General features: G+C 74.5%; 51 protein-coding genes, 1 pseudogene and 1 riboswitch (1 of these 53 cut by a window edge). Of the genes and pseudogenes, 27 read left to right on the forward strand and 25 right to left on the reverse strand.

The genetic code is table 11. From position 1 onward, the window contains the following. Positions 1–81: 81 nt before the first annotated feature. Positions 82–621 carry an Lrp/AsnC family transcriptional regulator gene (locus ACIGG8_RS06495; protein ID WP_396546120.1) on the reverse strand — a complete coding sequence of 180 codons (540 nt, stop codon included), beginning with the start codon at positions 619–621 and terminating at the stop codon, positions 82–84. A gap of 45 nt (positions 622–666) precedes the next feature. Here ACIGG8_RS06495 and ACIGG8_RS06500 point away from each other — a divergent pair, with 45 nt between their 5' ends. From ACIGG8_RS06500 to ACIGG8_RS06515, 4 genes are all read left to right on the forward strand, one after another. Then, positions 667–1,575 carry an NAD-dependent epimerase/dehydratase family protein gene (locus ACIGG8_RS06500; RefSeq protein ID WP_396546121.1) on the forward strand — a complete coding sequence of 303 codons (909 nt, stop codon included), beginning with the start codon at positions 667–669 and terminating at the stop codon, positions 1,573–1,575. Further along, a complete protein-coding gene (locus ACIGG8_RS06505; protein ID WP_396546122.1) occupies positions 1,572–2,462 on the forward strand; it encodes an aldo/keto reductase in 891 nt (296 codons plus the stop codon). Before ACIGG8_RS06500 ends, ACIGG8_RS06505 begins: the two co-directional genes overlap by 4 nt. Before the next feature lie 404 nt (positions 2,463–2,866). After that, positions 2,867–2,995 carry a hypothetical protein gene (locus ACIGG8_RS06510; RefSeq protein ID WP_396546123.1) on the forward strand — a complete coding sequence of 43 codons (129 nt, stop codon included), beginning with the start codon at positions 2,867–2,869 and terminating at the stop codon, positions 2,993–2,995. A 6-nt stretch (positions 2,996–3,001) separates the two neighbouring features. After that, entirely contained in the window at positions 3,002–3,577 is a 576-nt protein-coding gene (locus tag ACIGG8_RS06515; protein ID WP_396546124.1) for an alpha/beta hydrolase, read from the forward strand. Positions 3,578–3,744: 167 nt separating this feature from the next. On the opposite strand, the gene ACIGG8_RS06520 is transcribed toward ACIGG8_RS06515, so the two are convergent. Beyond that, positions 3,745–4,323, reverse strand: coding sequence for a universal stress protein (locus ACIGG8_RS06520; protein WP_396546125.1), 579 nt, complete (start codon positions 4,321–4,323; stop codon positions 3,745–3,747). 259 nt (positions 4,324–4,582) lie between these two features. Next, positions 4,583–5,254 (reverse strand): TetR/AcrR family transcriptional regulator, encoded by a 672-nt coding sequence (locus ACIGG8_RS06525; protein WP_396546126.1) that lies wholly within the window; start codon positions 5,252–5,254, stop codon positions 4,583–4,585. Between ACIGG8_RS06525 and ACIGG8_RS06530 the strand changes: the two genes are divergently transcribed. Further along, positions 5,253–5,405 (forward strand): hypothetical protein, encoded by a 153-nt coding sequence (locus ACIGG8_RS06530; RefSeq protein ID WP_396546127.1) that lies wholly within the window; start codon positions 5,253–5,255, stop codon positions 5,403–5,405. The genes ACIGG8_RS06525 and ACIGG8_RS06530 overlap by 2 nt on opposite strands. A 174-nt stretch (positions 5,406–5,579) precedes the next feature. Here ACIGG8_RS06530 and ACIGG8_RS06535 read toward each other — a convergent pair whose 3' ends face one another. Beyond that, the gene (locus tag ACIGG8_RS06535) at positions 5,580–5,969 is read right to left on the reverse strand and encodes a ribonuclease domain-containing protein (protein ID WP_396546128.1); all 390 of its coding nucleotides are present in this window, start codon (positions 5,967–5,969) and stop codon (positions 5,580–5,582) included. Between the two features lie 280 nt (positions 5,970–6,249). Between ACIGG8_RS06535 and ACIGG8_RS06540 the strand changes: the two genes are divergently transcribed. Both ACIGG8_RS06540 and ACIGG8_RS06545 read left to right on the forward strand, forming a co-directional pair. Next, positions 6,250–7,902 carry a carboxyl transferase domain-containing protein gene (locus ACIGG8_RS06540; RefSeq protein ID WP_396546129.1) on the forward strand — a complete coding sequence of 551 codons (1,653 nt, stop codon included), beginning with the start codon at positions 6,250–6,252 and terminating at the stop codon, positions 7,900–7,902. A 529-nt stretch (positions 7,903–8,431) separates the two neighbouring features. Next, positions 8,432–8,806 carry a transglycosylase SLT domain-containing protein gene (locus ACIGG8_RS06545; protein WP_396546130.1) on the forward strand — a complete coding sequence of 125 codons (375 nt, stop codon included), beginning with the start codon at positions 8,432–8,434 and terminating at the stop codon, positions 8,804–8,806. 227 nt (positions 8,807–9,033) lie between these two features. On the opposite strand, the gene ACIGG8_RS06550 is transcribed toward ACIGG8_RS06545, so the two are convergent. Continuing rightward, a complete protein-coding gene (locus ACIGG8_RS06550; RefSeq protein ID WP_396546131.1) occupies positions 9,034–9,492 on the reverse strand; it encodes an HD domain-containing protein in 459 nt (152 codons plus the stop codon). Positions 9,493–9,678: 186 nt separating this feature from the next. Between ACIGG8_RS06550 and ACIGG8_RS06555 the strand changes: the two genes are divergently transcribed. Beyond that, positions 9,679–10,605 carry an AEC family transporter gene (locus ACIGG8_RS06555; RefSeq protein ID WP_396546132.1) on the forward strand — a complete coding sequence of 309 codons (927 nt, stop codon included), beginning with the start codon at positions 9,679–9,681 and terminating at the stop codon, positions 10,603–10,605. A gap of 60 nt (positions 10,606–10,665) precedes the next feature. Here the strand turns inward: ACIGG8_RS06555 and ACIGG8_RS06560 are convergent, their stop codons facing one another. After that, positions 10,666–11,124, reverse strand: a complete 459-nt coding sequence (locus ACIGG8_RS06560) for a MarR family winged helix-turn-helix transcriptional regulator (protein ID WP_396546133.1) — start codon at positions 11,122–11,124, stop codon at positions 10,666–10,668. Between the two features lie 142 nt (positions 11,125–11,266). Here ACIGG8_RS06560 and ACIGG8_RS06565 point away from each other — a divergent pair, with 142 nt between their 5' ends. Further along, entirely contained in the window at positions 11,267–12,331 is a 1,065-nt protein-coding gene (locus ACIGG8_RS06565; protein WP_396546134.1) for an alpha/beta fold hydrolase, read from the forward strand. A 584-nt stretch (positions 12,332–12,915) separates the two neighbouring features. Here ACIGG8_RS06565 and ACIGG8_RS06570 read toward each other — a convergent pair. Continuing rightward, the gene (locus ACIGG8_RS06570) at positions 12,916–13,179 is read right to left on the reverse strand and encodes a dsRBD fold-containing protein (RefSeq protein WP_350524766.1); all 264 of its coding nucleotides are present in this window, start codon (positions 13,177–13,179) and stop codon (positions 12,916–12,918) included. A 351-nt stretch (positions 13,180–13,530) separates the two neighbouring features. On the opposite strand from ACIGG8_RS06570, the pseudogene ACIGG8_RS06575 reads away from it, so the two are divergent. Next, positions 13,531–14,370 (forward strand): annotated as a pseudogene (locus ACIGG8_RS06575) (DMT family transporter); the annotation flags it as partial. A gap of 245 nt (positions 14,371–14,615) precedes the next feature. Beyond that, entirely contained in the window at positions 14,616–15,290 is a 675-nt protein-coding gene (locus tag ACIGG8_RS06580) for a DUF6629 family protein (protein WP_396546135.1), read from the forward strand. A 68-nt stretch (positions 15,291–15,358) separates the two neighbouring features. On the opposite strand, the gene ACIGG8_RS06585 is transcribed toward ACIGG8_RS06580, so the two are convergent. Both ACIGG8_RS06585 and ACIGG8_RS06590 read right to left on the reverse strand, forming a co-directional pair. Next, the gene (locus ACIGG8_RS06585) at positions 15,359–16,756 is read right to left on the reverse strand and encodes an MFS transporter (RefSeq protein WP_396546136.1); all 1,398 of its coding nucleotides are present in this window, start codon (positions 16,754–16,756) and stop codon (positions 15,359–15,361) included. Beyond that, positions 16,753–17,370, reverse strand: coding sequence for a helix-turn-helix domain-containing protein (locus ACIGG8_RS06590; protein WP_350524769.1), 618 nt, complete (start codon positions 17,368–17,370; stop codon positions 16,753–16,755). Before ACIGG8_RS06590 ends, ACIGG8_RS06585 begins: the two co-directional genes overlap by 4 nt. A 310-nt stretch (positions 17,371–17,680) precedes the next feature. Here ACIGG8_RS06590 and ACIGG8_RS06595 point away from each other — a divergent pair, with 310 nt between their 5' ends. Further along, positions 17,681–18,499 carry a hypothetical protein gene (locus ACIGG8_RS06595; protein ID WP_396546137.1) on the forward strand — a complete coding sequence of 273 codons (819 nt, stop codon included), beginning with the start codon at positions 17,681–17,683 and terminating at the stop codon, positions 18,497–18,499. Between the two features lie 110 nt (positions 18,500–18,609). Further along, positions 18,610–20,337 carry a DNA polymerase/3'-5' exonuclease PolX gene (gene polX / locus ACIGG8_RS06600; RefSeq protein WP_396546138.1) on the forward strand — a complete coding sequence of 576 codons (1,728 nt, stop codon included), beginning with the start codon at positions 18,610–18,612 and terminating at the stop codon, positions 20,335–20,337. Between the two features lie 122 nt (positions 20,338–20,459). Here polX and ACIGG8_RS06605 read toward each other — a convergent pair whose 3' ends face one another. Then, a complete protein-coding gene (locus ACIGG8_RS06605) occupies positions 20,460–21,338 on the reverse strand; it encodes a carbohydrate kinase family protein (RefSeq protein ID WP_396546139.1) in 879 nt (292 codons plus the stop codon). 3 nt (positions 21,339–21,341) lie between these two features. After that, on the reverse strand, positions 21,342–22,352 hold the full coding sequence (locus ACIGG8_RS06610) for a pseudouridine-5'-phosphate glycosidase (protein WP_396546140.1): 1,011 nt from the start codon (positions 22,350–22,352) through the stop codon (positions 21,342–21,344). A 197-nt stretch (positions 22,353–22,549) separates the two neighbouring features. On the opposite strand from ACIGG8_RS06610, the gene ACIGG8_RS06615 reads away from it, so the two are divergent. After that, positions 22,550–24,214, forward strand: a complete 1,665-nt coding sequence (locus ACIGG8_RS06615) for a peptide-N4-asparagine amidase (protein WP_396546141.1) — start codon at positions 22,550–22,552, stop codon at positions 24,212–24,214. A gap of 403 nt (positions 24,215–24,617) precedes the next feature. Here the strand turns inward: ACIGG8_RS06615 and ACIGG8_RS06620 are convergent, their stop codons facing one another. Continuing rightward, positions 24,618–25,325, reverse strand: coding sequence for a response regulator transcription factor (locus ACIGG8_RS06620; RefSeq protein WP_350524775.1), 708 nt, complete (start codon positions 25,323–25,325; stop codon positions 24,618–24,620). 99 nt (positions 25,326–25,424) lie between these two features. Between ACIGG8_RS06620 and ACIGG8_RS06625 the strand changes: the two genes are divergently transcribed. Beyond that, the gene (locus ACIGG8_RS06625; RefSeq protein WP_396546142.1) at positions 25,425–27,032 is read left to right on the forward strand and encodes a purple acid phosphatase family protein; all 1,608 of its coding nucleotides are present in this window, start codon (positions 25,425–25,427) and stop codon (positions 27,030–27,032) included. 87 nt (positions 27,033–27,119) lie between these two features. Here ACIGG8_RS06625 and ACIGG8_RS06630 read toward each other — a convergent pair whose 3' ends face one another. Continuing rightward, positions 27,120–28,412 carry a sensor histidine kinase gene (locus tag ACIGG8_RS06630; RefSeq protein WP_396546143.1) on the reverse strand — a complete coding sequence of 431 codons (1,293 nt, stop codon included), beginning with the start codon at positions 28,410–28,412 and terminating at the stop codon, positions 27,120–27,122. Between the two features lie 161 nt (positions 28,413–28,573). Here ACIGG8_RS06630 and ACIGG8_RS06635 point away from each other — a divergent pair, with 161 nt between their 5' ends. Further along, positions 28,574–29,128 carry a hypothetical protein gene (locus ACIGG8_RS06635; RefSeq protein WP_396546144.1) on the forward strand — a complete coding sequence of 185 codons (555 nt, stop codon included), beginning with the start codon at positions 28,574–28,576 and terminating at the stop codon, positions 29,126–29,128. Positions 29,129–29,328: 200 nt separating this feature from the next. Further along, positions 29,329–30,117 (forward strand): (2Fe-2S)-binding protein, encoded by a 789-nt coding sequence (locus tag ACIGG8_RS06640; protein WP_396546145.1) that lies wholly within the window; start codon positions 29,329–29,331, stop codon positions 30,115–30,117. A 94-nt stretch (positions 30,118–30,211) separates the two neighbouring features. Here the strand turns inward: ACIGG8_RS06640 and ACIGG8_RS06645 are convergent, their stop codons facing one another. Continuing rightward, complete coding sequence (locus ACIGG8_RS06645; RefSeq protein ID WP_396546146.1) at positions 30,212–30,967, reverse strand: hypothetical protein; 756 nt, start codon at positions 30,965–30,967, stop codon at positions 30,212–30,214. A 51-nt stretch (positions 30,968–31,018) separates the two neighbouring features. After that, positions 31,019–31,771 (reverse strand): FadR/GntR family transcriptional regulator, encoded by a 753-nt coding sequence (locus ACIGG8_RS06650; protein ID WP_396546147.1) that lies wholly within the window; start codon positions 31,769–31,771, stop codon positions 31,019–31,021. Between the two features lie 290 nt (positions 31,772–32,061). Between ACIGG8_RS06650 and ACIGG8_RS06655 the strand changes: the two genes are divergently transcribed. After that, complete coding sequence (locus ACIGG8_RS06655; protein WP_396546148.1) at positions 32,062–33,687, forward strand: APC family permease; 1,626 nt, start codon at positions 32,062–32,064, stop codon at positions 33,685–33,687. Then, a complete protein-coding gene (locus tag ACIGG8_RS06660; protein ID WP_396546149.1) occupies positions 33,684–34,934 on the forward strand; it encodes a CaiB/BaiF CoA transferase family protein in 1,251 nt (416 codons plus the stop codon). Before ACIGG8_RS06655 ends, ACIGG8_RS06660 begins: the two co-directional genes overlap by 4 nt. 112 nt (positions 34,935–35,046) lie before the next feature. On the opposite strand, the gene ACIGG8_RS06665 is transcribed toward ACIGG8_RS06660, so the two are convergent. The 5 genes from ACIGG8_RS06665 to ACIGG8_RS06685 form a co-directional block, all read right to left on the reverse strand. Then, complete coding sequence (locus ACIGG8_RS06665) at positions 35,047–36,105, reverse strand: hypothetical protein (protein WP_396546150.1); 1,059 nt, start codon at positions 36,103–36,105, stop codon at positions 35,047–35,049. Positions 36,106–36,316: 211 nt separating this feature from the next. After that, positions 36,317–37,930, reverse strand: a complete 1,614-nt coding sequence (locus tag ACIGG8_RS06670; protein ID WP_396546151.1) for an alpha-amylase family glycosyl hydrolase — start codon at positions 37,928–37,930, stop codon at positions 36,317–36,319. A 262-nt stretch (positions 37,931–38,192) separates the two neighbouring features. Then, positions 38,193–38,813: a bifunctional 4-hydroxy-2-oxoglutarate aldolase/2-dehydro-3-deoxy-phosphogluconate aldolase gene (locus tag ACIGG8_RS06675; protein ID WP_396546152.1), complete on the reverse strand. Its 621-nt coding sequence runs from the start codon at positions 38,811–38,813 to the stop codon at positions 38,193–38,195. Further along, positions 38,810–40,453 carry an amidohydrolase family protein gene (locus ACIGG8_RS06680; protein WP_396546186.1) on the reverse strand — a complete coding sequence of 548 codons (1,644 nt, stop codon included), beginning with the start codon at positions 40,451–40,453 and terminating at the stop codon, positions 38,810–38,812. Before ACIGG8_RS06680 ends, ACIGG8_RS06675 begins: the two co-directional genes overlap by 4 nt. 71 nt (positions 40,454–40,524) lie before the next feature. Further along, a complete protein-coding gene (locus ACIGG8_RS06685) occupies positions 40,525–41,856 on the reverse strand; it encodes an amino acid deaminase (protein WP_396546153.1) in 1,332 nt (443 codons plus the stop codon). A gap of 202 nt (positions 41,857–42,058) precedes the next feature. Between ACIGG8_RS06685 and ACIGG8_RS06690 the strand changes: the two genes are divergently transcribed. From ACIGG8_RS06690 to ACIGG8_RS06705, 4 genes are all read left to right on the forward strand, one after another. Then, on the forward strand, positions 42,059–43,252 hold the full coding sequence (locus ACIGG8_RS06690; protein ID WP_396546154.1) for a sugar kinase: 1,194 nt from the start codon (positions 42,059–42,061) through the stop codon (positions 43,250–43,252). 31 nt (positions 43,253–43,283) lie between these two features. Beyond that, entirely contained in the window at positions 43,284–44,033 is a 750-nt protein-coding gene (locus tag ACIGG8_RS06695; RefSeq protein WP_396546155.1) for an IclR family transcriptional regulator, read from the forward strand. Between the two features lie 47 nt (positions 44,034–44,080). Further along, complete coding sequence (locus ACIGG8_RS06700) at positions 44,081–44,545, forward strand: RidA family protein (RefSeq protein WP_396546156.1); 465 nt, start codon at positions 44,081–44,083, stop codon at positions 44,543–44,545. 126 nt (positions 44,546–44,671) lie between these two features. Next, a complete protein-coding gene (locus ACIGG8_RS06705; RefSeq protein ID WP_396546157.1) occupies positions 44,672–45,391 on the forward strand; it encodes a DUF2470 domain-containing protein in 720 nt (239 codons plus the stop codon). Positions 45,392–45,681: 290 nt separating this feature from the next. On the opposite strand, the gene ACIGG8_RS06710 is transcribed toward ACIGG8_RS06705, so the two are convergent. Further along, positions 45,682–46,665 (reverse strand): peptidoglycan DD-metalloendopeptidase family protein, encoded by a 984-nt coding sequence (locus ACIGG8_RS06710; RefSeq protein ID WP_396546158.1) that lies wholly within the window; start codon positions 46,663–46,665, stop codon positions 45,682–45,684. A 2-nt stretch (positions 46,666–46,667) separates the two neighbouring features. Next, positions 46,668–46,848, reverse strand: a riboswitch (cyclic di-AMP (ydaO/yuaA leader). Positions 46,849–47,160: 312 nt separating this feature from the next. On the opposite strand from ACIGG8_RS06710, the gene ACIGG8_RS06715 reads away from it, so the two are divergent. Further along, complete coding sequence (locus ACIGG8_RS06715) at positions 47,161–48,699, forward strand: MFS transporter (RefSeq protein ID WP_396546159.1); 1,539 nt, start codon at positions 47,161–47,163, stop codon at positions 48,697–48,699. Positions 48,700–48,738: 39 nt separating this feature from the next. Here the strand turns inward: ACIGG8_RS06715 and purB are convergent, their stop codons facing one another. Further along, on the reverse strand, positions 48,739–50,169 hold the full coding sequence (gene purB / locus ACIGG8_RS06720) for an adenylosuccinate lyase (RefSeq protein ID WP_396546160.1): 1,431 nt from the start codon (positions 50,167–50,169) through the stop codon (positions 48,739–48,741). A 118-nt stretch (positions 50,170–50,287) separates the two neighbouring features. Between purB and ACIGG8_RS06725 the strand changes: the two genes are divergently transcribed. Both ACIGG8_RS06725 and ACIGG8_RS06730 read left to right on the forward strand, forming a co-directional pair. Further along, on the forward strand, positions 50,288–51,586 hold the full coding sequence (locus ACIGG8_RS06725; RefSeq protein ID WP_396546161.1) for a HelD family protein: 1,299 nt from the start codon (positions 50,288–50,290) through the stop codon (positions 51,584–51,586). After that, positions 51,541–51,978: an ATP-binding domain-containing protein gene (locus tag ACIGG8_RS06730; RefSeq protein WP_396546162.1), complete on the forward strand. Its 438-nt coding sequence runs from the start codon at positions 51,541–51,543 to the stop codon at positions 51,976–51,978. Before ACIGG8_RS06725 ends, ACIGG8_RS06730 begins: the two co-directional genes overlap by 46 nt. A 54-nt stretch (positions 51,979–52,032) precedes the next feature. Here the strand turns inward: ACIGG8_RS06730 and ACIGG8_RS06735 are convergent, their stop codons facing one another. The 3 genes from ACIGG8_RS06735 to ACIGG8_RS06745 form a co-directional block, all read right to left on the reverse strand. Beyond that, on the reverse strand, positions 52,033–52,488 hold the full coding sequence (locus ACIGG8_RS06735) for a MarR family winged helix-turn-helix transcriptional regulator (RefSeq protein WP_396546163.1): 456 nt from the start codon (positions 52,486–52,488) through the stop codon (positions 52,033–52,035). 151 nt (positions 52,489–52,639) lie between these two features. Beyond that, complete coding sequence (locus ACIGG8_RS06740) at positions 52,640–53,056, reverse strand: DUF3037 domain-containing protein (protein ID WP_396546164.1); 417 nt, start codon at positions 53,054–53,056, stop codon at positions 52,640–52,642. Continuing rightward, positions 53,053–53,808, reverse strand: coding sequence for a HipA family kinase (locus ACIGG8_RS06745; protein WP_396546165.1), 756 nt, complete (start codon positions 53,806–53,808; stop codon positions 53,053–53,055). The genes ACIGG8_RS06740 and ACIGG8_RS06745 overlap by 4 nt, the downstream gene beginning before the upstream one ends. Positions 53,809–53,975: 167 nt before the next feature. Between ACIGG8_RS06745 and ACIGG8_RS06750 the strand changes: the two genes are divergently transcribed. Further along, positions 53,976–55,198, forward strand: partial view of an NAD(P)/FAD-dependent oxidoreductase gene (locus ACIGG8_RS06750; protein WP_350524800.1) — the 5' portion only. The gene runs 136 nt beyond the window's last position; the window shows 1,223 of its 1,359 coding nt (coding positions 1–1,223); its start codon is at positions 53,976–53,978; its stop codon lies beyond the right edge, outside the window.

Consider the following 55,198-nt stretch of genomic DNA (forward strand, 5'->3'; position numbering starts at 1 on the left):
CGCGTGTTCCCGCGTGTTCCCGCGTGTTCCCGCATGTTCCCGCGCGTTCCCGCGCGTTCCCGCGTGCCCTCCGGCGCTCCGTCAGTCCGAAGGCAGCAGCGCCCGCTGGTCCACCGGCGACGACAGGATCACCGAGGTGGTCGTCCGGCCGAGCACCGAGATCGCCTCGATCAGCTCCTCCAGGTGGGCGGTGTCCCGGGCGGCGACCTTGAACACCCAGCAGTCCTCGCCGATCACGTGGTGCACCTCCAGCACCTCCGGCCGGTTCAGCAGGTCCTGACTGCGCAGGTACTTCACCGTCATCCGGGCGTGCGGCGAGACCCGCACGAAGGCGCGGATGCCGTAGCCCAGCCGCTCCGGCGCGACCAGGGCCGCGTAGCCGGTGATCGTGCCGCTCGCCTCCAGCCGGCGCACCCGCTCGCCGACCGCGGCCGGGCTGAGGTTGACCCGCCGGCCCAGCTCGCTGAGCGTGATCCGCCCGTCGGACTGGAGCAGCTCCAGCAGCCCCAGGTCGACCGCGTCCAGACCCCCGCCGACGCCGCTCCGGGAGCCCACCGACGAATCGTCGGCCGAACCCCGGGACTGCCGTCGGTCTTTCGGTCGCAGCGCCTGAACTCCCATGATCACCCCTTCATCGAACCGCGCCGCACCATAACACTTGTGGGCATGGAAAACGTGCTCGTCATCGGGGGAAACCGCTACTTCGGACGGCAGTTGGTCACCCGGCTGCGCGACTCCGGAGTCCGGGTCAGCGTGCTCAACCGGGGCTCGACACCGCCGCCTCCCGGTGTCACCCGGCTCGTCGCCGACCGCACGGACGAGGCGGCGCTGACCAGCGCACTCGCCGGGCAGGACTTCGACACGGTGATCGACCAGGTCTGCTACACCCCGCAACAGGCCGAACTCGCCGTCCGCGCCTTCGCCGGACGGACCGGCCGCTACCTGATGACCTCCACGATCGAGGTCTACGACACCGGCGAGCCCCGCCCGGCGGACCGCCCGCTCGCCGAGTCCGCCGTCGACCCGGCCGAGTGGCCGATCCGACTCGAACTCCCTTGGACGGAAGCCGAGTTCGTCGAGTCCTCGTACGGCGAGGGCAAGCGCCAGGCGGAGGCCGTGTTCACCTGCGGCGCGCCCTTCCCGTTCGTCACCGTCCGGCTCGGGCACGTCCTCGGCACCGCCGACTTCACCGGGAGGCTGGCCCACTACACCGAACGGATCGAGGCCGGCCTGCCCGTACTGGTGCACTCGGAGAACCTGCCCTCCTCCTACACCCACGAGGACGAGGCCGCCGCCTTCCTCGCCTGGGCGGCGGGCGAACGGTTCACCGGCCCCGTCAACCTCGCCTCGGACGGCGAACTGACCGCCACCGACCTCTGCGACCTGCTCGCCGCCGGCCGCCCGTACCGCACCGCCGCACCCGAACCCGGGCAGCAGGCCTCGCCGTTCTCCTTCGACCGCTACTACGGCATGGACAACTCCCGGGCCCGCCGGCTCGGCCACCCCCTCTCGCACACCCGCGACTGGCTGCCCGGCCTGATCGCCGCCACCCGTGGACAGGAGCTCCCCGCATGACCACCACCACGACGACCCGCCTCCTCGGCACCGTCCGGACCAGTGCCATCGGCCTCGGCGCGATGCCGCTCTCCGTCGAGAACCGCCCCGACGAGGCCCGCGCCATCGCCACCGTCCACGCCGCGCTGGACGCCGGCGTCACCCTCATCGACACCGCCGACTCGTACCACTGGCACGCCGACGAGTACGGCCACAACGAGGAACTGATCGCCCGGGCCCTCGCCGCCTACGGCCCGGACGCCGACCGGGTCCTGGTCGCCACCAAGGGCGGCCGCGGCCGCCCCGGCGACGGCACCTGGACCGTCAACGGCGACCCGGCCCACCTCAAGCGCGCCTGCGAGGGCTCACTGCGCCGCCTCGGCGTCGAGGCGATCGACCTCTACCAGCAGCACCACCCGGACCGGAACGTCCCGTACGCCGACTCGCTCGGCGCCGTCCGGGAGCTCTACGAGGAGGGCAAGATCCGCGCGGCCGGCATCTCCAACGTCGACGTGGCGCAGGTCCGGCTCGCCCGGGAGATCCTCGGCGACGCCCTGGTCTCCGTCCAGAACGAGTACTCCCCCGCCGTCCGCAAGCACCAGCCCGTGCTGGACCTGTGCACCGAACTGGGCCTGGCCTTCCTCCCCTGGAGCCCCCTCGGCGGCATCGGCCGCTCCGCCGAACTCGGCGGGGCCGGCCGGGAATTCGCCGCGGTCGCCGCCGACCGCGGAGTCAGCCCGCAACGCGTCGCCCTCGCCTGGCTGCTGGCCACCTCCCCGGTCACCATCCCGATACCCGGCGCCAGCCGCCCCGAGACGATCCGCGACTCGGCCACCGCAGGGGAGTTGGTACTCAGCAACGAGGAACTGGCCCGCCTGGAAAACGCGGATGGGGCCCGGCACCTCTGAAAGGCACCGAACCCCATCCGAATGCAGAGCGCCAGGCCCGGGTCGCACGGACTCTTCCTACTGAAAGTAGGACGTGCTCTGGTAGCACCACTGACGCCTGACGAGGAATCATCTCCCTCGCGACAGGAGGAACATTAGCACCCCAACGAGCGAATACGGAATCCCGGGAAACACCCACCCGTAAACCCCACCTCCGGGAAACACGAATGGGGCCCGGTACCCCTGAAAGGCACCGAACCCCATCCGAATGTAGAGCGCCAGGCCCGGGTCGCACGGACTCTTCCTACTGAAAGTAGGACGTGCTCTGGTAGCACCACTGACGCCTGACGAGGAATCATCTCCCTCGCGACAGGAAGTACAGTACCAGCTCAGTGATCAGTCACCGAATCGGAGGCGAACCCTTCATGGACAGCGCACCATTCGAGGTCGTTCCGTACGCGGACGGGCGGTTGTCGGACGTGCACCGGCCGACCACGGGTGCCGCCGGGCCGGCTCCCGTCGTCCTGCTCTGGCACGGCAGCGGCCCGAACTAGCGGGATGTGCTGCGCCCGTTGGCCCGGGAGGCCGCCGCCCGCGGGCTGCTGGTGCTCGTCCCGGACTGGAGTTGCCGGCAGGCGGACGGCGGCGCCGCCGAGCTCCGCGCCTCCCTCGCCCATGCCCGCCGGACCGCGGCCGCCTTCGGCGGGGATCCGGCGCGCCTCGTGCTGGCCGGCTGGTCGCTCGGCGGCCGGGAGGCGATCGCGGTCGCCACCCACCCGGACACCCCGGCCGAACTCCGCCCCAGCGCCGCCGTCGGCATCGCCTCGCAGTACACCGACCCGGCCGTCACCACCGGCGACGCTCCGCTCGACCACCTGGCCTCGGGCCCCTCGCCGGTCCCGATCTGGCTGGTGCACGGCACGGCGGACGAGATCGTGGACGTCGAGCACACCCGCAAGCTGGCCGCTGCCGTCCCGACCGCCGCGCTGCTCGAACTCCCCACCGACCACGCCGGCGTGGTGATGACCGTCTACAGCCCCGAGGCCCGACGCTGCCTCCCCGCCACTGACGCCGACACCCTGGAGGCCGGCCGCCGCACCGCCGCCGTCCTCGCCGAGGCTGCCGGTCTGTCGTGACACGGGGGGCTGTCGTGGCCGGACGGGACGATCGGCTGGTCCGCCGCCACCGCGAGGTGGGCGACGGCGGGTACGGCACGGACGGCTGCCCGCTCCGGCCGTTGCGGCGGATCGCGGGTCACCGGCTGTGATCCACCGGCCGTGATCCACCCGCCGTCACCCGCCGGTCAGTTCCGCGCCGCCGACGCCCACCGACGGTACCCGTGCTCCAGCGTCCGCAGGTCCCGGAGCAACGGAGGGTGCGGGACCGCCAGCACCGGGCAGGTCGCGTGCCGGACGCAGTAGGCGGTGACCGAGGGGTGCACCAGCCGGGCGAGGCGGCCGCGTTCGCGCCCGGCGCCGAGGACGAGCAGGTCGCCGGGGCGGTCGGCGCACCGCACCAGGGTGTGGCCGGTGTCACCCCGGACGGCCTGGCAGCGGAGTCGGACACCCGCGTACCCGCCGGCGAAGGCCTCGTCGAGGGCCTGCCGCAGCCGGGCCACGGCGTCGTCGCGACCGGCGGTGATGACCGGCGGGCAAGGGGTGCGGCGGTAGCCGAGTTCGTCGCCCGGCGGGGTCCAGCAGAGCACCGCGAGCACCTCGGAGTCCGTGCGCCGGGCCTCGGCGACGGCGTGGTGGAGGGCGGCGAGGCTGCCGAGCGAGCCGCTGAGGCCGACCACGATCCGGCCCTCGTCCGCACCGCCGGCCTCGCCGGCCACGCCCGCCGTGCCCGCCATGTTGTCGACGCCGTCCGCGCTGTCCGCCATGCCCCGCCCCTGCCTCTCCTGCCGCACCCTCACCGCGGCCGAACCGGTCGAAGCGGCCCGACCGGCGGACCATCCGCGTGCGAGCGCTCCGTCGCACCTCAGCAAAACGCCCCGCGACCGCGCGACCGCCGCCCGTTGACGAGGCCCTGACGCGGAGCTTGCCGTTCCGTACGCGTCCCTGATGCCGAGGAACCCCGCATCCCTGGAAGCCGCGCCGAAGAACCCCGTGCCGAGGGAACCGCGCCCGGAGGCCGCCCGCTCAGGCCTGCGGGGGCTCCGCCTCCCAGAGGTCCGCGAACATCCGGTCGAGGTGTTCCTCGCCGATCGGCGGGACCGGCAGCGGGTGGGTGGCCTGGGTGCGGAAGCCGTCGAGGAGGAGGGCGAGGTAGCGGCGCCAGAGGTCGGGGCGCAGCTCGGTGGTGGCGGGCAGGGCGCGGCAGAGCGGGCCCAGCAGGAACAGCAGGTCCATGGTGCCCACGTCGCGGCGCATGGTGCCCTGTTCCTGGGCGCGGGCGATGAGGCCGCCGACGGTGGTGGCGTGCTGCCGACTGATCTCGATCATGCCGGGGATGACCGGAATGGCCTGGGTGACCAGGTCGTTGATGCCCTGGTCGGCGGCGACGAGTGCGAAGATCCGCTCGAAGTACCGTTCGAGGCCGGTCCAGGCGTCCTCGGCGGAGAGCGCTTCCTCCCCGGCGGCGGCCAGGCCGGCGCCGACGTCCGCGAACACCTCGCCGATCAGTTCCTCGCGGGTCGGGAAGTGCCGGTAGAGGGTGGCGTTGCCGACGCCGGCCTCCTTGGCGATCTGGTCCAGCGGCACGTCCAGGCCGTGCCGGGAGAACATGTCGCGGGCGGCGGCGAGCAACAGGTCGCGGTTGCGCTGCGCGTCTCGCCGGAGCCGTCCCGGAGGGTTCGCGCTGCTCGGTGCCATGCACCCGACCCTAGCAAGCGCGTGGTCGGGGGACGGCGTGCCGTCCGGCGGCTCCGCCCCGTTCGGCAGCAAGTTCGCCGTGCTGCGGCCGGGCACGCTGCGGGTCGGGGACGAGCTGGTGGTGGAGGCCTGGGGGCCGTCGGAGCTCTGACCGGGGCTGCGCCCGCGACGGCCGGGCACCTCCGGGGTGCGCCAGGGCACGGCGGGCACGGCGGTGATCCGGCGGGTCATGAGGGGTACGGCGGTGATCCGGCAGCGGCGCCGCGGCGGCACCACGGTGACCCCGGCGGGGAAGTGCGCCGGGGCCACCGCCGTACCGGGAGGGTCAGCAGCTCTGGTCGACCAGGTAGAACGTGGCGTAGTGGTCGCCGGTGTAGTAGTCCTCCTGGTAGTTCTGGCCGGTCACGATCCGGCGGGCGCCGCGGGTCGGCGAGCCCGGGGTGACGACGGTGTACTCGTGGTAGTACCCGTAGTACTCGCCGGGCAGGACGTGCTCTCTGTTCTGGAAGACCACGCCGTCCTGGGAGTAGGGGAACGGCCCGTCGGAGGCGATCAGGTCGAGGGTGTCGGCGGCCTCGGACGGGAGTGCGGAGAGGCACACCGAACCACTGACGGCGTGCGCGTCGGTGGCGACGGCGACCGGCGCGAGGGTCATCAGGGCGACGGCGGTGACGGCGGCAGCGCGGGACTTCCACGCGCGTAGAGTGCGAGTCATGCCCCCAGTGTGGCGATACACCGTCAACTCCGGAAGCCCTCCTTCCAAATGTTAACCAGCGGGTAACTCCCCTTTACCTGAGGCGACTTGGACCGTATCCCGACCGCATCGACTCTCCTCCGGCGCCGTCCACGAACCATCCCGACGGTTCAAGGGTCGACCGCCATCGAACTGGCGTCGAGACCGTCCCGCCCCGTTCCGCGGGCTCTCGCCGCGCCCGGACCGCGCCGCATAGAGTGACGGATCACGACGGACCGGAACGATCTCTGACGGGGTGGGCATGGCGGCGAACGAGGACGACGACAAGGCGCGGACCACCCCTCCGGCGCCCGCCGCTGCGGCGCAGGCCGCATCGGCCGGACACACCACGCCGACCGCTCCCACCGCACACCAGCTGATCGGCCTGCTGGTCGACCCCGGCAGCTTCCGCTCCTGGGACGAACCTCCGCCCGGCCCGCCCGCCGACCCCGACTACCGCGCCTCGCTCGACCGGGCCCGCGGACGCACCGGCCTGGACGAGGCCGTCCTCACCGGCCGCGGCCTCATCGACGGACGGCCGCTCGCCCTGGTCGCCTCCGAGTTCGGCTTCCTCGGCGGCTCGATCGGCGTCGCGACCGCCGAGCGGATCACCCGGGCCGTCGAACGCGCCACCGCCGAGCGCCTGCCGCTGCTCGCCCTGCCGGTCTCCGGCGGCACCCGCATGCAGGAGGGCTCCGCGGCGTTCCTCTGCATGCTGCGGATCACCGCCGCCGTCCAGGCCCACCGCGCGGCGGGACTGCCCTACCTCACCTATCTGCGCAACCCCACCATGGGCGGGGTCTTCGCCTCCTGGGGCACCCTCGGCCAGCTGGTGTTCGCCGAACCGGGCGCCCGCCTGGGCTTCCTCGGCCCGCGGGTGTACGAGGAGCTGCGCGGCGTGGAGCTGCCGCCGGATGTCCAGCGGGCCGAGACGCTGGCCGCGCGGGGACTGGTGGACGCCGTCGTCCCGCCGCAGGAGCTGCGCGAGCTGGTGCGCCGCACGCTCGCCGTCCTCACCGCGACGCCGCCGCCTCCCCCGGGCGCCCCGTCCATCGACACCCCTTGTTCGGACACCCCTTATACGGACACGGACGCGGACACCGGCACGGGCACCCCTCCGGCGGAGGCCCCCGACGCCGCACCCGGGCGCCCGGACGCCTGGGACTCCGTCCGCCGCACCCGCCGCCCCGACCGCCCGGGCACCCGCGAGCTGCTGCGGCGCACCGCCGAGGAGCTGGTGCTGCTGGATTCCCCGGGTGGCCGCGGCGGCGCCCTGGTCCGCGCGCTCGCCGTCCTGGGCGGCCGGCCCGTCCTGGTGGTCGGCCAGCAACGGCAGTCCGCGGAGCACGAGCGCCCGTTCACCGCGGACGATCTTCGGGCCGTCCGCCGTACCGCGCGCTTGGCCGAGCAGCTCGGGCTCCCCCTGGTGACCGTGGTGGACACAGCGGGGGCCGAGCTGTCCGCCGAGGCCGAGCGAGACGGCATCGCGGTGGAGATCGCGCACTGCCTGACCACCCTGCTCGCACTGCGCACCCCCGTCCTCGCGGTGCTGCTCGGCCAGGGCTCGGGCGGCGGAGCGCTCGCACTGCTCCCGGCCGACCGGGTGCTCGCCGCCGGCCACGCCTGGCTGGCGCCGCTGCCACCGGAGGGCGCCTCGGCGATCGTCCACCGGGACGGCGAGCATGCCGCCGAGCTGGCCCGGGCGCAGGGGATCGGGGCGCACCACCTCGCGGAGGTCGGGCTCGTGGACGAGGTGATCCCGGAGCTGCCGGACGCGGCCGACGAGCCGGAGGCCTTCTGCGCCCGCCTCGGACACGCGGTCGGTACGGCGCTCGGCACCCTCGCGGCGCCCACCGAGACGGACCGGCTCGCGGCCCGGGCGGTACGGCACCGGCGGCTGGGCGACCTGCGCTGACCGGGCCCGCTCGGAAGTGGGCGTGACCTGCGGCGATCGCGCGCTCCGGGGTGTGGCGCCGGTCTCAGCACCGGGTTGATCGTCTGTACCCAAAGTGCTCCCGCAGGACCCGCGGGTGACGGCTCCCCGGGCTCAAACGGTGAGTGCGCTCACACGGAATCAACGTCCACGACGGACCGTAGTAGGCCTGCCCGCACCATCGGTCCGATCGGCCCATCCCCCGAGCCCCCGCGTCGGCACACGTCAGGGCCGGTCCGCGCGCTCCGCGCGACCGGCCCTTCGAATCCACGGCGGCCGCTCGCCTACGACTGTCGGTCGTAACGAGAGGGTCTTGGCGGTGGCCGATCCGGTCTGCCAACAATGGCTCTCGTCGCCAGCCACACCGGCTCCTGTCCCGCCGGTGAATGGCTTGTCGCTGAGTCACGCCCCGCAACCGTTTCGGCCCCTGTCCGGCCGTGGTCCTGGGCGGGGCGTGACTCGGCCCAACCTGATTGAGGTCTTCTTCTTCATGCCCGCTTTCAAGCTCCGTATGCGTACTTCGGCCGCGATTCTTGCCGGCGCCGCCGGTCTGACCGCCCTGGGCGCCGGTGTCCTGCCCGCCACCGCGAACGCCGCCACCGTGTCCCCGAAGACCATCGCCGCCCAGATCGTCCCGGCGAGCCAGCTGGCTTCGTTCAACCAGATCATCTCCCACGAGTCCGGTTGGAACGTGACCGCGACCAACCCGAGCTCGGGCGCCTACGGCCTGGGCCAGGCACTGCCGGGCTCCAAGATGGCCTCGGCCGGCGCCGACTGGAAGACCAACCCCAAGACCCAGATCAAGTGGGCCTACGACTACATGAACTCCCGCTACGGCAGCCCGAACGCCGCCTGGTCCTTCTGGCAGAACCACCACTGGTATTAAGCCGGACCCCATCGGCTCACTGATTCCCTCCTGCCCCTGACCACTCCCCTCACCCCGGGGGTCGGACAGGGACCACCGGGGTGCCCGAGAGGGCCCGGACCCGCGCGATCCGCGGGCCCGGGCCCTCTCGTGGTTCCCCGGGCACCCCCGGCCTGCCGCTACGACCCTTGCGCTACGGCCCGCCCCGCGTTGAGGCTGCAAGCCGGAAGCCGGAAGCCCGCCGGGTGTCACAGCTCCTCCGTCAGCCCCAGCAGCTCGCGCATCCGCGTGTACTTGGCGGCCAGCCGCTCGGCGGTCGTCCGGTCCAGTGAGGCCAGCCGGGCCGGGTCGGAGTTGTGGGCCAGATCGGCACGCTTGACCAACAGCGCGCCCGGCGTGGCCAGGATCCGCGCGGTGTACTCCTCCAGCGGCTCCTCCGGGCGCCGGGTGAGCGCGTCCACGATCGTCTTGGTCTCCTCGGACAACGCGGCCGCCGCCAGCCATTCCCGGCTCAACCGGTGGTCCTCGACAGTGTCGTGCAGCCAGCCCGCGGCGATCTGCGCCTCACTGCCCCCGCGGGCGGCCGTCCCGTGCGCGACCGCCGCGATGTGCTCGCCGTACGGGTGGCCGTTCTTGTCCACCTGCCCCCGGTGGGCGCGGCGTGCGATCGCCTCCACCTCGGACAGGCTCAGGTACTGGTCCTCCACGGTTCACCCCTCGCGTCGCCCCTCGGCTGCTCGCCCATCGTAGGCCCGTGATCGCCGGGCCGGCGGCCACTGGTTTACTGCCCCGGGGGTTCAGCGGCTCAGGGGGTCCACCGGCTCGCGGGTCGAAGCCTCCGGCGGGCGACCCCCGCCGCACCCGGCAGACACGTCCGAGCGATCCGAGGAACCATGCCATCCCTGCATCCGCTGCTGTCCGGCTTCGCCCCGATCTGGGCGCTCACCGCGGTCGGTTACCTCGTCGGCCGCACCGGCCTGCTCGGACCGCACGCCGAGGCGGTGCTCAACCGGTTCGTCTTCCACGTGGCGATGCCGGCCGCGCTCTTCCTGATGATCGCCCGCACCCCGCTGGGGCGCTTCGCGAACCCGTCGATGCTGGCCTTCGCCGCCGGCACCGCCGTCGCGACCGGCCTCGGACTGCTCGCCGGGCACTTTCTCTTCCGGCGCAAGCCCGGCGAACTGGCGATCGGCGCGATGGCCTCGGGGTACGTCAACTCCGCCAACCTGGGCATCCCGGTGGCCGTGCAGGTCGTCGGTGACGCCTCCTTCGTGGCGCCCGTGGTGCTGTTCCAGATCCTGCTGGTCACCCCCGCCGTCCTCGCCGTGCTGGACGGTGGCGCGGCCGGCCGCCGGGCCCTGTTGACCCTGCCGGTGCGCAACCCGATCCTGCTCGCCACCGCGCTCGGCGCCGTCGTCTCGGCGACCGGGGTGCACCTGCCCGCCGAGCTGAATCGTTCCTGCGAACTGCTGGGCGGCGCCGGCGTGCCGACCGCCCTGATAGCCCTCGGCATCTCGCTCCACAACCGACCGCCGACGGACGGCCGTTCCCGGCGGGCCGAGGTCGGACTGACCGTCGCGATCAAGACCCTGCTCCAACCGCTCGTCGCACTCGCCGTGGCCGGCCCGGTGCTCCACCTGCCCGCCCACCAACTCCTCACCGTCGTCCTGTTCTCCGCACTGCCGACCGCGCAGAACGTGTACACCTACGCCCGCGAGTACGGGCAGGGCACGGTGCTCGCCCGGGACGCGGTGCTCTGGTCGACGCTGGCGTCGATGGCGACGCTGTCGGTGATCAGCTGGACCCTCGGGCCGGCGTAGGCCCCGCCTCCCCCTGGCGGTCCTACGCTCACCTGGCTCAGATGGCCGCCAAGACGCTCTTCAGCGGTTCTGGCGGGCGGCGGAGACCACCCCGGTCATGGCCTCCAGGAAGCGCCGGGCCGTGGCCAGTTCCGACGGGTCGAACCGCCGCATCTCGGCGAGCAGATCGCCGATCAACCCGCCGAAGAAGCCCTGCCCCAGCTCCACCGCCCGCTCCTCCACCAGCAGCCGCACCCTGCGCCGGTCCTGCGGGTCGCGCTCGCGACGGATCAGCCCGAGCCGCTCCAGCCGGTCCACCAGAGCGGTCGTGCCGGCCGAGTTCAGGTGCAGCGCCTCACCGAGCCTGCCCGGGGTGACCACCTCCCCGGCCCGGGAGACGTCCAGCAGGTGGATCAGCGCGCGCAGGTCGGTCGGATGCAGACCGTTGCGGGACGCGAACTCGGCCCCGAACAGGTCGAGTTCGACCGTCAGACCGCGCAGCAGGTGGACCAGCCGCATCGGTTCCTCAGCTTCGGACACCCTGTCGTCCTCCCTCGGGCAGGCCCGTGTCATGATTCTCTCGATCAGCGAGATAGTTGTTGAGCGAGACACTCACTGAGCGAGATACTTGCCGAGCGAGTGGTTCCGCACGCCATCACACCACATCCGCGGAGGCCCGACATTGTCCGCCCGCACCGCCACCTTCCTCGCCGCATACGACTCCCTGCTGGCCCGCTGGCCCGCCCCGGTCGAGGCCCTCACCGTCCGCACCGACCACGGCACCACGCGGATCAACGCCTGCGGCCCCCGGGACGGTCGGCCGCTCGTCCTCCTCCACGGCGGCGGCGCCACCTCCACCATGTGGTTCGCCAACGCGGCCGCCCTGGCCCACGCCGGGCACCGCGTCCTCGCCGTCGACCTCATCGGCGACCCCGGGCGCAGCGTCCACGACGGCGCCGCACTCGACGGCGTCCCCGGACTCCTCGGCTGGCTGGACGCCGTGCTCGACCGACTCGACGTCCCCGAGGCCGACCTCTGCGGCCACTCGTACGGCGGCTGGATCGCCCTGGAGTACGCCCTGCACGCCCCCGCGCGGGTCGGCCGGCTCGCCCTGCTCGACCCCAACCTGTGCTTCGCCGGCTTCCGCCCCGGCTACCTGCTGCACGCCGTCCCCCTCTTCCTCCCCGGCCGCACCCCGGACCGCGCCCGTTCCTTCCTCGACTGGGAGACCGGCGGCGGTGCCCACCTCGACCCCGACTGGCGCGAGGTCTACGCCCTCGGCTACGCCGACTTCCCGGTCTCCCGTGTCGTCACCGGCCCCCGCCCCACCCCCGCCCGCCTCGGCGCCCTCACCGCCCCGGTCCTCACCCTCCTCGCCGCCCGGAGCCGCACCCACCCACTCGGCCCGCGTCGCCGAGACGGCCCGCCGCGCCCTCCCGTCGGCGGAGGTCGCCGTCCTCCCGGACGCCACCCACCACAACCTGCCGATGGCCGCCGCCACCGAGGTCAACCGACGCCTCGTCGACTTCCTCTCCAGGGGCTGACGACCGGCTGCTGCCGGCGGCACCCACCGCACCCTCCCGTCGGCCGCCGCAGCAGCAGCGGGAGCGCCGACCGTGCGCTGCCCGGCACCGGACGCCCGGATGCGCTGCCGGCTCCGGACCGGAGCCTCCGGTCGGCTGCCCCCGGTCGACGGCGCACCGTCGGCCTGCCCCTCACCGAGCGGGCACCGGCGCGGGCCGGTTGAAGGTGCTGAAAGTGCGTCACGACCGCCTCGGGCTCGCCTGGGGCGGTCGGGGCGTGGAGGCCGGGGCCGGCGCTTCGCCGGTTCCGCGCCACCCGGCTGGGACACCATCGAGCGCTGCGTGCTGCGCCACCAGCCGGACCGGCCGGTGGCCGGTGGCCGGTGGCCGGTGCGACGACGCTGGGGGATGTGACGGCGGGGGTCTGGCGTCGCTGCCACCCGGGCCGTACCGCGGCCGAACGCACGACGCCGTGGGCGCCGTGGACGCCGTGGACGCCGTGGACGCCGTGGACGCCGTGGACGCCGTGGACGCCGTCGGCAGCGCGTACCGCGTCAGCATGCACGGCTGCCGAGCGGCCCGAGGCCTACCGGGCCGGGGAGGAGACGCTGCGCTCGGCGGCGGACCGGCGCTGCCGCACCCCGTTCCCTACCTGGTGGGCAGCCCCCGGTGGCCGAGCCCGGGAGGAGAGCCCCCACCACGCACGCCGGAGCGGGCCGCTCCGGGCGGGGACGGCCGTGGACCGTACGACCGCGCCGCCCGGACCGTGCCCGCCGTCGCCGCCAGTAGCTGCCGGCAGTGGCCACCGTCAGTAGATCAGGTACCCCGGACGGTGTCCTTCGTCGTCGATCTCCCCGGTGGCCTGCGCCCGCAGCTTGCGGGACAGTTCCTCCAGGGCGCGGGAGGCCGCGACCTCCTCGCCGATCCTGGCGAGCGGACGGTCGTCGGCGCTCTTCACGGCCTCGCCGTGCGCGCTCAGACCCGGCGCCCTCGCGCCCGTCAGCCTGGCGTCGCACGCCGTGTGCACGCCGTCCTCGTCGAATGTCAGCTCCACGTCCCACTGGTTGTGCATGCCACACCTCCTGGCGCCGGCCCCCGTCGCGCCTGTCCTGACCGGCACGGACGGTGACCCGTGGCGGCCGCTCACACCAGCGTGCGCCTGCCCCGCCCGTAGCGGCAAGCGCGGCGGACGGCACCGGGCACGGCAGTACCGGCCGAGCCGTGGCACCGCCCGGGCCGGCAGCCCGGCCGCCCGCAGCGGCTCGGCTGCCGGCCCGGCGGGCGTTCGGCGCGGCGCCCGCGCGTCGTGTCCGATCGGCCCGGCCGACGCCCCGGCGGTACGCTGACGGAAGCGGGCCGCGACCGCGTATCCACCTCGAACCCGTCGGCGCGGCGCGGGCAGCGACAACCTGGTGGTCCCCCTGTGGCGGTCTTCCTTCTCGCCCTCAGCGCGGCCTGTTGTCTGGGTCTCGGTTTCGTCCTCCAGCAGCACGCGGCGCAGCGGGCCCCCCGTGCCGACCTCCTGCGGTGGCGGCTGCTGCTCGACCTGATGCGGATGCCCCAATGGCTGCTCGGCACCGGATTCATGGTCAGCGGGCTGATCCTCTCCGCGCTCGCACTCAACCAGGGCGAGGTCTCCCTGGTCGAACCGCTGCTGGCCACCAATCTGCTGTTCGCCATGGCGCTCGCCCGGGTGCTGACCCGTCAGACCCTGGGCCGCTCGGGCTGGGCCGGGGTGTTGCTGCTCGGGCTCGGGGTGACGGCCTTCATCGTGGCCGGGAAGCCGACGGGCGGTGGGGCTCCCGCCGGGGAGCTGCGGCACTGGCTGGTGGTCGGCACGGTGGTCGGACTGGTCGTGCTGTTGGTGTCGATGGCCCGGCGGCTGCCGCTGTTCGAGGAGGCGACGCTGCTGGCACTCGCGGCCGGACTGCTCTACGGCCTCCAGGACGCGCTCACCCGGACCACCACCCAACGCCTCGACCACGAGGGGCTGTCGGCCGTGCTGCGCAGCTGGCAGCCGTACGCGGTGGTCGTGGCGGGCGTGGTCGGTCTGCTGCTGGTGCAGAGCGCCTTCGAGGCCGCGCCGCTGCGGATGTCGCTGCCGGCGCTGACCGCCGCCCAGCCTCTGGCCGGGATCGCCTGCGCGGTCGGCTTCCTCGGCGACCGGCTGCGGGTCACTCCGAGCGCCCTGGCCTGGCAGTCGGCCGGGATGCTCGCGATCGTCGTCGGGGTGATCGTGATCGGCCGACACCCGGCGATGCCCGGTACCGTCCGCGACACCTTGGAGAGCATCGGGGCGGCCCCGGAGACCGGTGCGGAGGCCGCGGGGAACGGCGCGGAGGGCGGTTCGGCGAACGGTACGGGCGGGCCTTCCGAGGGCCGGTCGGCGGACGGACCCGACGGCCGGTCCGAGGGCGGCACCGGATCCCACGGCGACCCCGACGACGGACCCGACGACACATCCGGCGCCCCCGACGACGGACACGGGAAGTCCGGCTAGAGGCCTCGATGTGCTGGAGCGCGCAGGCGGACGCCGTGGCCGGTGGGGTGGTCGCGGCGGCCGGGGTGGCGTGTCTGGTCCGCGCCCGTCGGGCGGGCCACCCGGAGCGGTTACTGCTCGCCGCGCTTCCTCTGGTGCTGGGTCTGCACCAGCTGATCGAGGCGCTGGTCTGGCTGGGTACGGACGGTGAGCTGTCGCCGGCCCTCGCCGGAGCGGCCCGGACCGCCTGGGCGGTGATCGCCCTTCCGCTGTTGCCCGTGCTCGTCCCGGCCGGGGTGTGGTGCGCGACCACCGGACCGCGTCGGCGCGTGCTCGCGGCGCTCACCCTGCTGGGCGCGGCCGTCGCCGTACCGCTCGCCGTTGCTGTCGCCTCCCACCCGGTGGCGGCCACCGCGCACGGCCACACCCTCGTCTACGCCGTCGGCATCCCGCGCCCGGCCGTCCTCCTGACCGGCTATCTCCTGGCCACGGTCGGTTCCCTCCTCGCGAGCGGCGACCGGCTGCTGCGGCGCCTCGGCCTCGTCACCGCTGTGGGGGCCCTGGTCTGTGCCCTGTTCTGGCGGCTCGCCTTCATCTCCACCTGGTGCGCCCTCGCCGCCCTGGCGGGTGTCCTGCTGTTCCAGTGGGCGGGCCACTCGCCGGTCGCGGAGGGCGCCGAGCGGATCGCCCGGCCGGTCCGGTGAACACCGCCCGAACGGCTCCCCGAATCGGCCCCGCGCATCCGCCCCGCCGACGGCCCGGTGAACGGCGCCTACGAGTGCGTCGGGACCGGCTCCCGCGTGTCGTCCGCCATCTGCGTGCTCCCGGTGGCTTCGCCGCACGAGCCTGCCGAGTGGCCCCGGAGCTTGTCCATCTCTCGCCACTCGGGCCGCAGTCCGGCCAGGGTCGTGGTGGCGAGGTAGAGGGCGCCGGCTCCGAGCAGGCTGGGTATCAGGCCGACCAGGGCGACCGCCGCACCGGCGACGAGGCCGCCGAGGGGGATCCCGGCCCAGGCGAGGGAGTCACCGAGGGCGTGGACACGGCCCAGCAGGTGGCGGGGCACCCGCTCAAAGAGCACCGCGCCGAGTATCGGGTTGAGGAAGCCGGAGCCGAAACCACCGATCGCGAAGACGGTGAGCACCACCCACATGGGCGCGCCCAGGGCGAGCACCACGAACCGGGGCGCGCCGCACAGCAGGAAGCCGACGAAGAAGACCGTCCGACGGGGCAGGCGGGAGGCGACGGCCGCCGCGATCAGGCTGCCGACGACGGCCGTGGCGCCCATGGCTCCGGTGGTCAGACCGATGGCGGCCGGTCCGTTTCCGGACTCCTGCGCCCAGACCGGGACGAGGACGGTGATGAAGCCCGCGTCGAGGAGGTTGGTGATGCCGACCATCACGGTCACGGCGAGCAACAGCGGCTCGGACCGCAGGAAGGCGAAGCCCTCGCGGAACATCCGCCAGTAGCCGGTGCCCTGCTCGCCCTCCCCCGCCGACCCGGACGGCCCCGCGGCCGCGCCCGGGAGGGCCGGGCGCCCCATGCCGCGCGGCAGCGCGAGGGCGATGATCAGCGACCCGAGGGCGAAGGTGGCCGCGTTGACCGCCAGCCCGGCCAGCGGGCCCATCAGCGCGACCAGCCCGCCGCCCGCCGCCGGACCGATCGTGGAGGCCAACCGCTCGGTGACGCCGGACAGCCCGGTGGCGCGCTCCATGGGCACCCGGGCGCGGTCGGCCGCCTCCGGGACCATGACCGACTTGGCCAAGTCCCCCGGGCCGCGCATCGCGCCGATCACCGCGACCATCACCAGCAGCACCCAGAACGGCAGCAACCCCTGCGCGTGGAGCAGCGGGACCAGCCCGGCCGCGGTGGCGCTCAGCGCGTCCGTCGTCCAGGACACCACCCGCGGCCCGAGCCGGTCGATCACCGGCCCGGTCAGTGCCTTGACCAGCACGTACGGCGCCATCTCGGCGAAGGCGACCAGGCCCGTCATGGTGGCGCTGCCGGTGGTGGCCAGGACGAACCAGGGCAGGGCGATGGCCGAGACGCGCGTGCCCGTCACGGAGACGGCCGTGGCGGTCAGCACCCCGGCCAGCGGCCGGAAGCTGCGCGCGGGCGGGTCGGCGGTGCCGGCGGTGCTGGCGGTGCCGACGTCGACGGTGGTGGTGGTCATGCGGATTCCCCCTCGGTGGTGGTGCCGCTCGGATCCGGCAGGACGTGGACGATCACGGAGACCTGCTCGCTGCCCTCCGGGAAGGGCCCGTCGGCGTCGATCCGGCGGTAGCGCCCGATCACCTCGGACAGCTCGCCGGTCAGCTGTTCCGCCTCGACGGGAGTGAGCTGCAGGATCAGGTCACTGAGATCCGTCACCCGGCGCCACTCGCGCGGCATGGTCTCGAAGGCGTCCAGGGCGCGCTGGCCGGTCAGGCTGTGCACCGCCAAGACGGACCGCAGGAAGGCGACGGCCGTGTCGGGCTCCTCGTCCGCCATGTCGTCCCCCGTCCAGAGCGTGAGCCGGTGGGCCGAACGCCACCAGCGCTCACGGGCGTTGCCGCGCTCACGGTCCTCCTCGACGAAGCCCGCGGCGGCGAGCTGGCGCAGGTGGTAACTGGTGGCCCCGGAGTTGAGCCCCAGCTGTGCGGCGAGCCTCGTCGCCGTGGACGGGCCCTGCTTGCGCAGCAGCCCGACCAGCTGCATGCGCACCGGGTGCGCCATCGCCTTCATGCCCCTGGCGGTGATGGCGATGTGCGGGTCGTCGCTGTGCTTCCAGCCGCTGTCCTCGGTCATGGCAGGAGCCTAGAACCACAAAGGATCCTTTGCAAAGGATTTTCTGCGAAGAGTTCTTTGCGAAGAGTTCTTTGCTGGAGGCCCGGGCCTCCCGCGGATCCCGGAAGGGCCTGGTCACCGGGGGCCGCCCCGCCGCTCGGCGGGTGCCCCACCGGCCGCTCGGCGGGGGCGCGGACCGGGTTCGCGTCCCGGGGCGGGATTGTCACCCGGGCGGGCGGGGCGCAGGCTGGCAGGAGGGCCGGGGAAGCGGCCCGCCCCGGTCGGCCGCGGAACCCATGACGGCCGCCGGTGAGGCACGAGGGGCAGGGCGATGGCACACGGGAGGCTGTGGGGCTACGTCGCGTCGGGAGCCCGGGCGCTCGCCGCGTTCGGCGGCGCGTCCGGTGCGGGCGGCGCCGGACGCAGGAGCGCCGTCGGACGCGCGGGCGGCCCGGTCGCCGTCGAGGCCGAGGAGGGCCCCGGGCCGTTCCAGTCCGGCACCATGGCCGCGCCCAGGGCGCTCACCCGCGTGGAGCTGGAGCGGCTGCGGTGGACCGGCCGGCAGGCCGGCTGCGAGCCGACGGCCCGGCACGTCCAGGTGACCGACGTGGTCCGCCGGGTGGTGCGCGGCGGCGGCCGCTCCGCGACCGTCACGGTCCGCATCGCACCCGGGCTGCCGGTGGTGGCCGGGGACGCCCGGCGCCTGGAGGCGGCCCTCGCAGGGCTGGTCGACCACGCGATCCGGCGCAGCCCCATGGGCGGCCGGGTGCTGGTCCGCGCCGAGGTGGCGGGCGGCGGGCGGCGTCCCGGCCCGACGGCCTCGACCCGCGACCGGGACCGGGAGCACGACCCGGACCGCGAGCGCGGCCGGGGCCGGAACCGCGCTCGGGACGGCGCCCGCGACCGCGCCCGGGACGGCGGCCCGTACGGCGGCGGGGGACGCGGCCGGGTGGAGATCCGGATCTCGGACCGGGGCACCCACGAGCCGCCCGGCGCCCGCGAGGGGCTGCTCGGGGGCGTGCGGCCCGGCGGCCCGGTGGGCCCGGCCCTGCACAGCCTGGTGCTTGCGGCGGGCGGCCGGCTCGCGGTCGAGTCCACCCCGGGCGGCGGACTGACCGTGGTCCTGCTGCTGACCGTCGCGCACGACTGACGGCGCGCCCCGCGCACCCGGCGCACCCGCCCCGACGGCCCCCGCGACGCCCTCCCCCGGGCGACGCCCCACACCCGGCGAACCCGCCCCGCCGAACCTAGACTTGCCCCATGCCCCGGCTCAACGACCAGGTCAGGGAGCTGCTCCAGGAGTACGCCGACCTGATCAACATCACCGGCGGGGACGCCTTCCGGGCCCGCGCCTACGAGAAGGCCGCCCGAGCGGTCGGCGGCCACCCGGAGGACCTCGCGGGCCTGGACGTCAAGGGTCTGCAGCAGATCCCGGGCGTCGGCAAGTCCACCGCCGAGAAGATCGCCGAGTACCTCGACTCGGGCAGGATCGCCGCCCTGGAGAACCTGCGCGCCGAGATCCCGGCCGGCGTGCGGGAGATGATGGCCGTCCCCAGCGTCGGCCCGAAGCGCGCGCTGGCCCTCTACCGCGACCTCGGCATCTCCTCGGTGGACGAACTCGCCGAGGCGGTCCGCGCCGACAAGCTGTCCGACCTGGCCGGCTTCGGCGAACGCAGCGGCGAGAAGATCCTGCACGGCATCGAGCTGATGCGGCAGTCCGGCGGCCGGACCCTGCTCGACACCGCCACCGAGCTGGCCGAACAGCTGGTCGCCGCACTCTCCGCCGTCCCCGGCTGCACCCGCTGCGCGTACGCGGGCTCGCTGCGCCGGATGCGCGAGACGGTGGGCGACATCGACGTGCTCGCGACCGCCGAGGACTCCGCCCCGCTGATGGCCGCGCTCACCGAACTCCCGTACGTGGCCGAGGTGATCGGGAGCGGGACGACCAAGACCTCGGTGCGCACCACCCAGGGCGTCCAGGTGGACCTGCGGGTCGTGCCGGAGGAGGACTGGGGCGCGGCGCTGGTCTACTTCACCGGCTCGAAGGCGCACAACATCAAGCTGCGCACGATGGCCGTGCGGGCCGGCCTGAAGCTCTCCGAGTACGGGCTGTTCGAGGTGGACGGCGGCGCCAAGGTGGTCTCGGAGACCGAGGACGAGGTGTACGCGGCGCTCGGCCTGCCGTGGATCGCCCCGACGCTGCGCGAGGACCGGGGCGAGATCGAGGCCGCCCTGAACGGTGAACTCCCCGACCTGGTCCAGGAGTCCGACCTGCGCGGCGACCTGCACACGCACACCGACCTGACCGACGGGCTGGCCACCCTGGAGGAGATGGTCGACACCGCCGCCGCCCGCGGCTACTCCTACTTCGCCGTCACCGACCACGCGCCGAACCTGGTCATGCAGCGGATGACCGACGAGAAGATGCTCGCCCAGCGCGAGCAGGTGCGCCGACTGTCCGACCGGCACAAGAAGTTGAGGCTGCTGCACGGCACCGAGCTGAACATCGACCCGGACGGCGGGGTGGACTGGCCGCCGGAGTTCCTGGCCGGCTTCGACGTCTGCGTGGCCTCCGTGCACTCGCACTTCACCCTCGACCGCGCCGCCCAGACCCGTCGGCTGATCCGGGCCTGCGAGAACCCGTACGTGCACGTCATCGGCCACCTCACCACCCGGCGGATCGGCAGCCGCGGCCCGATCGACGTCGACCTGGACGCGGTGTTCGAGGCCGCCGCGCGCACCGGCACCGCGATAGAGATCAACAGCTCCCCGCAGCGGCTCGACCTCCGGGACGAGGACATCCTGCGGGCCAGGCGGCACGGCGTCCGGTTCAGCATCGACAGCGACGCCCACGCCACCCCGCACCTGGCCTACCCGCGGTTCGGCATCGGCACGGCGCAGCGCGGCTGGCTCACCGCCGAGGACGTGGTCAACACCTGGACGTGGCAACGGTTGAAGCACTTCCTCCGCAAGGACGCGCTGCGCTGACACCGTCGACGACGCCCACCCGGCCGGCACCCGCCCGGCCTCGAACGCCCCGCCGTCGAACGCCCCCGGGGGAACCCCGGGCGGCCCCGGAACGCCGGAGCCGCCCGGAGGCCCGCCCGCCGTCACCCCTCGCCGCAGGAGGCCCCCGGTGACGCCAGCACCCGGGCCGCGCTGCGGTGCCCGAGCCCGGCCGCGTGCCGCAGGTCCCCGGTCTCCAGGAACCCGGCCAGGAACCCGGCCGCGAAGGCGTCCCCGGCGCCGGTGAGGTCGCGCACCACCGCCACCGGCGGTACCGGCACCGTGAACAGCCCCTCGCCCGGCACGTCGACGGTGGTCGGTGCGGGGCCCGCCTTGGTGATGACCGTGGTCTCCGCCAACCGGGACCGGTCGGGCCCGGGCAGTCCCTCCACCAGCAGGCCGAGGAAGGCGGACTCCGAGCGGTCGGCGAACACGAAGGTGGGCGCCGACTCGGCCAGCAGGGTGAGGAACCGCTCCCGTCCGAACCGCTCCAGCATGCCGGTCGAGGAGGCGTCCACCGAGGTGGTGCCGCCCGCCTGCCGGACTCGTGCGAGAGCGTCCACCGCCGTGGCGCCGACCGGCTCGCCGTCGAAGGAGTAGGCCGGCACGTGCAGGTGGGTCAGACCGGCCAGCCACTCGTCCGGGACGCGTTCCAGCAGCGTGGCGGCGCCCCGGTCGGGCAGCATGGTCCGCTCGCCGTCCCGGTCGATCAGCACCACGACGGTGCCGGTCCGGCCGCGCCGGGACACCCGTACGTCGACGCCGTGGCCGCGCAGTTCGGCGACCACGGCGTCGCCGACCGCGTCCTCGCCGACGCAGCCGAGGAAGCGCGCCGGGCACTGCCCGACGGCGAAGCGGGCGACGTTGGCCGCGCTGCCTCCGCGCCGCCGGAAGACCCGGGCGCCGGAGTCGGTGCCGTGCCGCAGCGGGCCGTCGACCCACACCACGACGTCCTCGACGAGGTCGCCGAGCACCCCCAGCACGGCTCAGGCCCCGGTCTGCGCGGCCGGAGCGGTCGGGGCGCCCGGCGTCTCCGACTCCCCCGAAGCAGCCAGGGTGGCAGAGAGGGCGGAGGCGGCCAGGGCGGTGGCGATCTCGCCGCCCAGCCTGACGTTGCCCCGGTACACCTCGACGTTGACCTCCAGGCTGCGGCCGCCGGTGTCGCGCCGGATCTGGTCCAGCAGGAAGGGGGTGGAGGCGTTGCCGGTGATGCCCAGGCGGTCGGCCTCGGCCCGGGCGCGGGCCAGGATGCCGTCCAGCTCCTCCGGCGGCAACTGCTTGGCCGGGTCGACCGGGTTGGCGATCAGGACGGCCTGCGGCAGGCCGAGCCGGTCGCGGGCGTCGATGACCTTCGCGGCCTCCTCGGGCGATCCGACGCTGAAGTTGACCTCGTGGCCGGAGTCGGTGACGTAGAAGCCGGGGTACTTGCGGGTGCGGTAGCCGATGACCGGGATGTTGAGGGTCTCGAAGCGCTCCAGGGTGGCACGGATGTCGAGGATCGACTTCACTCCGGCGCTGACCACGGTGACCGGGGTGGCGGCCAGGGTGGTGAGGTCGGCCGACTCGTCGAAGCTCTCGGAGGCGCCGAAGTGGACGCCGCCGAGACCGCCGGTGGAGAAGACCCGGATGCCCGCGCGGTGGGCGAGGAAGGCGGTGGCGGCGACGGTGGTGCCGCCGTGCCGACCGAGCGCGGCGACCACCGGGAGGTCGCGCAGGCTGACCTTGTCCAGGCCGTCGGCGGCGGAGAGTTCGGTGATCTGATCGGTGCTCAGACCGACCGTCGGAACCCCGGCGTGCACCCCGACGGTCGCCGGGACGACTCCCGCCTCCCGCAGCTGCCGTTCCGCCTCCAGGGCGACGGCCAGGTTGCGGGGGCGCGGCAGGCCGTGCGTGAAGATGGTCGACTCCAGGGCGACCACGGGCCGGCCGTCGGCGAGGGCCCTCGCCACCTCCCCGGCGACGTGGACGGCGGGGGTGCTGGGCGGAAGTCCGGTCATGATGCGCACTCTCTGTGAGATGCCGCCGCGGTGGGGCGGCACGGTTTTCGGCGTACGGACGGGCACCACCCCGTCCACCACCCTTGGCCCTACCCCGTCCGCCGCCCTTGACGCTGGCATGCCACCGCCGGAAGGATGCCGGATCATCCCTCCGGCCCGCGGCAGCGCCACGGGCCGCCCGACCCCGGGGATCCGCCTTGGCCCTGCGCCCGCTGCTCCGCCGCGCCGCCGGCTTACTCGGTGCCGCCGTGCTCACCCTCGCCGGCACCCTCACCGCCGCCGGCCCCGCCCACGCCGACTTCGGCACCGACTACCACGACCCGGTCACCGCCACCAAGCCCCTCACCCGGCCCGGCACCCGCTCCTGCACCGTCGAGGCGATGCACCGGCGCGAGTTCCGCAACGGCTACGGCAACCCGCCCGACACCCCGTACACCGCCACCCTCACCCCGCCCGCCGACTGCGCGGGCCCGTGGTCGGCGGTGGTGCTGGACCTCCACGGGCAGGTCGCGGGGCGGCAGTTCGACCGGATCTTCAGCGTCCGCGTCGGCGGCGTCCAGGTGATGCTCTCCTCCACCCCGGAGCCGTCCAAGGACGGCATCGAGTGGGACGTCGAACACGACGTCACCCGCTACGCCCCGCTGCTCGCCGCCGGTCCGCAGGAGTTCGACTTCGACCTCGCCAACGTCACCGACGCCACCTACACCGGTGTCTTCACGATCAGCGCGAGCCTGACCTTCTACACCGCGGACAACCACTGGCCGGCCGCCCGCAGCGCCGACCGGCTGCTCACCACCGGCCCCTTCGCGCTCACCCAGGCCGCCCCCGCCGCCGGGCGCGAACTCGCCTTCCCGCAGAACCTGGAGCGCCTCACCGCCGAGGTCTACACCCGGGGCGGCGGTGCCTGCGAGGAGTTCGCGTACGCCGCCGCGCCCGACGCCTTCGTCGCCGCCAACCCGGGCCTCGGCCTCTGCGGCAAGGGCCCGTTCCGCGAACTGCGGCTCACCGTGGACGGCCGGGTGGCCGGCGCGGTCTGGCCGTACCCGGTGATCTACACCGGCGGCTGGGACCCGCTGCTCTGGCGGCCCGTCCCCGGCGTCTTCGCCTTCGACCTGCCCGCCTACCGGCTCGACCTGACGCCGTACGTGGGGCTGCTGCTCGACGGCCGCCCGCACACCGTCGGCGTCGCGGTGAACGCGGCCGAGGCGCAGAGCAACGACGTCTGGACCGGCCAGGTCAACCTCTTCGCCGAGGTCGACCACGGCGCCGCCCGCACCAGCGGGCAGCTCACCGACTACCGGGTCGCCCCGGAGGCCGGCGCCGGCACCGCGCTCGCCGACCACGGCGGCGGCAGCGGCGACTGGACGGTCACCGCCGCCCGGCACGACGTCGCCCGGGGCTGGGTGCAGACCTCGCACGGCCGGATCACCACCGAGGTCCGCGACGACCTGACCTTCTGCTCCGGCCAGCAACTGCGCGACAGCGGCAACGACGTGACCCTGCACAACGGCACCGACCTCACCCGCACCACCTCGACCTGGGGCGGCGGGCCGCACCGCACCACCACCGTCCACGAGGGCGAACCGCTGGACGTCACCTACAAGGTGAGCCACGACGCGGCGGGCAACACCGACCAGACCACCGCGATGGACCTCGGCTACCACCGCGAGGCCACCACGGCGACCGGCGGCCACGTCACCGAGCGCGCCACCGTCGACCACACCCTGCGCCCGACCGCCCGGCGTCACGACGGCGACCGCACCGTGCGCACCGGCAGCAGCACGGAGGACTACCGCAGCACCGGGCCCGAGGGGCCGTACCACCGGACGCTGAGCTTCGTGGACGGGTGGCCGCGGCCCTGAGCCCACCCCGGTGACGGGCCTGAGCCGCCCCGGTGATCGATTTGCGGAAATTGCCCGGATTCATGCCGTTCACCCCTGGTGCACGCGGCGTGCGAGGCGCATGATGAGAGGTGGACCTGCGAGGTAGCTGAAGGAAGTTCGACCGCAGGAGGCAGTGGCGACAGATCGAGACGGATCAGGGTCTGCCGTTGTTCTACCTCGGTCGACGATCGAACTACCGGCCGGAGGACGTGACGTCCGGAGGCCACCCCCACCTCGTGGGTTCCGCGCGTCCACGGGACAATCCCCTCGGTCCCGTGGACGCGCTGTCCATGTCGCCCCTCGGCACTGTCCGGGCGGGCCACCGGGGTCGGAACCGGGACCCGCACCCGCACCGGCGCCCGGGTCCGCTACGGCCGGTCCGTTACGGCCGGTCCGGTACGGCGTAGCCCATCTCCCAGGCGTGGACGGCGATCCCGACCCGGTTCGCCACCCCGAGCTTGCGCTGGATGCTCGCGACGTGGGTCTTCACCGTGCCCGGCGAGATGAACAGTTCCGCGGCGATGTCCGCGTTGGTGCGGCCCGCCGCGACCTGCCCGGCGATCTCCACCTCCCGCTCGGTCAACGGCACCACGGCCGCGGGCCCCCGGCCCTTCGCCCGACGCTCCGGCCGGCGCGGCGCCGTCACGTGCTGCAGCAGCCGGACCGTGACCGACGGGCTGATCAGGCTCTCCCCGTCGGCCGCCGCCCGCACCGCCTCGGCCAGCAGCGACGGGCCGGAACGCTTCAGCAGGAACCCCGAAGCACCGTGCTGCAGCGCCGGGTAGACGTACTCGTCCAGGTCGAAGGTGGTCAGCACCACCACCCGCACCGGCTCGGCCACCCCCGGACCGGCCAGCCGGCGGGTCAGCTCCAGCCCGTCCATCCGCGGCATCCGGATGTCCACCAGCGCGACGTCCGGCCGCAGTTCGGCCGCCAGCTCCAGCGCGGCCAGCCCGTCCGCGGCCTCCCCCACCACCTCGATGTCCGGCTGGGCGTCCAGGAGGCGCCGCACACCGCGCCGCACGGCCTCCTGGTCGTCCGCGATCAGGGTGCGGATCACCCGCGGGCTCTCACCGTTCGCACGCGTCACGCCCAGCAGTCTGCCACGAGCCGTACCCCGCACCGGCCGACGGGAAAGTTCACGTGTCGGCCCCGGCGCGGTTCACCTCCGTGCGGTGAGCTGACCGCCATGATGAACGCTTCCAGTGGACGTCTCCCCGTCAGCCGGCGCGGACTCCTGGCCGGCGCCTCCGGTCTCGGCCTCGGCGGCGCCGTGTCCCTCTCCGGCCTCACCGCCACCCCCGCCGCCGCTGCCCCGGCCGCCTCCGCCGACTCGCCGCTGCTGTGGCAGCGGCCCGGGCGCTCCGGTGCCCCGCGGGTGGCCGGTCTGCACCTCCAGTTCGGCTCGGACGCCTCGCGCGAGGTGGTGGTGTCCTGGCACACCACCAGGTCCGTCGCCAATCCCCGGGTGATGTACGGGACTTCGAACGGAGGCTTCGGCCGCACCGTGCAGGCCGCGACCCGCACCTACCGGGACGCCGCCTCCGGCACCGAGGTCCAGGCGCACCACGCCCGGCTGACCGGCCTGCACCCCGACACCGACTACGTCTACGCCGCCGTCCACGACGGCACCACCCCCGAGCTCGGCACCGTCCGAACCGCCCCGCGCGGCCGCTCCGCCTTCACCTTCACCAGCTTCGGCGACCAGGGCACCCCCTCCCTCGGCCGGAAGACCGCCAACGGCTACGTCAACGACAACCTCGGCAGCCCCGCCGCCGGCGACACCACCGCCGGGGTCGAGCGGATCGCCCCGCTGTTCCACCTGCTCAACGGCGACCTCTGCTACGCGAACATCGCCACCGACCGGATCCGCACCTGGTCCGACTGGTTCGAGAACAACACCCGCTCCGCCCGGCACCGACCCTGGATGCCCGCGGCCGGCAACCACGAGAACGAGAAGGGCAACGGCCCGATCGGCTACGGCGCCTACCAGGCCTACTTCGACCTTCCCGGCTCCGGCTCGGACGAGGAACTGCGCGGCCTGTGGTACTCGTTCACCGCCGGCTCGGTGCGCGTCATCAGTCTCAACAACGACGACGTGGCCTACCAGGACGGCGGCAACTCCTACGTCCACGGCTACTCCGGCGGCGCCCAGCAGCGCTGGCTGGAGCGGGAGTTGGCGGCGGCGAACGCGGACCCGGGGATCGACTGGATCGTGGTCTGCATGCACCAGGTGGTGATCTCCACCGCCGACAAGTTCAACGGCGCCGACCTCGGCATCCGCGAGGCCTGGGTACCGCTGTTCGACAGGTACGGTGTGGACCTGGTGGTCTGCGGCCACGAGCACCACTACGAGCGCTCGCACCCGATCCGCGGCCAGCAGCCGACCGACACCCGCACCCCGGTCCCGGTCGCCACCGGCACCCGGACCATCGACACCACCAAGGGCACCGTCCACATGGTGATCGGCGGCGGCGGCACCTCGGCCCCGTCCAACCAGCTCTTCTTCGACCCGCCGAAGGCCCGGGTCATCACCGGCGTCGGCGCCGTCGACCCGGCCACCGGCAAGCGCCCGCCGGTGTACGTGATCGAGGACGCCCCGTGGTCCGCCTTCCGCGACGCCGACAACCCGTACGGCTTCGCGGCCTTCGACGTCGACCCGGGTGAGCGCGGCGGGCAGACCACCATCGACGTCACCTACTACTCCGTCAGCGGCCCGTACGGCGACCTCGTCCCCGTCGACCGCTTCACCCTGACCCGCCCGCGCGGGGCCCGCGGCGGCGGCCGGGATCGCTGACCCGCCGGTCTGCCGACACGCCGACACGCCGACCCTCCAGTACGGCACCCGGAGGGTCGGCACGCACCGCGGCGGCGCCGGCCCGCGTCACCGCCCCGGCAGGGTGCAGGTGACCCGCCAGCCCGCGGGCTCGACCGGGCCCGCGCTGAGCGAGCCGCCGTGCGCGGCAGCGCGGGCCGTGAGGCCGGCCAGTCCGGTCCCGCCGGAGCCGGGGCGGCGGCGCAGCAGCGGCCTACGGGCGGGGCCCCCGTTGTCGGTGACGGTCACCCGGACGGCGCCGTCCGGCGCGGGGGCCGCCCGGACGGCGACCTCGGTGGCCTGCGGCGCGTGGCGGCGGATGTTGGTGAGGGCCTCCAGGACGACGGCGTAGGCGGTGGCCTGGGTCTCGGCGGGGAGCAGGTCGGCGGCGCCGGGGGCGAGGTCGGTGTCGGCGTGCAGGCCGCCGGTCGCGCCGAAGCGGGTGACCAGTTCGGGGAGGTCGGCCAGGCCCAGGCGGCGCGTGGTCGCCCCGGCGGCCTGCTCGCTCCGCCCGTCCCGCCGGGCCGCCCCGTCCGCTTCGCTCCGGCCGCCCTGCCCGCCCGGCGCGTCCGGGCCGCCGCCCTGCGGATCGCGCAGGGCCCCCACCATCTCGTCCATCGAGTCCAACGCCCGCAGTCCGGCCTCCTCCAGCCGGCGCAGCAGCGCGGCGGTCTCCGCCGGCTCCTGGCCCGGGAGTTGGCCGGCCTGGGCCTCCAGCACGATGCCGGTGATCTCGTGGGCGACGAAGTCGTGCAGTCCGCGGGCCACTTCGAGCCGCTGCTCGCGCCGGGCCCCTACGACGGCCCGCTCCCGGCGGGCGTCCAGGACGCGCAGGTAGAGCGCCGCGCCCGCGACCGCGAGCGTCGGCAGCAGGGAGAACAGCACGCCGATCACCGGGCCGGCCGCACCGCCCTGGGGAGTCCGGAGGGCGAACCGCAGTGGCAGCAGGACGGCCGCGAGCCCGACCAGGCCGCCGACCGGCCCCGCCCACCGGTCGGGCAGCCGGCGAACGGCCCGGAACAGCAGCCCGAGCAGCGCCGTCCACTCGAAGGGCAGCCAGAACGCGGGCAGCCGGTACGGCCCCGAGTAGAGCAGGTCGAGCAGCAGCGAGGCACCGGCCACCGCCGCGGCAGCCGGTGCGGGCGCGATCGGCCCGGCGGGCCACGGCAGCAGCGCCACCACCGTGGCGAGCGCGGCCGTCAGGGCGAGCAGCGCGGCCGCGCCGTGCTCGCCCCCGTGGGCGAGCACGACGGGCACCGTCAGGGCCAGGACGGCGACGACGGCGAGCCGGCGCCGCAGCCGGGCCGAGCGCGGCCGGGCGGGGCGGGGCCGGGCGGGGCGGGGCGGGGATTCGGTGCGCACCCGGCCGAGCCTACGGGCAGCTCTCCCGGGGGAGACGGGCCTCCTCCGCGGGAGGGAGGGGCGCATCGTCGAACTCCCCTCCGCAGCGTGAGGTGTGGCCGGGCCTGCTGCAGCAGACTCGTTGTCGCCGGAGTACCCGTCCCGAAGGAGAACGAACCGTCATGAACCGTCGACTCGCGACCGCTGCGACCTCGGTCCTCCTGCTGGTCGCGGCGGTGACCGCCACCGTGCCGGCCTCCGCCGCGGAACCGGCCTCGGCCGCGGACGACGCCCGGGCCGGGGCGGTGAGCGTGCGCGGCACCGGGGACACCGTCCTCACCTCCGCGTTCGGCGGCTTCGCGGGCGACCCGGTCCGGATCTCGGTCGACGCCCGCGCCACCGGCAACACGGACCCCGGTGCCACCCGCGGCCACTTCCACGTCCGTCACGTGCACAACGACGGCCGGCTGGTCGCCGACTTCGAGGGGGACATCGCCTGCCTGGGCGTCGGCGGACGGGAGGCGATCGCCACCGGCGTGATCACCAAGGGCGAGGCTCCGTGGTTCCCGGGCCTGGAGGTGGTCGGCCGGAAGGTCTCGATCTCGGTGGAGGACAACGGCCGTCACGGGGACCGGCTCGGCTGGGTCTGGGGCGCGCTGGGCCAGCCGGTGGCGGACTGCCAGGGCACGGTACCGTTCATCCGCACGACCGCCGGCGACCTCACCGTGCGCGGCTGACACCCGCCCGGCCAGGGCCTTCCGGGCCTCCCGGGACCTCCGGGCCCACCGTCCGTCCGTACGGGCCGCACGCCGCCGACCGGTCGCTGCCGCCCCGCGCACCCGGACACCCTGGAGGCCCCGATGTCGCCCGACCGCCCGACCATTCCCGGGCCGCCCGAAGCCGGCGCGGGGTTCAACGACCCCACAGGGGAGGGCCGTTGAACCCCGCGCCCGGGCCGACCGGCCTGCTCGGTCCGGTGCCCGGATCGCCGGTCCCCGCGCCCGGCCCAGCGGTCCCCGACTACGGCCGACTCGCCGCCGTCGGCCCGTACTTCGCACTGGACACCTCCTCCGGACCGCCGCCCGGGGGCTTCCGCCCGCTGCCCGAGCTGTACGGCACCGGCCCGGACGCACCGCTGGCCGACCGCCTGCGGGTGGTGGCCCGGCGGCTCGGCACCGACGAACCCCGGGTCGCCGCCTCGATCCTGCACCTGGGGCTGGCCGCCCGGTTCTGGTCGGTCGGCCTCGGTTCGGCCGTCCTGCTCGGGACGGTCCCGACGCTGGAGCACGCCTGGGTGCGGATCCCGGACCAGGGCCCGCTCGACCTCTGGACGCCGCCGGAGCCCGCCCGGCCGGAGGCCGGAACGCTCGCCGACCGGCTCCACGCCGCCGTGCTGACGGGCCAGTTGGATCCGTTGGCGGCGGCCGTCCGGGCCGCGGCGCCGCTCTCGCCGCGCCTGCTGCTCGGCAACGCCGCCTCCGCCCTGGCCGGCACGTTGCGGGTGCTGGACCCCCATGCGCCGGGAGCCGCACGGGCGTTGGTCGCGGAGCTGCTGGACCGTCCGCCGCTGGCGGGAACGGGCACGCTGCGCTCGGGCCCGCGCGGCACGGCGTTCCGACGGAACAGCTGCTGCCTCTACTACCGGGTCGGGCCGGGTGCCGGGCTCTGCGGGGACTGCTGCTTCACCGCGCCGCCCACGCGACGGAAAGACGGCCGGAACGGGTAGTGGATGCGGGAGCGGGAGCAGGAGCGCAGCACCAGATACCTTTACAAATGAATGTCATACTCGACGCCGCACCGGTACCGCCCCGCGCCGGCCGTCACAACTGCACCACCACCCAGTCCACCGCCTCCGACGGCACCCGCACCCGCTCGACCGTCGGACCACCTACCGGCTCACCCGCCGGACCGCCGAGGAGCGCCCGCGCCAGCGAACCGACCGGCAGCACCGGGGTGGTGGCGGCCAGCACCCGCCCCTCGCCGTCGAGCAGTGCGGCCCCGCCGGGCAGCGCCCGCAGCGGCTGCACCAGCAGCCGCTCCAGCGCGGCCAGCGGGACGTCCCCGGCGACCACCCCGACGAAGCCCACGCCCGGAACCGCCACCGGCCGGGCGCAGCACAGGACGTAGCGGTCCGCGCAGAGCAGGTCGACCTGCGGCCCGGCGACCGCCGCGCGCCCCTCGTCCCGGGGCCGGGCGAACCAGGGCAGCGTCCGGTAGTCGTAGAACTCGGCGTCCCCCGGGTCCAGCGGGAGCCGCAACCGCCGCTCCCCGGCGCCCCGCCCGCCGCGGTACCACCACTCCGCGTGCAGCTCGGCATCGGCGAGCGCGCCGGGCGCCACGACGGCGCCGCAGCCGAACCAGCGCGCGCCCGGCCGGGCCAGCAGCTCGCGCACCGGCCCCTGCAGCACGGCGAGTTCGGCCACGACGGGCCGTCGCCCCGCGGCGGCCGTCCGGTCCCAGCACTCGGCGGTGGCCGCGCGCAGGCCGTCCAGGTCGGCGAGCACCGCGTCGATGGCGGCGGCGACCTGCCGGGCACAGGCCTCGGCGGTGGCGGGCAGGGTGAACGTGCTGGTCATGACGGCTCCGGCGGGCGGGTGGGGTTCCGGGTGCGACGGCACGACGCCCGGTCAGCCGTCGTCCGCCAACTCCAGGTGCCCCCGGACCAGGTGGTGCACGCATCCGATGACGTGCGCCTCGGCTGCGGAACGGGCGCCGGCCGCGTCGCCGGCCAGGACGGCGACCAGGATCTCCCGGTGCTGCTCGGCCAGGCGCTCCTGGTCGGGGCCGTACGGGGCGGGCAGCCAGAGCAGCGGGCCGAGTTCGGCCTGCAGCCGGACGGCGAGCTGGGTGAGGCGCACCGACTGGGCGGCGACGGCGAGTTCGATGTGGAAGCGGGCGTCGGCACGGCGCTGCTCGGCGGGCCCGGCGGCGTCGCGCAGCTCGTGCACCAGGCGGGTGAGCCGGGGGCCGAGGTCGGCGGGGGCGCGTTCGGCGGCGAGCCGGGCGGCGGTGCCGAACACGGCCAGCTCCTCGTCCCCCAGGTCGCGCAGGTCCACCGTGGCGGTGTCCCGCAGCCGGGCGAGCTGGAGGGGCTCGGAGCCCTCGACGGGTGTGCGGACGAAGCTGCCGCCGTTGCGGCCGCGCCGGGTCTCGATCAGCCCGGCCTCGCGGAGCAGCGCGAGCGCTTCCCGGACGGTGCCGTTGGCGACGCCGAGCTGGTCGGACAGGTCGTTCTCGCTGGGCAGTTGGTCCCCGTCGGCGACCAGGCCGAGGGCGATCGCCTCGGTGATCCGGCGGGCCACGGCGTCGGCGCGCCCGAGGTCGGTGAGCGGCGCGAGCACGGCGCTGAGCAGCGGGGTCGCACTGCCGATGGTCGTCATGCCGTACCCCCTCCTCGATCGCCGCCGCCGGTACACCGCCCGGCCGGTGCTTCCGGCAGGGTACCGCCGGTCGGCGCGCACCCTTGCTGCTAGAAACCCAATCTCGTATGTTTTCCCGCAGCCTCGGCCCGAGCGCCGACCCCGCTCGGCCCTGCTGCAGAACACCGCACCGCCGCACGACACCGCACCGCACCGCACCGCACCGCACCGCACCGCCGAACAGCATTCCCCCGACGCACGCCCGCAACGCACTCCCCCGACGCATCACGACACGTTCCCAGGAGCAGGTCATGACCGATGCCAGTGCACGTGCCACCGCTGCCGGTCCACCCGGCGGCGCCCCCGACGCGGACGCCGAACGGCTGGCCGCCCTCGGGTACACCTCCGAGTTCAAACGCGACATGAGCCTCTGGGCGAACTTCTCCCTCGGCTTCACCTATCTCTCCCCCGTCGTCGGCGTGTACACGCTCTTCGCCTCCTCCCTCAGGACCGCCGGCCCGCCGATGGTCTGGAGCTTCCTGATCGCGGGTGTCGGCCAGCTGCTGGTCGCGCTGGTGTTCAGCGAGGTGGTCGCCCAGTTCCCGGTCGCCGGCGGGGTGTACCCGTGGGCGCGCCGGCTCTGGGGCCGGACCTGGGGCTGGCTGACCGGCTGGGTCTACCTGCTGGCGCTGATGTCCACCATCGCGGCCGTCGCCTACGGTGCCGGCCCGTACGTGGCCGCGCTGCTCGGTGTGGCGCCGAGCACGGCGACGACCGTCTGGTGCGCGCTCGGCCTGCTGGCGCTGGCCACCGTGATCAACCTCGGCGGCACCCGGGTGCTGTCGGCGGCGGCGGTGTTCGGCTTCGCCGCCGAGCTGCTCGGTGCGCTCGCCGTGGGTGCCTGGCTGCTGCTGACGCACCGCTACCACGGCCTCGGCGTGGTCTTCGACAGCTTCGGCGCGGGCGCCGGCGGCTCGTACACCGACGCGTTCCTGGCCGCCGGTCTGATCGCGGTCTTCCTCTTCTTCGGCTTCGAGGCCTGCGGCGACGTCGCCGAGGAGGTGCCCGACCCGGGTCGACAGATCCCCAAGTCGATGCGGCGCACCATCTACGTGGGCGGCGCGGCCGCGATCGGGGTCAGCCTGGCCCTGGTGATGTCGATCAAGGACATCGGCGCGGTGGTCTCCGGCAGTGACGAGGATCCGGTGGCCGCGGTGCTGCACGACGCGTTCGGCGCGACCGGCGCGCGGGTGGTGATCGGCGTGGTGCTGATCTCCTTCCTGTCCTGCGTGCTGAGCCTGCAGGCGGCGGCGAGCCGGCTGACGTACTCCTTCGCCCGGGACCGGATGATCGCGGGCAGCCGCCTGCTGGCCACCGTCTCGGTGCGGCTGCGGGTGCCGCCGTACGCGCTGCTGCTCGCGGCGGCGCTGCCGGGCGTGATCATCGTGGGGGCCTCGGCGCTCTCCGGGGGAGCCCTGACGAAGATCATCTCCTTCTCCAGCATCGGCATCTACCTGGCCTTCCAGATGGTGGTGCTCGCCTCCCTGCGAGCCCGACTGCGCGGCTGGCGCCCGAGCGGGGACTTCCGGCTCGGGCGCTGGGGGCTCGCGGTGAACGTCGGCGCGCTGGTCTACGGCGTCGCCGCGATCGTCAACATCTGCTGGGGCCGCACACCGGACGCCGCCTGGTACGACGACTACCTCGTGCTGCTCTCGGCGGTGATCGTGCTCGCGGCCGGCGGGCTCTACCTCCTCCTGGCCCGCCCCCACCTGCGCGGCGACGCCCCCTCCGGCGACGCGACGGGCCTCGCAATGGGCCCCGCGACGGACTCCGCGACAGGCTCCGCGGCGGCCGCCAACAGCCCCGTCGCCAATAGCCCCGCCGCCAACAGCCCCGCCGCCAACAGCCCCGCCGCCGACCGGGGACCGGTCACATGACCGGGCTCCCCCTCGACGGCGTCCTGGTCGCCGACTTCGGCCGCGTCCTCGCCGCGCCCTACCTCACCATGCTGCTGGCCGACCTCGGCGCCGACGTGATCAAGGTCGAGAAACCCGGCACCGGCGACGACACCCGCGCCTGGGGCCCGCCCCACGCCCAGGGCGAGGCCACCTACTTCCTCTCCGTCAACCGCAACAAGCGCTCCCTCACCCTCGATCTGCACGACCCGGCCGATCTCGCCCGCGCCGTCGAACTCGTGCGCCGCGCCGACGTGTTGGTGGAGAACTTCCGCCCCGGCACGATGGCGCGGCACGGCCTCGGCCCCGCCCGGGCGCAGGCCCTCAACCCCCGGCTCGTCTACTGCTCGATCACCGGCTTCGGCTCCGGCAAGGGCGCCGAACTCCCCGGCTACGACCTGCTGGTGCAGGCGGTCGGCGGTCTGATGTCGGTGACCGGCCCGGCGCCCGGCGAGCCGGTGAAGGCCGGGGTCGCACTGGTGGACGTGCTCACCGGGCTGCACGCGGCGGTCGGCGTGCTGGCGGCGCTGCGCGAGCGCGAGAGGACCGGGCGGGGCCAGCTGGTGGAGCTGAACCTGCTGTCCACCCTGCTCTCCGGTCTGGTCAACCAGTCCGCCGGCTACACCCTGGCCGGCGCCGTGCCCGGCATCCTCGGCAACCGCCACCCCTCGATCGCCCCGTACGAGGTGTTCACTGCCGCCGACCGCCCGCTGGTCGTCGCGGTCGGCAACGACCGCCAGTTCGCCGCCCTCTGCCGGGGTGTCGGTGCGCCCGAGCTGGCCGACGACCCGCGGTTCGCCACCAACTCCGAGCGGGTAGCGCACGTGTCCGTGCTCGCCCGCGAGCTCACCGCCCGGCTCGAACGCCGCACCGCCGCCGAGTGGTTCGCGGTGCTCACCCCGCTCGGCGTGCCCTGCGGCCCGGTCAACGACGTGGCCGAGGCCTTCGCCCTGGCCGACTCGCTCGGCCTCGATCCGCGCGCCCCGCTGCCCGGCCCGGACGGCGGCGCGCTGGACCTGGTCGCCAACCCGATCGGCCTGTCCCGGACGCCTCCGCGCTACCAGCTGCCCCCGCCCCGGCTCGGCGAGCACACGGCCGAGCTCACCGCCTGGCTGGACGCCCCCGTGACCCCCGCACCACCCGGGGGCCGGATGGGCCGCACCGACCCCGAGGCCCCCGGACGCCCTGAAGGCCCCGAAGGCCCCGCGGACCCCGGGGAACCGGCCTGAGCACGGCCCGCGCGTCGGCCCGCGTCCGGCTTGTCCAGGGCCGGGCGCGGGCCGCGAATCCCCACCCGGTGCCGATGCCCTGGCGCCGGGTGAAGCCTTCCGGGGGGCGGGGTCAGACCGCGACCGCGACCGCCTCCGCCATCTCCTCCTCGGCCTCCGCCGGCGTCTCCACCGGACGGCGACCGCGTCGCTCGTACGCCGCCGCGGCCACCAGGGCGGCCCCGCCCAGCAGCAGCCAGACCAGCAGGGTCACGACGTGGCCGCCGAGGCCCGCGCCGCCGTCGAAGTACAGGAGGCTGCGCGCGCCCTCCAGGAAGCCGGCGCCGGTCCAGAAGCCGTGCAGGGCGCCGAAGAAGCCGTTCTGCAGCTCGGGCCGGTAGATGCCGCCCGAGGACGTGAAGTTGAGCATCACGAACAGCACCATCAGGGCCAGCGTGGTCCACTTCTTCAGGAAGCTGTGCAGGCCGATGCCGACCAGCACGATGCCCGCCGAGTAGAGCCAGCCCAGCGCCCAGACCGCGGCGAGGTCGTGGTCGACGACGTGGAACACCGGCCCGGCGGTGACGATCCCGATGACGCTGACCACCAGCGAGACCGCCACCCCGACGAGCGCCCGGACCGCCATGCCCAGCCCGGCCCCGGCGGCGCCGATCACCGCCACGCTCGCGTACGAGCCGATGCTCAGCGCGACCAGCAGGAAGAACAGGCCCTGGCCGGTCGGGTCGCCCTCGGCCGGGGTGGTGAGGTCGGTGACGTGCAGCGGGACGCCCTGCCGGTCGGTGACGTTCGTGAACACCGCCGTGGCGGCGACCACCGAGGTGTCCGAGTTCCCCTTGGCCACGATCAGCTCGGGGCTCCTGGCGTCCGGGACGAAGGCGCCGACCAGGTCGCGGTCGCGCAGCTGCCGCTCGGCGGCGGACCGGTCGTCGACGGTGCGGACGTCGAGCGCGTCACCGGCCTTCTCCCGGATCGTCTGGGCCAAGCCGTGCGCCTGGTCGGTGGTGCCGACGACGGCGACCTCGAGGTGGTGCGGCTCGGGCTGGTGGAACGCGCTCTGGTAGGCGAGCGCCATGCCGAGGCACATCAGCAGCGGGGTGATCAGATGGACGGCGAGGTGCTTGAGCGAGTGCCCCGGGGTGGGCGCCGCGGCGGGGTTCTGGGGTGTGCTCATGGCGTTCGTACCGTCCTCCGGTGGTGTCTCGCACGGGGCAAGAGGATGGCAAATGCAACCAATGCAGGTGGCAAATGCAACCATCTGTGGATGTAGCTTACAACCATCCGACATCGGACGGAAACCGGCCCCGGGACCGGTCCCGAGGACGAGCCCCCAGGACCGGCCCGAGGGACCGGTTCCCGGGACCGGCCGCCGCCGCCGCCCGCGATCAGCCCAGGTCGAACACCCCGTAGGAGAACCCGTCCGCCCGCAGCTCCCCGTCCGCCACCCGCACGCCCTGCACCTGCAACGGCCGGACGGCTGCCGGCACCACGCCCCGCACCTGCTCCGGCAGCACGTCCGACAGCCGTACGGCCCCCGGCTCCCGGCGCGGGTTGACCGCCACCAGGTACCGCCCGGCCCGGGTGTACACCAGCGGGTAGCCGGCCTGCCGGACCTCCACCCCGCCGGCGGAGCCCAGCCCCGGGTGCGCCCGGCGCAGCGCGATCAGCCGCCGGACGGTGTGCAGCAGCGAGGTCGGGTCGGCGCGCTGGGAGAGCACGTCCGGGCGGTGCGGGTCCGGGTCCACCGGCAGGTACAGCCGCTCCGCCGGCGCACCGGAGAAGCCCGCCGTGGGGCCGGGCGTCCACTGCATCGGGGTGCGCGAGCCGGCCCGGTTGAAGCGCGGCCCGAGCACGCTGCCCTCGGTGTCGGGCAGGCCGGCCAGGTAGCGCATGCCGATCTCGTCGCCGTAGTAGACGGCCGGGAGGGTGGGCCAGGTGAGCAGGAAGGCGAAGGCGGGCGCGAGCTGCTCGGCAGTGCGGTGGCCGGCGGCCAGCCGCGAGAAGTCGTGGTTTGCGGTCGGCAGCACGATGTGCCCGTTGCCCTCGGTGAGTTCGGCGGCGGAGCGCCAGGCGTCCAGGAACGGCTGCGGGGTGCCGCGGCCCTCGGCCTCGAAGTAGCAGGCCTCCTGCTGCCAGAACTCCTCGACCGTGCCGCCGTTGTTGTTCCACAGGGAGCGCAGCGGCAGGCCGTGGTCCTCGCCGCCGAAGTGCAGGAAGAAGTCCGCGTGGAAGCCGGCCGCGACGGCGGCGGCGGGCTCGCCCCACTCGGCGAGCAGGGCGGCCTGGGGGTGGGCGCGGTCCAGCCAGTCCCGCAGCTCGGTCCAGAGCTTGGCGGTCTCGGCCTTGCCCGGATCGTCCTTGACCAGCGAGTACGCCATGTCCACCCGGAAGCCGGACACGCCGAGGCCGAGCCAGTGCGCCATGATGTCGCGCAGCGCCGCCCGGTTGGCGCGCGGCCCCTCGGCGTCCACCGGCTGACGCCAGGGCTCGGCCGGACTGCTGCGCGCGTAGCCGAAGTTGAGGGCGGGCTGGCAGTCGAAGAAGTTCGGCCGGTACCAGCCCGGGCGGCTGCCGGGCGAGGCCACGAAGCCGTCCACCGGCCGGTCGGACCAGATGTAACGGTGGTCGGACGCGTCCTCGGCGGCGGCCAGGAACCAGGGGTGGCGGTCGGAGGTGTGCCCGGCGACCAGGTCCAGCAGGATCCTGATGCCGCGGCGGCGGGCGGCCTCGACCAGCCCGACCAGGTCCTCGGTGCTGCCGTAGCGCGGGGCCGGGGCGAGGTAGTCGGTGATGTCGTAGCCGGCGTCGCGGAACGGCGAGGCGAAGCAGGGGTTGAGCCACACGGTGTCGACGCCGAGCCAGGCGAGGTGGTCGAGGTGCTCCGCGATGCCGGCGAAGTCGCCGATGCCGTCGCCGTCGGAGTCGGCGAAGGTCTGCGGGTAGATCTGGTAGAGGACGGCGTCGGCGAGCCAGTCGGGGCCGGGGCGGGTCGAGGTCATGGGTGGGTTCCTCCTGCCGGGTCCGGGGCCCGGGGTGCACCGGGCGGGGCTGAGCCGGGCCGGACTCGGCCGGGGGCCGAACCGGGTGCCACCGATTCTCGTCCGTTCCCGGCCGTCCCGACAGTCCGCCTCGCCCCGCCACCGCCGCTCCCGGCCCCGCGCCTCCCGGCCTGTCTCCGCCGCGCGTCGCGGCCCATCTCCTGGCACACCTCCCGGCGCCCCTCCGCCGTGGTGTACCGCCGCGCGTGGCGGCACGGCGCCGCTACGCCTCGCCGCACGCTTCCGTGAACGCCCGGGCCCGCCGGGTGATCTCCGCCCAGTCCCCCGCCGCGACCGCCTCCGGCGGCACCACGTCCGTCCCCGCGCAGACCGCGAGCGCGCCCTGCCCCAGGAACTCGGCGGCGTTGCCCGCGTTCACCCCGCCGGAGGCCACCAGCGGCACGCCCGGGTACGGGCCGCGGAGGTCCCTGAAGTAGCCGGGCCCGAACGCCCGGGCCGGGAAGATCTTGACGGCGGCGGCACCCAGGTCCACCGCGCGGGCCACCTCGGTCGGGGTGAGCGCCCCGAGCACCACCGGCACCCCGGCGCCCTTCGCCGCCGCCGCGACCTCGGGCCGGCAGCCGGGTGTGACCAGGAAGGAGGCGCCGGCCGCGACCCCGCGCTCGGCCTGCTCGGCGGTCAGCACGGTGCCGACGCCGACCCGGTGCCCGGCCTGCGCGGCGTGCCGCAGATGTCTCGTCACATGCGGTGTGGTGTAGGTGAATTCGGTCCACCGGATGCCGCCGGCGGCGAGTGCGGCACACAGCGCGGGAGCGTCCGGGATGCTCGGTGCGCGGACCACCGCGATCACCCGGTCGGTCTGCAGGGAGGCGAGGGGTGTCATGCGGCTCGGGTTCCTCGGTCGGTGCGGCGCAGGGCGCGCCCGGGGCGGGCGCCGGTGGTGCGACCCTGCCGGACGACGGCGGCGCCGTTGACGTACACGGCCTCGATGCCCTCGGGGGGCCGCCGGGGGTGCTCGAAGGTCGCGGTGTCCCGGACCCGTTCGGGGTCGAGGAGCACCAGGTCGGCGTGGTGGCCGGGGGCGATCCGGCCACGCCGGTGCAGGCCCAGCCGGGCGGCGGGCCGGCCGGTCATCCGGGCGACCGCCTCCTCCAGCGTCAGCACGCCCGAATCCCGGCTGTAGTGGCCGAGGTAGCGCGGGAAGGTGCCCCAGGCCCGCGGGTGCGGCCGGGCGCCGACCAGCAGTCCGTCACTGCCGACGGTGTGTACCCGGTGGCGCATGATCGCCCGGACGTTCCCCTCGTGCCCGACGTGCTGGAGGATCGTGGTGGCCAACTCGTCCCGGCGCAGCAGGTCGAGGAACACCTCGGTGCCGGTGCGTCGCTCCTCGTCGGCGATCTCGGCGACGGTCCGGCCGACGGCCGGGGCCAGCCCCGCCGACCGGACGCCGGAGACCTGGATCGTCGCCCAGTCGGTGACCACGCCATGGCAGCCGTCGCTGCCCTTCTCCTCCACCTCGTACCGGATCCGGGCGCACTGCGCCGGGTCGGTCAGTCTGGCCAGTGTCGCCTCCGGTCCGCCCTCGGTGGCCCAACTCGGCAGCAGGGCCGCGAGGGTGGTGGAGCCGGGGAGGTAGGGGTAGCTGTCCAGGGTCAGGTCGACGCCGTCGGCAAGCGCCCGGTCGACCAGCTCCAACAGCTCGCCGGCCCGGCCCCGGTTGACGCCGAAGTTCATCGTGGCGTGGGTCAGGTGCAGCCCGCAGCCGCTCCGCCGGGAAATCTCCACCATCTCCGCGTAGCCATCCAACGCTCCCTCGCCGTACGAGCGTTGGTGCGGCGCGTGGAAGCCCCCGTAGGCCGCGACGATGGTGCACAGCTCCACCAGTTCGGCGGTGTCCGCGTACGAGCCGGGGGTGTAGCTGAGGCCGCTGGACATGCCGACCGCGCCGTCCAGCAGGCTCTTCGCCAACACCTGGCGCATCCGGTCGAGTTCGGCCGGGTTGGGCGGCCGGTCGACCCAGCCCATGACGAGGGTGCGCAGCGTGCCGTGCGGGACCAGGTAGCAGGCATTGACGGCGACGCCGGTCCGGTCGATCCGGTCGAGGTAGCCGACGACGTCGCGCCAGTCCCAGTCGAGGTCGGCCGGATCCCCGTTCCAGCCCGCGAGTTGGCGGCGCAGCGCGGGCAGTGTGGTGTCGTCCACCGGGGCGTAGGACAGGCCGTCCTGGCCGAGGACCTCGCAGGTGACGCCCTGGGTGACCTTGGCCGGGTGCTCGGGTTCGAGCAGCAGGGCGAGGTCGGAGTGGGCGTGCATGTCGATGAAGCCGGGGGTCAGGACCAGCCCGTCGGCGTCCACCACCTCGGGCGCGTCGAGGCGGTCGCCGACGTCGGTGATCAGGCCGTCGGCGATCCGCACGTCCGCGCGGTAGCGGTCCGCACCGGTGCCGTCCACGACGGTGGCGCCCCGGAAGACGGTCGGGCCCGCCGGGTTCGCCCGGTTCGCCGTCCTCGCGCTCGCCATCATCACACCGTTCGCCGTCCTCACACTCTTCGCCGCGCTCTTCCCGACCGCCCCTGCCGCTCTCTCCCCGGCCATCAGAAGAACGTCCTGACCAGCCCGGTGACCTTCGGCTCGGCCGCGTCCGCGGAGTCCAGCACGGGAATCGCCGTCCACTTGTCGAAGGCGGTGCACGGGTGCGACACGCCCAGGCGCAGCACCGCGCCGATCGGCGCGAGGTCGCCCGCGTCCCGCAGGAAGGCGTGCTGGTCGTTGAGCGCGCTGATCCGGGCCGCCGTTCCGGTCAACTCGGCTCCGCCGCGCACCCGTTGCGGCTCGGGCAGGCCCTCGTCGAAGGGCAGGTCGCGCTTTCCGGCGTCCAGCAGGGCGAGTTGCGGTTCGGGCCGGGAGACCACCCGGGCCCAGCCGTGCAGCGCGCCGCGGAACGGCGCCACGCCGTCGGCCCGGGCGAGCGGCGAGACGCCGCGGTAGAAGCCGTCGTCGTGGGCGACGTACGCACCCGAGCGCAGGACGACCAGGGCGTCCGGCAGGCCGGTCGTCTCCTCGGCCACCAGGTCGAAGTAGGCGCTGCCGCCGGCCGTGACCACCGGTGGCGCGTCGTCCGGGTAGGCGCGCGCGAGCCGGCCGTGGAGTCCGGCCAGGGCCCGGAGGTAGCCGCGGACGGTGGCCAGTCCGGCGGCCGTGGCGTCGTGCGCGAGCGCGCCCTCGTACCCGCCGACGCCGGCGAGGCGCAGGGTGGGGGCGCGCAGCACGGCGGCGGCGACCTCGACGGCGGCGTCCTCGCCGCGGGCGCCGGTGCGCCCGCCGGGGCCGCCGAGTTCGACCAGCACCTCGACCTTCCGCTCGGCCCCGGCGGCGCGCAGGGCCGCGTCCATCAGCCGCACGCTCTCGGCGGAGTCGACCCAGGAGAGGAAGGCGAAGTCCGGGTCGGCGGCCAGTTCGTCGGCGAGCCAGGCCAGTCCGGCCGGGTCGAGCAGGGTGTTGGCGAGCAGGATCCGCTGCACCCCGAAGGCCCGGGCGACCCGCACCTGGGGCAGGTTGGCGAGGGTGATGCCGTGGGCCCCGGCGTCGAGCTGCGCCTGCCACAGGGCGGGGGCCATGGCGGTCTTGCCGTGCGGGGCGAGCGCGACGCCCGCCTTGGCGCACCAGTCGGCCATGGTGCGGACGTTGTGCGCGAGTGCGGCGCCGTCGAGGGTGAGCAGCGGGGTGCCGAGCGAGGAGAGGGTCGGGCCGCCGGCCAGCCACTCCCGCACGGTGCGGCCCCGGGTAGCGGCTCCCGGCCGCCGGTCCGGGTGGGAGTCCGGCGGGGCGGCCTTGAACCGCCAGTCCAGCGGCTCGTCGGCCAGCGCCGCCACCGCGTCGCGGGCGATGCCCGGCCCGGTGCCGCTGCTTGCGAAGGTCTGCTGCACGCTCCTCCTCCATCCGCCATGTTGCAGCATGTGCAACGCGGGTTGCGCATGCTGGCAGCACGGTTCTAGCATCGGCGCCGGATCACGGTCAACGGAACTGACTCACGCTCAACGGACCAGGCCCGCACCCGACCAGGCGGACGGTCGATCGACGGAGTGGGCCCGCTCTCGACGCACCGGCCACAGACGAGGAGCCCCGCACATGCCGCGACAGGACACCCCGGGCCCGGCCCGCCCGGGCCCTCCTCCGACGGCCGTGTGCGTGGGCGAGTCGATGGCCGTCCTGCTCCCGGACCGCCCCGGCCCGCTGGAGTCGGTGGAGACGTTCCGGCTCTCCGTCGGCGGCGCCGAGTCCAACACGGCTGGCGTGCTGGCCGCACTCGGCGTGCCGACCGCCTGGATCAGCCGGGTCGGCGCCGACGGCTTCGGCCGGCGACTGCTGGTCGACATCGCCGCCCGCGGCGTGGACGTCTCGGCGGTCGCGGTCGACCCGCACCGCCCGACCGGCCTCTACCTCAAGGAGGTCGGCGGCTCCACCGGCCACGACCACGACCTCGGCCCCGGGCGCAGTCGGCTGCACTACCACCGGCACGGTTCCGCGGCCGCCGCACTCTCCCCCGCACTGCTCGCCGACCCGGACGCCGCCCGGCTGCTGACCGACGCCCGACTGCTGCACCTGTCCGGCATCACCGCCGCGCTCTCCGACGACTGCCTCGCCCTGCTGCGCGCCCTCGTCGTCGAGCGCCGCCACACCACGGGGGCCCGGTCGGGCGGGGGCCGGGGGCTGGTCAGTTTCGACCTCAACTGGCGCCCCTCGCTGTGGCGGGACCGCGACCCGGCCGTGCTGCCCCCACTGCTGGACGCCGCCGACCTGCTGCTGCTCGGCGCGGACGAGGCGCAGGCCGCGTTCGGCACCGGCGACCCGGCCGCGCTGCGCCGTCGCTTCCCGTCCCCCGCGACCGTCGTCGTCAAGGACTCCGCCCGGCACGTCACCGCCCTGGGGCGCGACGGCACGGCGGTCACCGAACCGGCTCTCGCCGTCGAGGTGGTCGAGGCCACCGGCGCGGGCGACGCCTTCGCGGCCGGTTACCTGGCCGGCGCCGTCCGGGGCCTGGACCAGCGCCGCCGCCTGCGGCTCGGCCACCTGAGCGCCGCCTGCGCCCTGACCGCCCACGGCGACCAGGCCGAGCCGCCGCCCGCCGCCGTGGTGGCGGCGCTGCTCGACGCCTCGCCCGCGGAGTGGGCCGCCACCCGGGTCACCGCGGACGGCATCACCGGCCCTGCCCTGCCCGCCGGCCGCACGCACCTCGCCGGCCCGGCCGGCCCCACCGATCCGGCCGGCCCCACCGGCCTCGCCGACCACGTCCCGCCCGCCGACCGCACCCGGGCACAATGAGCAGGAACCCCGGCCCTCGAAGCGGAGCACGATGAGCCAGACCGTCACCCGCGCCCTGCGCATCCTCGCCCAGCTCGGCGAGGGCGAACGTTCCCTCGACCAGCTCGCCGAGGTGCTCGGCGTCCACAAGACGACCGTTCTCCGGCTGCTCCAGAGCCTCGAAGAGGAACGATTCGTCTATCGCGACGCGGCCTACCGCTACCACCTGGGCGCCGGCCTCTTCGCCCTCTCCGGCCTGGCCCTGGAGCAGCGCGGCATCCGCCGGATCGCCGCCCCGCACCTGGCCGAGCTGAACGCCGCCACCGGCCAGACCGTGCACCTGGCCGCGTACGAGGGCGGCGAGGTGGTCTACATCGACAAGTTCGACTCCCGCCACCCGGTCCGGATGTACTCCCGCATCGGCCTGCGCGCCGCGCTGCACAGCGCCGCGGTCTCCAAGGTGCTGCTGGCCGACCTCCCGCTGCCCGAGCGGCGCCGGGTGGTGGCCGGGATCGACTTCACCCCGCACACCGAACGCACCCTCACCACGCCCGAGGCGCTGCTCTCGGAGCTGGAGAAGGTCGCCGCCCAGGGCTGGGCGCAGGACCACGCCGAGCACGAGTCCTTCATCAACTGCGTGGCCGCACCCGTCCGGGACGCCAGCGGCCGGGTCGTCGCCGCCGCCTCCATCTCCGTCCCGGACGTCGTCCTCCCGTACGAGCAGGTACTGGACCTCCTCCCGCACCTGCTCGCCACCGCCCGCGCCGTCTCGGCCGACTGCGGCCGCCCCGACCACAACTGACGGACAGTCACCTGACGCACTTCACGCACTTCACGCCAAGGAGCCCCATGCCCGCCGAGCGCCCCCAGCCCGCCGAGACCGCCCAGGCCGCCGAGCACACCCGGCCCGCCGAGAAGGTCGAGATCCGCACCGACGGCGCCCCCGCCCCGGCCTGGACGTTCTCCCAGGGCGTCCGCAAGGGTCCGATCCTGCAGGTCTCCGGCCAGGGCCCGCAGGACCCGGCGACCGGCGAGTACCTCCACCACGGTGACGTGAAGGCGCAGACCCGGCGCACCCTGGAGAACGTCAAGGCCGTCGTCGAGGCCGGCGGCGCGACCATCGAGGACGTGGTGATGTTCCGCGTCTACCTCACCAAGCGCGCCGACTTCCCACTGATGAACGAGGTCTACGCCGAGTTCATCGAGGAGAACGTCAAGCCCGGCGGGGTGAAGCCCTGCCGCACCACCGTCTTCGTCGAGCTCCCGCAGGAGCCGATGCTGGTGGAGATCGACGCCCAGGCCGTCGTCGTCTGACGCTCCCGTCCCCGACCTCACCCACCGCAGGGCCCGGACGCCTCCCGCGCGTCCGGGCCCTGCGCGCTTGCCACACCCGGACAGCAACATTAGGTTAGGCTCACCTAACCAACTGGAGGTCCGTCCATGAGCCTGCCCACCGGCGACACCGAGGTCCCCGAGCCCACCACCGCCGAACGGATCCTGAGCCTGCTCGGCACGACCTCCTCGCTCGCCGTCCGTGCACTGGGCGAGCACCACGACCTGGACACCCCGGTCTCCGTCCACGGCTCCCGCCTGCGACTGCGCGCCCCACTGGACGCCCCGCTCACCGCGGCCGCCGCCCGGGCCACCGACGGCCTCGCCGTCGTCCTCGACGTCACCGACGTCTCCCCCGTCGCCGTCCGCGACCGCGTCCGCGCCCGCCTCACCCTGGCCGGCCGGCTCCGGCTGGCCCACCTCGCCGACGACGGCCTCAGCGTCCACCTGCGCGTGGACGTCGCCCACGCCGTCCTCGCCACCCCGTACGGCACCGGCGCGGTCACCGCCGCCGACCTCGCCCACGCCACCCCCGACCCGATGGCCCGCCACGAGGCCGCGATGCTCACCCACTTCGCCGACGACCACGCCGACGCGCTCGACGTCCTCACCCGCCTGCTCGACCCGGTGCTGCTCGCCCGGAACCCGGACGTCCGCCCGCTCGCCCTGGACCGCCACGGCCTGGTGCTGCGCCTGGACCACCCCGACGGCCACCGCGACGTCCGCCTGGTCTTCCCCGAACCGGCCCGCGACGTCGAGGACTTCGGCCACCGGATGCACGACCTGCTGACCGCCGCCCGGTACGGCCAGCCCGCCCACCGCGGCTGACTCCCGATCCCCTTCAGCGCGTCCAGCAGGCAGACCGTGCGAACGGATTGACCCACCGTCCGGTCGAACCGACCACCCCGGAGCGAGCCCCGTGCTGTACCGGCCCCGGAAATGGCAGCGGCCGGCCCGGCTCGCGAGGGAGGTGTGTCCCGCGAGCCGGGCCGGCCTGGGCGTGTCCCGCGCCCATGTCCACTGTGCGGCGATCACCCGGTCGAGCGGTCACCCGACATGACCATCCCGGAGGATCGATTCGCTCCGCAGCAGCGGTGGTTCCTGAAACCCCGGAAGGGTCAGAGCGCGACGCCGTGCGCGCGCAGGTAGGTGACCGGGTTGATGTCCGAGCCGTACTCCGGGGTGGTGCGGATCTCGAAGTGCAGGTGCGGGCCGGTCACGTTGCCGGTGGCGCCGGAGAGGCCGAGCTGCTGGCCGACGGTGACGGTCTGACCGATCTTCACGCCGATCGACGAGAGGTGCGCGTACTGCGCGTACTTGCCGTCGGCGAGCTTGATCTCGACCTCGTTGCCGTAGGCGCCGCCGTTGCCGGCCTTGACCACGACACCGTTGGCGACGGCGCGCAGCGGGGTACCGGTGGAGCAGACGAAGTCCTGGCCGGTGTGGTGGCCGGAGGCCCACATCGAGCCGGCGACACCGTAGGCCTCGCCCAGGACCGGGTTGGCCAGCGGCGCGACGTAGCCGGCGGTGGCGGCGACCGGAGCGGCGGTCACGGCCGGGGCCGGAGCGGCGGTCTGAACCTGGGTCTGCACCGGGGCGGCCGGCTTCGCGGCCTCGGTCTTGGCCTGGACCTTGACCTGCGGCTTGGCCGGCGTGGCGGGCTTGGCCGGAGCGGCCGGCTTCGCCGGGGCGGCGTCGGCGGACGGCGCGACGGCGTGGCCGGCGATGGTGAGCTGCTGGCCCGGGAAGATCAGGTTCGGGTTGGCGCCGACGACCGAGCGGTTCTGCTCGTACAGCGCGTGCCAGCCGCCCTCGACGTTCTTGACGTCGGCGATCTTGGACAGGGTGTCACCGCTGACGACGCGGTAGCTCTCGTGCGCGGCGGCCGGAGCGGCCTGCGCGGCCGGCTTGGCGTCGGCGGCGGGGGCGGCGGCAGCGGCAGCGGCGGGGGCGGCCTGCGCGACCGGGGCGGCCGGGGCGGTGTGGGCCTGGGCGCTGATCGCGGTCACGAGCGGGAGGGCGAAGGAGGCGCCGGTGACGGCGGTGGCGATGCCGATGCGGGCGGCGCGGGGCAGGGCGATACGACGAGCCTGAGCAGGCATGGAAGTTTCCTCTCCGACGCCTGCGAGGTGAGCTGTCGGGTTCGGGCTGGAGTTGCCCGGCCGCATGCGCGGCTTCACCCCAAGCCGGCCCTGGACGCCCGCGCCCTGAGGCGCGAACTCCGGTCCGGCGACTTACCTGTGGGTCCCCCGCTCCTGCCGTACAGAGTTCAGTTCGAACCACCCGGGCAGCGGCAGGACTCGGCGTTCCACCCGGTGGATCCGTCCGGGCTGGCCGGGCGGTCGCTGAACTAAAACCCATCCGTTCGGGTGAAGCAATGTCGATCTCTTGAATCCGCAACGACCCCCGGGGATCCGGTCACCCTCCGAATGATCCGCGGCACGGTGTGTACACAATCCATTCACCCCGTGCCACTGATCCACGACCCTGCGCCGACGACGACGGCGCTGCGCAGTCGTCCGCTCACGCACCGCCAGCCTCCAACACACCCACCGGTGAGCCTTGTCACGTACGCCCCACGGGGCCAGGATCGGGCCGTGGCCACCTCCGAAGCAGGCACCCTGCGCCTGGGCACCGCGCAGGGTCGCTGGGTACTCCTGGCAACGGTGCTCGGATCCAGCATGGCGATGCTCGACGGCACCGTGGTGAACGTCGCCCTGCCCCGCATCGGCGCCGACCTGGGCGCCTCCCTGGCGTCCCTGCAATGGACGCTGAACGCCTATCTGCTCACCCTGGCGGGCCTGATCCTGCTCGGCGGCGCGCTCGGCGACCGGTACGGCAGACGCCGGGTCTTCCTGATCGGCGTGGTCTGGTTCGCCGTCGCCTCCGCGGCGTGCGCCGCCGCGCCGAACATCCAGGTGCTGATCGCCGCCCGCGCCGTCCAGGGCATCGGCGGGGCGCTGCTCACGCCCGGCTCGCTCGCCATGCTCCAGGCCGTCTTCCACCCTGACGACCGCTCGGCGGCGGTCGGCCTGTGGTCCGGCCTCGGCGGGGTGTCGGCCGCGGTCGGCCCCTTCCTCGGCGGCTGGCTGGTGGACGGCCCCGGCTGGCGCTGGATCTTCCTGCTGAACCTGCCGCTCGCGGCCGCCGTCATCGCGGTCACCACCCGGTCCGTACCGGAGAGCCGGGACGAGAGCGCCACCGGCCGCTTCGACGTACTGGGCGCGGTGCTCGCCGCGCTCGCGCTCGGCGCGATCACCTACGCGCTGACCGCGGCCGGCGAAGGCGTGTCCCCCGCGGTCTGGGTCAGCGGCGTGATCGGCGTGGTGCTCGGCGTCGCCTTCGTCACCGTCGAGCGCCGCGCGCCCGAACCGATGCTGCCGCTCGGCCTCTTCTCCTCCCGGCTGTTCACCGCCGTGAACCTGGTGACCCTCTGCGTGTACGCCGCCTTCAGCGGCGTGTTCTTCCTGCTGGTGGTGCAGCTGCAGATCGTCGCCGGGTTCTCACCGCTGGTCTCGGGCTTCGCGCTGGTGCCGATCACCATCCTGATGCTGCTGCTGTCGGCGCGCGCCGGCCGGCTTGGCAAGCGGATCGGCCCGCGGATCCCGCTCACCGTCGGCCCCCTGATCTGCGCCGCCGGGGTGCTGCTGATGCTCCGCATCGGCTCCGACTCGTCGTACTGGACGGACGTGCTGCCCGCCGTCACGGTGATGGGCTGCGGGATGACCCTGCTGGTGGCGCCGCTGACGGCGACGGTGCTGGCCGCCGTCGAGGTCCGGCACGCGGGCATCGCCAGCGGGGTCAACAACGCCGCCGCCCGCGCGGCCGGCCTGCTCGCGGTGGCCGCCCTGCCGGCCTTGGCCGGGCTGAGCGGCAACGCCTACCAGGTGCCCTCCGAGGTCGACTCCGCCTTCCACACGGCGATGCTGATCTGCGCGGGCCTGCTGGCCACCGGCGGGCTGATCGCCTTCGCCACCATCCGGGGCAACGTGCTGGCGCCCGAGGAGAAGCCGGTCGCCGAGCCGAACTGCGACTGGCCCTGCGGCACCACCACCCCGCCCTTCGACCCGGGCCACGTCCACACGCGCGAGGGCCCCGCCACCGGTCCGGCGGCGGGGCCCACGCCCGAGAGCTGACGCGACGTCACCTCACCGGGACGTCACGGGACATCGACCTCAGAGGATGTCACCCGGCGCGTACTTGGCGGCCTCCGGGTAGGCGGCCGCGACGGCCTCCACCAGGCGGACCACCTCGGCGACCTGGGCGCCGGCCGCACCGGTGAAGGAGAGCTTGTCGGCCAGCAGCGCGTCCAGCGCGGCGCGGTCCAGCGGGATCCGCTCGTCGGCGGACAGGCGGTCCAGCAGCTCGTTCTCCCGGGCGCCCGCGCGCATCGCCAGTGCCGAGGCGACGGCGTGCTCCTTGATGACCTCGTGCCCGGTCTCCCGGCCGACGCCCGCGCGCACCGCGCCCATCAGCACCTTGGTGGTGGCGAGGAACGGCAGGTAGCGGTCCAGCTCGGTCTCGATCACGGCGGGGAAGGCGCCGAACTCGTCGAGAACGGTCAGGAAGGTCTCCAGCAGGCCGTCAAAGGCGAAGAAGGCGTCCGGCAGCGCGACCCGGCGCACCACCGAGCAGGAGACGTCGCCCTCGTTCCACTGGTCGCCGGCCAGCTCGCCGGTCATCGAGGCGTAGCCGCGCAGGATGACGGCCAGGCCGTTGACGCGCTCGCAGGAGCGGGTGTTCATCTTGTGCGGCATCGCCGAGGAGCCGACCTGGCCCTCCTTGAAGCCCTCCGTGACGAGCTCGTGGCCGGCCATCAGGCGGATGGTCTTGGCCAGGCTGGACGGCGCGGCGGACAGCTGGACGAGGGCGGTGAGCACCTCGAAGTCCAGCGAGCGCGGGTAGACCTGGCCGACGCTGGTCAGCACGTTCTCGAAGCCGAGGTGCCCGGCGACCCGGCGCTCCAGCTCGGCGAGCTTCTCGGTGTCCCCGCCGAGCAGGTCCAGCATGTCCTGGGCGGTGCCGACCGGGCCCTTGATCCCGCGCAGCGGGTAGCGGGCGATCAGCTCCTCCAAGCGGCGGAAGGCGACCAGCAGCTCGTCGGTGATCGACGCGAAGCGCTTGCCCAGGGTGGTGGCCTGCGCGGCCACGTTGTGCGAGCGACCGGCCATGACCAGCTCGGAGTGCTGGGCGGCCAGCTTGGCCAGGCGGACCAGCACGGCCACCGTGCGGTCGCGCACGTGTTCCAGCGACTGGCGGATCTGCAGCTGCTCGACGTTCTCGGTCAGATCCCGCGAGGTCATGCCCTTGTGGATCTGCTCGTGGCCGGCGAGCTCACTGAACTCCTCGATCCGGGCCTTCACGTCGTGGCGGGTGATCCGCTCACGGGCGGCGATCGAGCCGAGGTCGACCTGGTCGATCACCCGCTCGTAGTCGGCGACGGCGTTCGCCGGCACCTCGACACCGAGGTCCTGCTGGGCCTTCAGGACGGCCAGCCACAGGTGGCGCTCAAGGACCACCTTGTGCTCGGGGGACCACAGCTGGGCCAGGGTCGCCGAGGCGTACCGGGAGGCCAGGACATTGGGGATCTGGGGCTTCGCGCTCACGCTTCGCAAGAGTAACAGCCGAGGTCACGCCGGACGTCGGCGGATGGGGTGGGCTGGGTCAATTGAGCGACCTTCAGGTGACGCGCCACAACCTTCTCACCGCAATAATACCACATCGATGAACGGACTTCCACCGACCGCCCGAGAATCCAGCGGTGTCCTCCCCGAGGCCCTGCGCACCGAACAGCACCGCCTCACCCGGCTCTACGACCGGCTGGACACCGTCCGCGAACGCGCCCGCCGCACCGCCGCCGGGGCCCACGACGCAGCCGCACCCGACGGCACCCACCAGGCCCGGCTGGAGCGCGAGGTCCGCGCCCGCGAGGCCACCCGCCACGCCGCCCGGCTCGACGCCGTCGAACGCGGGCTCTGCTTCGGCCGCCTCGACGAGCGCGACGGCACCGTCCGCTACATCGGCCGCACCGGCCTGACCGACGACGCGTACGAACCGCTGCTGCTCGACTGGCGCACCCCGGCCGCCCGCCCGTTCTACACCGCGACCCCCGCCGCCCCCGGCACCGTCGTCCGCCGCCGCCACCTGCACACCCGCGGCCGCACCCTCACCGGTCTGGACGACGAGGCGCTCGACCTCGCCAGGCTCGACGACTCCGGCCGCCGCGGTCTGGTCGGTGAGGCCGCCCTGCTCGCCGCCCTCGACCGGGAACGCACCGGCCGGATGGGCAGCGCCGTCGCCACCATCCAGGCCGAGCAGGACCGGGTGATCCGCTCCCCGCTGCGCGGCGCCCTGGTCGTCCAGGGCGGCCCCGGCACCGGCAAGACCCTCGCCGCCCTGCACCGCGCCGCCTACCTGTTGTTCACCCACCGCGCCGCGCTGGAGCGCCGCGGCGTCCTGCTGATCGGCCCCAACCCCGGGTTCCTGCGGTACATCGACGAGGTGCTGCCCGCGCTCGGCGAGACCGAGGTGCTGCTGCGCACCGTCGGCGAGCTCTACCCCGGTGTCACCGCGGCCGGCACCGACGCCCCCGCCACGGCGGTCGCCAAGGGCGGCCCCTGGATGGCCGGGGTCCTCCGCCGCGCCCTCGCGGCGCACCAGTCGGCGCCTGCCGAGGGCCTCGACCTCGGCGAGGGACTGACCGTCTCCGCGCGGGCCTGCGCCCAGGCCCGGGACGCCGCCCGCGGCCTGCGCGTGCCGCACAACCGGGCCCGCGCCTTCTACCTGCGCACCCTGCTCGACGCCCTCGCCATCGCCCAGGCGCTTTCCCTCGGCCGCCCGTACGACGAGGAGGAGGCCCACTACGCCCCGCGGTGGCCTGGCGCGCCGTCCTGCGCCGCGTCCCGGCCGGCTCGCTCACCATCGTCGGCGACCTCGCCCAGACCGGCTCCCCGGCGGGGGCCCGCAGTTGGGCCGAGATGCTCGACCCACACCTGCCCGGCCGCTGGCGCGAGGAACGCCTGAACGTCAACTACCGTACGCCGGAGCCGATCATGGCGCTCGCCGCAGCCGTCCTGCGCACCGTGGCGCCCGACCAGCAGCCGCCCGAGTCCATCCGCCCCGGCACCGAGCGCCCGCGCGCGGTCCCCGTCCCGGACGCCGACTTCGCCACCGCGCTCGCCCGGCTCCCCGGAACGCCGGGCACCCTGGGCGTGATCGCCCCGGACGACCTGGCTGCGGAGCTGGGCGCGGTGACCGTCGCGGCCGCCAAGGGGCTGGAGTTCGACGCGGTCGTCGTGGTCGAGCCGGCCGCCCTCCGCCCGCGCGACCGCTACGTCGCCCTCACCCGGTCCACCCGCACGCTCACCCTGCTCCACCACCGGCCCCTGCCGCCGGAACTCGCGGCGCTGCTCTGACGACGGCGGGTTCACCCGGCGCCGGCGGCACGGGCGGCGCCGGCGGCACGGGACCTACTGCGCGACGCCCGTCCGGCCGGCCAGCACCGGCAGGACCTGCGAGCAGATCGAGTGCAGGGCGATCCGCTGCTCGTCGGTCATCTCCTGGAAGGCCTGGTGGGTGCGGGCCATCTCGCCGCGGATGCGGGCCAGGATCTCCCGGCCCGCGTCCGTGATCACCACGATCTTCACCCGGCGGTCACCGGCCGCCGCCGCCCGGTTGGCCAGGCCCAGCGACTCCAGCCGGTCCACGATCCCGGTGACGTTCGACGCGTCGCAGCCCAGCCGCCCGGCCAGCGCGCGCATCGGCACCGGCTCCTGCACCGCGCCCAGTGCCTTGGCCTGCGAGGAGGAGAGCCCGTGCCGGGCCGCGGCCGCCGCGAAGTCCTGGAAGTAGGCGGCACCGACGGCGGCCAACACCTCCATCAGCTCGGCGTTGGTCGGTACGGTCGTCGTCGCTGTCGAACCCATGGGGTCAGGGTACGACCAGGTGCTTCAGCAACTCAAGCTTTGACCAGGGCAACCGTCCGCGAGCCGGCTCACGCCGCCGCCCGTCGGCCCCCCGGTCCTGCCCGACGGGCAGGCCGGCCCCGTCCGCCGGGCAAGCGCGTAGCGGCGCCGCTCAGAGCACCAGCTGGTCGAACAGCCGCCGCAGCTCCGCGTCCGGGTTCGCGGTCAGCCCCGTGTGCACCGGCCCCGGCTGGACGATCGCACTGCGCGGCGCGGTCAGCCAGCGGAACCGCTGCCCCGGGCTGTCCCCCGCCGCCGGACCGGCCTGCGGCCCGCCCAGGCAGACCGCCTCGATCCCGTGCAGCGCCCGCCGCACGCCCTGCACGTCCGCGACCGGGTCCAGCGCCAGCAGCCGCGCCTGGTCCAGGTGGGTGCGCGCGGCCAGGTGCGAACTCTGCCGGCAGTACAGCAGCACCCCCACGTTCACGCACTCGCCCCGCTCCACCCGCGGCACCGCGCGGATCACGGCGTACTCGTAGTCGTGCAGCTCGACGATGGCTGGCAGCGCGGACGTCGACGACGCGGTCATGCGGGCACCTCCGGGAGCCAGTCACGCGGACCGGCCAGTCGCTCGGTCAGCTGGGCACGGTACGCGGCGCGCACCTCGTCGGGCGAGTCGAAGCCGAACTCGTCCGTCAGCCAGATCTCGGGGATCTCCGCGACGGCCGCCTCGATCGCCGCCTCCGCGAGCGGCGAGAGCGCCTTGTCCGCCGCCTCCAGGTCCGGCCGGGCGCCCAGCAGCGCGTGGTCGGACGCGTCGTACGGGCGGCGCACCCAGGCGGCGGCGCCGGGCCAGTTGTGGTGGAAGATCAGGCTCGCGCCGTGGTCGATCAGCCGCAGCCCGCCGGTCGCCACCAGCAGGTTGGGGTTGCGCCAGGACCGGTCCACATTGCCGATCAGCGCGTCGAACCAGAGCACCTGGCCCGCGAGTTCCGGATCCACCTCGAAGCAGAGCGGATCGAAGTTGAGCGCACCGCTGACGAAGGCCATCCCGAGGTTGGTCCCGCCGCTGGCCCGCATCTGGTCCTGGATCTGGTGGTCCGGCTCACTGCGTGCGAGCACCGGGTCCAGGTCGACGGCCACCAGCTCCGGCACCGGCAGCCCCAGCCGCCGCCCCAGCTCCCCGGCCAGCACCTCCGCGACCAGCGCCTTACGCCCCTGCGCCGCACCGACCCATTTCAGCGCGTAGAGCCGCCGATCATCGGCCTCGACCAGGCCCGGCATCGAGCCGCCTTCTCGCAGTGGCGTCACGTACCGGATCGCCGTCACCTCGGGTAGCACGCCTCCCACCCTATCGGTGCCACCACCCCCACACCCGCCGCCCCCAGCCGCACGGACGGCCCCTCCCACCCCGTCTCCCCCATCCACCCCACCCCAGTGGCAGCCCCCGCTGCTCCGTGCGAGTGTGGCGGACAGTAACGGGGACCTTCACGGCAAAGGGATGAGCGATGGAACGACCTCGGATCCTGATCGTGGGCGGTGGCTTCGCCGGCCTGGAGTGCGCCCGCCGTCTCGAACACAAGCTGTCACCGTCGGAGGCCGAGATCTCGCTGGTCACGCCGTTCAGCTACCAGCTCTACCTCCCCCTCCTCCCCCATGTCGCCGCCGGCGTCCTCACCCCGCAGTCCGTGGCCGTCTCCCTGCGCCGTTCGCTGCGCCGCACCCACATCGTCCCCGGCGGCGCCATCGGCGTGGACCCGGCCTCCAAGGTGTGCGTCGTCCGCAAGATCACCGACGAGGTGATCGCGCAGCGGTACGACATCCTGGTGCTCGCCCCGGGCAGCGTCACCCGCACCTTCGACATCCCCGGCCTGACCGACTACGCCCGCGGCATGAAGACGCTCGCCGAGGCGGCCTACGTCCGCGACCACGTGATCGCCCAACTCGACCTCGCCTCGACCTCCCTGGACCAGCGGGAGCGCGAGTCCCGGCTGCAGTTCGTGGTCGTCGGCGGCGGCTACGCGGGCACCGAGACGGCCGCCTGCCTGCAGCGTCTGACCACTGCGGCCTCGCACCGCTACCCGCGGCTGGACGCCCGGCAGATCAAGTGGCACCTGATCGACATCGCCCCGAAGCTGATGCCCGAGCTCGGCGACCCGCTCGGCGAGGCCGCCCTGGAGGTGCTGCGGGCGCGCGGCATCGAGGTGTCACTGGGTGTGTCGGTGGCCGAGGTCGGTGCCGAGTCGGTCAAGTTCACCGACGGACGGGTGCTCCCCTGCCGGACGCTGATCTGGACCGCCGGCGTGGCCGCGAGCCCGCTGATCGGCACCCTGGACGCCGAGACCGTCCGCGGACGGCTGGCGGTGACGGCGGAGATGCGGGTGCCGCAGTTCGAGGGCGTGTTCGCGCTCGGCGACGCCGCCGCCGTTCCCGACCTCGCGAAGGGCGACGGCGCGGTCTGCCCGCCGACCGCCCAGCACTCCGCCCGCCAGGGCCGCGTGGTGGCGAACAACGTGATCGCCTCGCTCCGCAACCAGCCCCTGGAGCCTTACTACCACAAGGACTTGGGCCTGGTGGTGGACCTCGGCGGCAAGGACGCGGTCTCCAAGCCCCTCGGGGTGGAGCTGCGCGGCGTACCGGCCCAACTAGTGGCGCGTGGTTACCACTTGATGGCGATGCGCACCAATGTGGCCAAGTTCCGGGTGGGTGCCAACTGGCTGCTCAACGCGAC

The sequence above is a fragment of the Kitasatospora sp. NPDC085464 genome (assembly GCF_044541955.1).
Classification (GTDB): Bacteria; Actinomycetota; Actinomycetes; order Streptomycetales; family Streptomycetaceae; genus Kitasatospora.

Excerpts from the sequence above, each read along its gene's own strand:
- ACIGG8_RS06735 (WP_396546163.1), bottom strand. The coding sequence starts at position 52,488 with ATGGGTTCGACAGCGACGACGACCGTACCGACCAACGCCGAGCTGATG.
- ACIGG8_RS06495 (WP_396546120.1), bottom strand. The coding sequence starts at position 621 with ATGGGAGTTCAGGCGCTGCGACCGAAAGACCGACGGCAGTCCCGGGGT.
- ACIGG8_RS06610 (WP_396546140.1), bottom strand. The coding sequence starts at position 22,352 with ATGACCGGACTTCCGCCCAGCACCCCCGCCGTCCACGTCGCCGGGGAG.
- polX (WP_396546138.1), top strand. The coding sequence starts at position 18,610 with ATGCCCCGGCTCAACGACCAGGTCAGGGAGCTGCTCCAGGAGTACGCC.
- ACIGG8_RS06530 (WP_396546127.1), top strand. The coding sequence starts at position 5,253 with ATGCACCCGACCCTAGCAAGCGCGTGGTCGGGGGACGGCGTGCCGTCC.
- ACIGG8_RS06730 (WP_396546162.1), top strand. The coding sequence starts at position 51,541 with ATGCTCGACCCACACCTGCCCGGCCGCTGGCGCGAGGAACGCCTGAAC.
- ACIGG8_RS06580 (WP_396546135.1), top strand. The coding sequence starts at position 14,616 with ATGTGCTGGAGCGCGCAGGCGGACGCCGTGGCCGGTGGGGTGGTCGCG.
- ACIGG8_RS06520 (WP_396546125.1), bottom strand. The coding sequence starts at position 4,323 with ATGGCGGACAGCGCGGACGGCGTCGACAACATGGCGGGCACGGCGGGC.
- ACIGG8_RS06510 (WP_396546123.1), top strand. The coding sequence starts at position 2,867 with ATGGACAGCGCACCATTCGAGGTCGTTCCGTACGCGGACGGGCGGTTG.
- ACIGG8_RS06725 (WP_396546161.1), top strand. The coding sequence starts at position 50,288 with ATGAACGGACTTCCACCGACCGCCCGAGAATCCAGCGGTGTCCTCCCC.
- ACIGG8_RS06655 (WP_396546148.1), top strand. The coding sequence starts at position 32,062 with ATGACCGATGCCAGTGCACGTGCCACCGCTGCCGGTCCACCCGGCGGC.
- ACIGG8_RS06540 (WP_396546129.1), top strand. The coding sequence starts at position 6,250 with ATGGCGGCGAACGAGGACGACGACAAGGCGCGGACCACCCCTCCGGCG.
- ACIGG8_RS06555 (WP_396546132.1), top strand. The coding sequence starts at position 9,679 with ATGCCATCCCTGCATCCGCTGCTGTCCGGCTTCGCCCCGATCTGGGCG.
- ACIGG8_RS06710 (WP_396546158.1), bottom strand. The coding sequence starts at position 46,665 with ATGCCTGCTCAGGCTCGTCGTATCGCCCTGCCCCGCGCCGCCCGCATC.
- ACIGG8_RS06505 (WP_396546122.1), top strand. The coding sequence starts at position 1,572 with ATGACCACCACCACGACGACCCGCCTCCTCGGCACCGTCCGGACCAGT.
- ACIGG8_RS06525 (WP_396546126.1), bottom strand. The coding sequence starts at position 5,254 with ATGGCACCGAGCAGCGCGAACCCTCCGGGACGGCTCCGGCGAGACGCG.
- ACIGG8_RS06650 (WP_396546147.1), bottom strand. The coding sequence starts at position 31,771 with ATGACGACCATCGGCAGTGCGACCCCGCTGCTCAGCGCCGTGCTCGCG.
- ACIGG8_RS06590 (WP_350524769.1), bottom strand. The coding sequence starts at position 17,370 with ATGACCGAGGACAGCGGCTGGAAGCACAGCGACGACCCGCACATCGCC.
- ACIGG8_RS06670 (WP_396546151.1), bottom strand. The coding sequence starts at position 37,930 with ATGACCTCGACCCGCCCCGGCCCCGACTGGCTCGCCGACGCCGTCCTC.
- ACIGG8_RS06645 (WP_396546146.1), bottom strand. The coding sequence starts at position 30,967 with ATGACCAGCACGTTCACCCTGCCCGCCACCGCCGAGGCCTGTGCCCGG.
- ACIGG8_RS06700 (WP_396546156.1), top strand. The coding sequence starts at position 44,081 with ATGCCCGCCGAGCGCCCCCAGCCCGCCGAGACCGCCCAGGCCGCCGAG.
- ACIGG8_RS06585 (WP_396546136.1), bottom strand. The coding sequence starts at position 16,756 with ATGACCACCACCACCGTCGACGTCGGCACCGCCAGCACCGCCGGCACC.
- ACIGG8_RS06695 (WP_396546155.1), top strand. The coding sequence starts at position 43,284 with ATGAGCCAGACCGTCACCCGCGCCCTGCGCATCCTCGCCCAGCTCGGC.
- ACIGG8_RS06705 (WP_396546157.1), top strand. The coding sequence starts at position 44,672 with ATGAGCCTGCCCACCGGCGACACCGAGGTCCCCGAGCCCACCACCGCC.
- ACIGG8_RS06535 (WP_396546128.1), bottom strand. The coding sequence starts at position 5,969 with ATGACTCGCACTCTACGCGCGTGGAAGTCCCGCGCTGCCGCCGTCACC.
- ACIGG8_RS06570 (WP_350524766.1), bottom strand. The coding sequence starts at position 13,179 with ATGCACAACCAGTGGGACGTGGAGCTGACATTCGACGAGGACGGCGTG.
- ACIGG8_RS06665 (WP_396546150.1), bottom strand. The coding sequence starts at position 36,105 with ATGAGCACACCCCAGAACCCCGCCGCGGCGCCCACCCCGGGGCACTCG.
- ACIGG8_RS06690 (WP_396546154.1), top strand. The coding sequence starts at position 42,059 with ATGCCGCGACAGGACACCCCGGGCCCGGCCCGCCCGGGCCCTCCTCCG.
- ACIGG8_RS06545 (WP_396546130.1), top strand. The coding sequence starts at position 8,432 with ATGCGTACTTCGGCCGCGATTCTTGCCGGCGCCGCCGGTCTGACCGCC.
- ACIGG8_RS06680 (WP_396546186.1), bottom strand. The coding sequence starts at position 40,453 with ATGATGGCGAGCGCGAGGACGGCGAACCGGGCGAACCCGGCGGGCCCG.
- ACIGG8_RS06660 (WP_396546149.1), top strand. The coding sequence starts at position 33,684 with ATGACCGGGCTCCCCCTCGACGGCGTCCTGGTCGCCGACTTCGGCCGC.
- ACIGG8_RS06740 (WP_396546164.1), bottom strand. The coding sequence starts at position 53,056 with ATGACCGCGTCGTCGACGTCCGCGCTGCCAGCCATCGTCGAGCTGCAC.
- ACIGG8_RS06635 (WP_396546144.1), top strand. The coding sequence starts at position 28,574 with ATGAACCGTCGACTCGCGACCGCTGCGACCTCGGTCCTCCTGCTGGTC.
- ACIGG8_RS06625 (WP_396546142.1), top strand. The coding sequence starts at position 25,425 with ATGATGAACGCTTCCAGTGGACGTCTCCCCGTCAGCCGGCGCGGACTC.
- ACIGG8_RS06595 (WP_396546137.1), top strand. The coding sequence starts at position 17,681 with ATGGCACACGGGAGGCTGTGGGGCTACGTCGCGTCGGGAGCCCGGGCG.
- ACIGG8_RS06675 (WP_396546152.1), bottom strand. The coding sequence starts at position 38,813 with ATGACACCCCTCGCCTCCCTGCAGACCGACCGGGTGATCGCGGTGGTC.
- ACIGG8_RS06500 (WP_396546121.1), top strand. The coding sequence starts at position 667 with ATGGAAAACGTGCTCGTCATCGGGGGAAACCGCTACTTCGGACGGCAG.